Raw genomic sequence first — 56,929 nt, 5'->3', positions numbered from 1 at the left:
TGCCGTGATAGACGGCGTTCTCCAGCAGCGGCTGCAGGATCAGTGGCGGAATGAGTGCATCCGGCGGCATGTCCTGCGTGTCCCAGCGTACCTTCAGGCGCTCGCCGAGACGCAATTCTTCAATCGCCAGGTACTGCCGCGCAAGCGCCACTTCCTTGCCCAGCGGCACCAGTTCGTGCTGCTCGGACATCGCCACCCGGAACAGGTCGGCCATGTCTTCCAGCGCCGTCTCGGCCCGCCTGGGATCGGCCCGCACGATGCTCAGCACGGCATTGATGGTGTTGAACAGGAAGTGCGGGCGGATGCGCGCCTGCAAGGCCTGCAGCCGTGCTTCCTGGCGCGCCGGCGAAAGCGCCAGTGCACGCAGGTGGAAATAGGACAGCAATATCGCGGAGAACGCGATGCCGAGCAGCGCGTGGCGCAGGTAACGGAAACCGGCACTGTCGTCGGCATCGGCAAACAGGTCGCCGCCCAGCATGTCTATCGATGCCGTGGCAACGGCGATCAGCGCCAGCACGGCCAATGCGGCGTGCCAGTACTGGAGCTTCGCCAGCACGGGATTGAAGCCGTACAGCAACAGCAGGCCCGTCAGCAAGGCCGGCTGCAGCAGCGCGGAACCTTGCAACAGGCTGCCCTGCAACGCGGCGAACGAGGTGGCTTGCGCAGCGGCGCCAAGCAGCGCGATGCCGTTGACCAGCAGGATGATGCGCAGCATCGTGCCCAGGTTGCGGAAGTCGGGCAACAGCTTGGGCGCAATGTTTTGATTTATACTGCGTGTCTCCGGCATTTTGACCTTTCAAGTGCCGCACATTCTGGACAAGACATGGCAACGATGCAAGACAATCAGACCTGGTCGGGGCGCTTCAACGAGCCCGTGGCAGAGTTGGTGAAACGTTATACGGCCTCGGTGGATTTCGACAAGCGCCTGGCCTTGTTCGATATCCGGGGCTCCCTGGCGCATGCGCAGATGCTCGCGGCCTGCGGCATCATCAGCGTGCAGGACCTGAACGACATCCAGCGCGGACTGGCGCAGATCGAGAACGAGATCATCGAAGGCGATTTCGTCTGGCAGCTGGACCTGGAAGACGTGCACCTCAACATCGAGAAACGCCTGACCACCCTGGTCGGCGATGCCGGCAAGCGCCTGCATACCGGACGCTCGCGCAACGACCAGGTGGCGACGGACATCCGCTTGTACCTGCGCAGCGCCATCGACGACATCGTCGCGCTGCTCAAGGGCCTGCAGGCTGCCCTGCTGGACCTGGCGCAACACCATACGCACACCATCATGCCCGGCTTCACCCATCTGCAGGTCGCGCAGCCGGTTAGCTTCGCCCATCACCTGATGGCCTATTTCGAGATGTGCCAGCGCGACGTGGAACGCTTCACCGATGCGCGCCGCCGCGTCAACCGCCTGCCGCTCGGCGCCGCCGCGCTGGCGGGAACCAGCTATCCGATCAAGCGCGAGATGGTGGCCGAACTGCTGGGCTTCGAAGCGGTATGCCATAACTCGCTGGATGCCGTGTCGGACCGCGATTTCGCCATCGAATTCACCGCCGCATCTGCGCTGACCATGACGCATCTGTCGCGCCTGTCGGAAGAACTGATCCTGTGGATGAGTCCGCGCTTCGGTTTCATCGACATCGCGGACCGCTTCTGCACCGGCTCTTCCATCATGCCGCAAAAGAAGAATCCCGACGTGCCCGAACTGGTGCGCGGCAAGACCGGGCGCGTGAACGGCCACCTGGTCGCGCTGCTCACGCTGATGAAGGGCCAGCCACTGGCCTACAACAAGGACAACCAGGAAGACAAGGAACCGCTGTTCGACACCGTGGACACGCTGACCCAGACCTTGCGCATCTACGCCGACATGATCGGCGGCATCAAGGTCAAACCGGAAGCGATGCGCCGCGCGGCACTGCAGGGCTACGCCACGGCGACCGACCTGGCCGACTATCTGGTGAAGAAGGGATTGCCGTTCCGCGATGCGCACGAGGCAGTGGCGCTGGCGGTGCGTTTCGCCGAACAGCGCAATGCCGATCTGTCCGACCTCAAGCTGGAAGAACTGCAACAGTTCTCGGCGCTGATCGGGGACGATATCTACGGCGTGCTGACGCTGGAAGGCTCGCTCGCGGCGCGCAACCATACCGGCGGGACCGCACCGCAACAGGTGGAAGCGGCCATCGCGCGGGCGCGCAGGCTGCTCTGAGCATACGACTCGTCCGCCAGGCCACGGCAGCGGCCTGGGTGCGGCATCCTCCCAAACCTGGACACGGGCAAAAAAACGGGCCACCTTGCGATGGCCCAGAATAGGAGGAGAGTATGAAAGGTTGAGTCAATTGCGACTCAAAGCTCTAACAACTCAGATGGCATTCTAGGAGTCGGTATGCGTGTTGCCTATATGCCAAACGGCCTATATAACGGCCTATACCCATTCTCCTTGTCGGCAATAGGCTTATCAATAAAAACCGATTGATTCTCAAAGAGATTTCAACAGTTTTCCGCCGCTCACCCGCTCTATCCCGGCCATGTCCGTGGCCGAAAAAACCTCGATAAAGCCGCGCTGTTCCAGCAAGGTGCGCACCGCACCAGCCTGATCGTAGCCATGTTCCAGCAACAGCCAGGACGCATCCTCAAGAAACCGGCCGGCCTGGCCGACGATTCTGCGGATATCGTCCAGCCCGTCAGCCCCCGCGGCCAGGGCGGATGCAGGCTCGAAACGCAGATCGCCTTGCGCCAGGTGCTCATCGCCTGCCGCCACATAGGGCGGATTCGACACGATCAGGCCATAGCGCTTGCCTGCCAGTGCCGCAAACCAGTCGCTGTGCACCAGATCGACATTGCGTATCCCCAGCCGCAGCGCATTCTCGCGCGCCACCGCCAGCGCGGCGGCCGAGGCATCCACTGCGGTGACTTCCGCTTCGGGCCTCGCATGGGCAAGGGCGAGGGCAATCGCACCGCTGCCGGTGCCGAGATCGAGCACCCGGAAACGGCCATGCACCGGTATGCGCTGCAGCGCCAGTTCCACCAGCAATTCAGTGTCCGGGCGCGGGATGAGGGTGTCGGGGGTGACCTTGAGATTCAGCCCGAAGAATTCGCGCGTGCCCAGGATGTGCGCGATGGGTTCGCCGCGCAAGCGCCGCTGCAGCATGCCGTCATAGGTCGCCTGCTGCGCCGCGGTCAGCACCTGTTCCGGATGCGCCAGCAGATAGGAGCGGGGAACCGCCAGGGCTTGTTGCAGCAGGGATTGCACCTCGATGCGCGCCGTCGCCGCGCCCAGGTCGAGCGTTGTATTCAGGTGTGGAACATCGGACTGCAGTGTGTCCAGGATGCTGCGCAAGGCATCAGCTCTCTTCCGCCAGGGCTGCCAGCTGTTCTGCCTGATGCTCGGCCATCAGCGCATTGGTGAGCTCGCTGATGTCGCCATCCATGATCTGGTCCATCTTGTACAGCGTGAGGTTGATGCGATGGTCGGTGACGCGGCCCTGCGGGAAGTTGTAAGTGCGGATGCGCTCGGAACGGTCGCCGCTTCCCACCAGCGATTTGCGCTCGGCGGCGATCTTGCTGTGCGCTTCCTGTTCCTGCTTGTCCTTGATACGCGCGGCCAGCACGCGCATGGCCTGTGCCTTGTTCTGGTGCTGCGAGCGTCCATCCTGGCATTCGACCACGGTGCCGGTAGGCAAGTGGGTGATGCGCACGGCGGAATCGGTCTTGTTGATGTGCTGCCCGCCGGCGCCGCTGGCGCGGAACGTATCGATGCGCAGGTCGGCGGGATTGAGCTCCACTTCGCCCACTTCGTCCGCCTCCGGCAGGATGGCGACGGTGCAGGCGGAGGTGTGGATGCGGCCTTGCGTTTCGGTGGCGGGAACCCGCTGCACGCGATGCGCGCCGGACTCGAATTTCAGCACGGAATAGGCGCCCTGGCCGATGATCCTGGCGATGACTTCCTTGTAGCCGCCCATCTCGCCGGGGCTCTCGGAGATGATCTCGACCTGCCAGCGGCGGCGCTCGGCAAAGCGCACATACATGCGGAAGATATCGCCGGCGAAGATTGCCGCCTCGTCGCCGCCCGTGCCGGCGCGCACTTCGAGGAACACGTTGCGCTCGTCGTTCGGATCCTTGGGCAAAAGCTGTTTCTGCAGCTCGACCTCGAATTGCTCCAGGCGCTCGCGCCCCGCCTTGATCTCCGCGTCGGCAAATTCCCGCATTTCGGGATCGCCGGCCATTTCCTGCGCCGTGGCGATGTCCGCCTCGCAGGCCTGCCAAGCGTGGTACAGCTCGACCACCGGTTCGATCTCGGCGCGTTCGCGGTTCAGCTTGCGGAAGGCATCCATGTCGCGCGTGGCATCTTCGCTGCTGAGCAAGCGGTTGACCTCGTCCAACCGCTCACTGAGTTGGGCGAGTTTGGATGCGATGCTCGGTTTCATTCGGGGGAATGCAGGTGGTAGATACGGTGTACCGCGTCCAGGATCGCTTCGCGTTCGTTCGCCGACGCATGGTTCAACGCCTGGGTCGGTGCGTGCAGGAATTTATTGGTAAGCGATGCGCTCAGCAGCTCCAACACTTTCTCCGGGTTTTCGCCTTTGGCCAGCATGCGCATGGCCTTTTCCATTTCGCTGCGCCGCTGCCGTTCCGCATGATCGCGCAGCGCGCGGATCGTCGGAACCACTTCGCGGGATTCCATCCAGTGGATGAATTCGTTGACGCCGGAGTCGATGATGACCTCGGCCTCTTTCACCGCCCCCTGGCGCGCATCCAGGCCGTCGCGCACCACGTCGGACAGGTCGTCCACGCTGTAGAGGAACACGTCGCTCAGTTCCGCGACTTCCTTTTCCACGTCGCGCGGCACGGCCAGATCGACGATGAACAGGGGACGATGCTTGCGCGCCTTGAGCGCCCGCTCGACCATGCCCTTGCCCAGGATCGGCAGGGGACTGGCGGTACAAGTGACGACGATGTCGTGCTGCGCCAGTTGTTCGGGGAGTTCGTTCAGCGTGATGGCGTGACCGTTGATGCGCCGCGCCAGGACTTGCGCGCGCTCCAGGGTGCGGTTGGCGACGGTGATGTGTTTGGGGTTGCGGGCGGCAAAGTGCACCGCATTCAGTTCGATCATCTCGCCCGCGCCGATGAACAGGACGCGCTGATCGCTGATGCTGGGATAGATGCGCTCGGCGAGCTTGACTGCCGCCGCTGCCATGGAAACGAGGTTGGCGCCGATCTCGGTCTGCGTACGCACATCCTTGGCCACCGAGAAGGTGCGCTGGAACAGCTTGTGCAGCAGGAAACCCAGCGTGCCGGCCTGCTCCGCCTGCCGCACCGCCTGCTTCATCTGGCCCAGGATCTGCGGCTCGCCCAGCACCATGGAATCCAGCCCGCTGGCAACGCGGAAAGCATGTTTGACCGCCTGTTCCTGCGGCAGGCGATAGATATAGGGTTCTATCTCGGCGACCGGCAGATGATGATAGTCGGCCAGCCAGCCGACCGCCTGGGCGGGGGCTGTGGTGCTGCAGTAGATCTCGGTGCGGTTGCAGGTGGACAGGATGGTCGCTTCCTTCGCCGCACCATTGCCTACCAGGTCGCGCAGCGCGTCATCCAGCGTCTCGGCATTGAACGCGATCTGCTCGCGCACGGCGAGCGGCGCGGTCTGATGGTTGATGCCAAAAGTTAATAACTGCATGGGAATGAACGACTATCCGGTTTCGCAAGGAGGCGGATTATAGAGTCTGGACGACCCGAACACCAGCCGACCCGCTTGCTACGCCTGACGGGACTATTTCTTCGCCTGCAACTGGGCCAGGGCCTGTTCCGCATCGGGCCGCAGGCGGCTGTCGGGGTGACTCTTCACGAAATCGGCGAATCCGGCCTGGGCCCCCGGTATGTCGCCCGCATCGTACAAGGCGAGCGCCTTCTTGAACGCGGCCAATTCCTCTTCTTCTACGGGCTGGGTATTGGCCTCGCCTTTCCAGTAGACGTCGTCCGCATCCGCCAGCGAACCGCGCACGCCCCCGACTGCCGTTGTCGTGGTGATCTTCTTCCTCGGGGTCAGCAGTTCGATCTTCCGGCGCAAGCGTTCCCACAGCGAACCGCCGTCCTGTTTGTCGTCGGCGCTGTAGGCCGGTGCAGCAAGCACGGTCCCCAGCAATGCGATCGCGATCATCCTTTTCATGTGAATCTCCTCACTTTAAGTACGGCCATTGACGCAACGATACATCCGTCTCAGATCGCATTCAATAGCTCCAATTCCAGCGCTCGGTGCTCTTCCTTGACGCCCGGATCGAGCGACTGCGCCTTGACGAAGGCTGCCTTGGCTTTCTTGACGTCGTTGCCGGCCTTGTAGGCCCGTGCCAGGTTGACCCAGACCTTGGCGTCTTTGGGCGACAGTTGCGTCGCTGCCAGATAGGCCTTTTGCGCCTCCTGGTGCTTGTCCTGGATCATGAAGATATTGCCGCGATTGTTCATCGCCGCCGCGTTCTTCGGGTCCAGCGCAAGCACCTTGTCGAAATACTTCATCGCCTCGTCGCGATCCCCGGCCTTGGCCAGGATGATGCCCATCTGCAGGTGCGCATCGACGTCCGACGGATTCTTCTTGATCGCGGCAAGATAGCGTCGCGTCTTGGTCTGCGAACTGATCTTCAGCACCGACATGTGGTCGCCGGGGAACTTCTTCTCGATCTCGGCGCGCAAGATGTCGCCCTGCTTCAGGTTCGAGTCGGGCAGGCTGGCCGGCTTGTAGGTCTCCCATGAGGTATGCACATCGAGCACGGTCATGTCCTTGTCCTTCCATTTGTAGTAGGTCGCCGCCCCCTTCTCCCATGCCTTGACGAAAGCGCTGCCCAACAGCGTGGTCTCCACCGGTATCCACAGATGATCCTGGTAGATCACGTACATGTTGTCCATGGTATAGCCGTCCTGGTCGGCCGCGATACCGCTGTCGAACATCATGAACATGTGTCCCGGCACCTCCAGCACGCGGGTGTTGATTCCCATGCTTTCCAGCGCCGCAGAGTAGAGGGCGACCAGGTCGTCACAGTCGCCCGACTTGCGCTCCAGCGTTTCGCGCGGGAACTGCACGTAATCGACCGTATCCACCTTGCCCGAACTGACCTGGTAGGGATTGCTCGGGTCCGGGATATAAGTCATGCCGTACACGCCCAGCATATCGAAGACCGCGGCGGAGAGTTGCGCCTGGTCCTTGGTTTCCTTGAACTGGGTCACCACCGAACGCACGATGTTCATCACCGGCGGGTCCTTGGGCGTGACGAAAGCGGCATAGCGGTCGCGATCGTCCCAGGTCAAGCGGTGCTTGTCGTAGATGTTCACCGTCGGATTCTTGCTGAAGGCGACGCGTTTACCGTTCTCGAAATAGCTGGCCTCGATCATCGCCTGCACCGATGTATCTTCGGTGAGCGTCAGGATGCTGTTGTTAAACACGGCCTTGAGCGGCACTTCCTGGCTTTGTCCCGGCAACAGCTTGTCCAGTTTGGTCTCTGTCGGGAAATCCATGAAATCGCGCAACTGGAACGTGACCTTGAGCCGTTCCATGCTCTTGTTGGTATTGTTGATCAGCTTGATGCGCCCGATCCCGTCACGCTCATAGATCTTGTACGAGTTGGAGAAAACGTCGCGCAACTGCACCACCTCGATCTCCAGCGGCGGGCGGTTGAATACCTGCGTGGCGGCCTCGACGGCCAGCTTCTCCGATTCGGTGCCGTCGCTGCTGACCGTCGAAACGTAGTAGGTATATCCGGTTTCCGGCGTCAATCCGTCCTTGATGAATTCGGGCTGGGTGACTTCACCGATCTTCGTGTAGGAGTCCCCATCCTTTTGGTAGATGCGGTAGGCGCTGAAATATTTGGCATCGGCCGCCACCCAGTTGAGTTTCACCTGCCACGGGGTGGTCGTCACCTGTACCGCCGCAAGGGCGGGCGGGACGAATTTGGTCGGTACCGCACTCGCTACGGCACTGGTCGCGCCCTCGAACCCGAACTCCGTCTCCGCACCGACCCGGTAGTAATAATGTGCGCCGGCTTCCAGGTCCTGATCGACGAACTGGTTGTTCGGGCTGGTGCCGACCGGCACGAAACCGCCGTTCTCGCTGCCGGAACGGTAGATACGGTACTGTTTGACATACGCATTGGTGGCTGCGGCCCAATGCAGTTCGACGGAATGGACCTTGCCCTGCGCAACGAGCTGCTGGGGTGCGTCCGGCTTGTGCAGGGTCGCCAGCATCTGCACGCGCTTGTTGCCGCTATCCGAGACCGCGAAACCGGAGCCACCGCCGTAGGCCATGGCGACGGGGTCGTCGAATGCCCCGGCCCCCGATCCCTTGGCACCGAACGAACGCAGCAACTGGCCTTTGGGCGAGAACACCTTCACCTGGTTGCCGTCCAGCACCATCACTTCATCGTTCGCTGCGATCAACGCCACCGGTCTGGACAACAGGCTGCCGCCCTCCCTGGTCTTGCCGAACTCGCCGGCCGACTGTCCATTGGATGAATATGCCAGCACGCTATCGCGTGCGGCATCGAGGATATACAGATTGTCGTGCTGATCGAACGCCATGGCGACGGGTTCGCGCAACTTGCCCGAATTCTCGCCGTTCAGCGCATTCAGGAACACACCGTCGGCCCTGAAGATCTGTACGTTGTGATTGGCGCGGTCGGCCACGAAGATCATGCCCGAGGACGATACCGCGATCGCCGAAGGACTGTCGAACTGGCCAGCCTTGCTGCCCTCGCTGCCGAAACTCAGCAGCACCTTGCCGGTCTCGTCCAGCTTGGCTCCCCGCGCGCCCTTCCGGTCCAACACCCAGATCGCGCCGCTCTTGTCTACCGTCACGGCAGACAGCTGCATGTTGTCCAGCTTGATCTCGCCCGCCAGCGCGCCCTTGCGGATCACCTGCAGGCTCTTCTTGTCCTTGCCCACCGCATACAAGGTTTCCTTGCCGTCACCTGCCAGCGCCCCCGCTTCCACCGGAATGCTGGCCAGCCATTTCACCGAAGCGCGGCCCGCCGTTCTGGGCAGCTGGTCCAGCGGTTTGCCGGCCTCGACGGAATACGCATCGACCAGCGACTTCCTGGCATCGCCGACAAACACCTGTTGCCCCTTGTCCACCGCGATGCCGGACAGGTTCTTGAATTGCGCCTTGCCTTCGCCGCCGGAACCGAAGGTGTACATCAGGTTGGCATCGAAGTCATATTTCAGGATAGTGAAGCTGCTTTCATCGGCAACATAGATGCCGTCTTCCGCCACCCCCATCGCCACCGGCTTGCCCGATTTGGGCAAGGAGCGCAGATAAACCCCGTTCGCCCCGTAGATCTTGACCGATTTGTCGTCCGCATCGCGCACATAGATGCGTCCCTGCGCATCCAGCGCGATGTCGGTCGGCTCGCCCAATTTGTAGGCCTTGTCTTTTTCCGCCGCGCCGGTTGCTGTCGCACTCAATGCCAGGGTGGAAAGGAAGACGCCGTTGATGCCGAACATCTGTATCCGTTCGTTGCCGGTATCGGCGACATACACCACGCCTTCATGCACGGCAATGCCTTGCGGCTCGTCAAGCGCAACGTCGCCGGCAAGATTGCCGCCCGCCTTGCTGCCGAAGCGGCCCTGGTATTTCCCCGTCGCCAGGTCATACATGACCACCTGGTTCAGCTTGCTGTCCACCACGTAGATCGTGCCGCCGGCCACTGCAACCGCCTCCGGCTTCCTGGTCAATTCGATATCGCCGCTCTTCGCTGCCAGCGTCATGACCGTCTTGCCATCCTTGTCCAGCACCTCCACCGGGCCATCCTGTTTGGCGATGAAAAGCTTGTCGCCGCCGACGCCGAGCAGTTTTCGCAACTTGGGCGCGGCAAGTTCAGCGCGGAAATCTGCCTTGGAGAAACCGTTGGTCGTGCCTGCGCCGGTCTCGGCTGCACTGGCCCCAAACGAGAGCAGCAGCAATGAAATCACTATCGATAAGTTTCGCATATCCTCGATCCAATCCGTCAAAGTGTTAAATCCGTTCTGAAGTCGCCTGCCTTCATCGTGCCTGCGCGGCATGACATTTATTTTTCAGCGCGATTGAATACCCCATCCCAATCGGCGCCCGGCGGGTTCTGCATGAAATACCCGCAACGCTCCGAGTATATTTTACTGGGTTTATCTTCGGGCGCGACGTCCAGCACCGCCTTAAATCCTGCCAGCGCCCGCTCCCACTCTCTTGCCCGGTACAAGGCCAGCGCCGCCTCGAACCGTTTTGCGGTTTCCGCATCCAGCATCGACAGGCCGTCCAGCGGTTCATATATGGTAACGGGCAAATGTTTCCCCACCACGCGGATCTTGTCTATCTCCCGGTAGCGGCAGATCTCGCGGGTTCTTTTGTAGGTCTCTTCACCCACCAGGTAGCTCACCCCGTAGTACTTTGCCGTTCCCTCCAGCCGCGCCGCCTGGTTCACCGTATCGCCGATGACCGTATATTCCATTTTCTTGCCGGACAGGCCGACATTCCCCGCCACCACCTCGCCCGACTGGATACCGCCGCGGATCATGAACGGTTCCACCCCGCTCTGCTGCCACGTCTTGTGCAATTCCTTCATGCGCCGGTCGATCACCCTGATGCAGTCGATCGCCAGCCTGGCATGATCGGGCTGCGCCAGCGGCGCCCCCCAATAGGCCATGATGCCGTCGCCGATAAATTTGTCGATCGTGCCGTCGTGCTGCTCGATCACCTGCACCATCGCGCCCAGGTATTCATTCAGCCGCGACACCACTTCCTGCGGCGGATGCGCCTCGCTGAACGAGGTGAATCCCTTGATGTCGGTGAATAATACGGTTACTTCCTTGTTGTCGCCGCCGATCTTGGCTGCCTCCGGATCTTTTTCCAGCCGCGCCACCAGTTTGGGCGACAGATAGCTGGAGAACATCGAGCGCATCTCGCGCGCACTGCGTTCCAGCACCAGATAGCGGAAACTGCCGCCCACCAGCAACGCGACGATGACCGACAGGGTCGGATAAATGATATTGAGCCACTCCCCTGCGGTGAACATGTAGTAGGTGAACCAGATATATGCCGACACCAGCACGATCATCGCCGGGATCGCCCCGTACAGACGCAAGCGTATGGTCAGGAAATAGGCCAGCGCACCCATCGCTACGATAAAGGCCATGTCGATCAGCGACTCCACCCCGCCCTGGCGGATATAGCGCTCGCTGATGATGTTGTCCGCGACCGTCGCGTGCAACTCCACCCCGGGCGTGTTGCCGTCGAAAGGCGTCACCCGCATGTCGTAGACGCCGAGCGCCGTCGCCCCGACAAACAGGATCTTGCCCTGCAATTCCGCTGCCGGAATGCGCCCGTTCATCACGTCGGTAAAGGAATAACGGGGATAGGCACCGCGCGGGCCGACATAGTTGATCCACATCCGGTTCTCACCATCCACCGGAATATGGTGTGTGCCCAATGTAATATCGAAGTCGCCGGCTTCATACTTGTGTTCGCCCAGCGCCAGCATCGCCGCCATCAGCCCCAGCGCGGGTGTCTGCTTGCCGTCCTTTTCGAGCAGCAGCGGATAACGGCGGATCACGCCGTCGTCGTCCGGCAACTGGTTGATATGCCCGACCCCGATCGCTCCGCGCTCGATCTCCGGCAAGCTGCGGGTTATGTTCGCCACACGGCCGTTCTTGTCATACTCAAAAGCCACGGCCAGCACGACATTGCCGGCGCGCCTGGTGGCGGCCGCAAAAAGCCGGTCGTGCGCTGCGCTCTCGCGCTCGGGGAAAAAGGCGTCGAACATCACCGCCTTCGCCCTTGCTGCCGTCAGTTTGTCCAGCAGATCCGCATAACGGTCGCGACTCCAGGGATACCGCCCCAGCTCTGCGATACTCTTCTCGTCGATGGCGATGACGGCAATGTTCGGACTGGGCGGAATCGGTCCGCGCATGACCTTGAAGCGCAGATCATAGGTCTTGGCCTCGAATGCCTCAAGGAATGAGTTCTGCGTGTAATAGAGAAACAGCACGCCGGCGATGGAAAATATCGCGAGCCAGAACGACAGCGCGTTCGCATTCCTGTGCACCCGCATTTTCTTCCAGAACGGCTTGATGACCATCATGCTCGATATCCTCCCGACTACGGACTTGAAGCTGTCTCCCCACAGCCCCAAGCTTGCATAATGCCATAGCCGGGGAAAAGTCAGGTACGCTGAAACGGAAGAAGCCCGACTTTCCAGTCGGGCTTCTTTTGAGATTCAGAGCATCGACGACACATAGGTGGGGCGAGCAATTCCGTCTCGCCCGCACCTCGGCCGGCTATTTGCCGAATCTGGCTTTCTCGTCGCGAAATACCGGCCCCCATTTGGGATGCCCTTCTTCCTCGGGTTTCAGCCTGAATTGCGGGTCGATACTCAGCAGCTTGTCGAACTCGCTCCGGCATTGAACTACTTCGTCGTTGCTGCAATGTATGAAGGCCAGGTATTTATGCGCTGTCAGCTTCTGTTCTTTGGTGGCAGCACCATCCACGGGAGAATGGTTCAGCAGATGATTCAATACCAGCTTTGCGGTTGCCATATCGCCCTCTTCGAAGCTCTTTACGCCGACGATCAAATCCTGCTGGGGATCGTCATTCCAGAAGGTGGCGGCACAGGCACTCAACAACAGTGGTGCCAAAGCCAAAGAAACGATCCAAGCCGCTTTTTTCACTTCAGCCTTCACTCCCGAAATTGCATGGATACGATATGAATCGCAGAAAGTTAAAAGGGCTCGCATCATTGCAAGCCCTTTGGGTGTTGGTGGCTCGGGGCGGAATCGAACCACCGACACAAGGATTTTCAATCCTCTGCTCTACCGACTGAGCTACCGAGCCATTTTTGCGCCCATCCCCATCGGGGTGGGTAAAACGAAGGGGCGCATTGTAGCGGCAAGCAGCGTTACGGGCAATATAAAAAACGAACCCCGCACACGGCGGGGTTCGTTTACTGCACTTGACTGAACCAAACAGCCGATTCAGTTACATCATGCCGCCCATGCCACCCATACCGCCCATATCGCCACCCATGCCGCCGGCAGCCGGCTTGTCTTCCGGCAACTCGGCCACCATGCAGGCAGTGGTCAGCATCAGGCCGGCAACGGAAGCAGCATTTTGCAATGCAACACGCGTCACTTTTGTTGGATCGACCACGCCCATCGCCAGCATGTCGCCATACTCACTGCTTGCGGCGTTGTAGCCGAAGCTGCCCTTGCCTTCCAGCACCTTGTTCACCACCACGCTTGGCTCATCGCCAGCGTTGGTAGTGATAGCGCGGATCGGCGCTTCCATCGCGCGCAGCACGATGGTGATACCGGCATCCTGGTCATGGTTAGCGCCCTTAAGGCCGGAAACCGCTGCCTTGGCACGCAGCAATGCAACGCCGCCTCCAGGAACGATGCCTTCTTCAACCGCAGCGCGGGTTGCGTGCAATGCGTCTTCCACACGCGCCTTCTTTTCCTTCATTTCGACTTCGGTCGCAGCGCCGACCTTGATCACTGCCACGCCGCCGGACAGCTTGGCCAGGCGTTCTTGCAGTTTTTCCTTGTCGTAGTCGCTGGTGGACTCTTCGGCTTGCTTCTTGATTTCAGCAACGCGAGCCAAAATCGCATCGTGCTTGCCATTGCCATCAATGATGGTCGTTGTTTCCTTGCCCACTTCGATACGCTTGGCTTGGCCCAGTTCGGCCAGCGTGGCTTTCTCCAGGGTCAGACCGACTTCTTCGGCGATCACGGTGCCGCCGGTCAGGATGGCGATGTCTTCCAGCATGGCCTTGCGACGATCGCCGAAGCCGGGCGCCTTGACGGCAACCGTCTTCAGGATGCCGCGGATGTTGTTCACCACCAGGGTGGCCAACGCCTCGCCATCGATGTCTTCGGCGATAATCAGCAGCGGACGGCCAGCCTTGGCCACTTGTTCCAGTACGGGCAGCAGGTCACGGATGTTGGAAATCTTCTTGTCGTGCAGCAGGATGAAGGGGTTCTCCATGGCCGCGATCTGCTTGTCGGCGTTGTTGATGAAGTAGGGCGACAGATAGCCGCGGTCGAACTGCATGCCTTCCACGATGTCTAGTTCATCTTCCAGCCCTTGGCCGTCTTCAATGGTGATGACGCCTTCCTTGCCCACTTTTTCCATTGCAGCAGCGATCTTCTCGCCGATCACGGTGTCGGAGTTGGCGGAGATGCTGCCCACCTGAGCGATTTCCTTGCTGGTAGTGCAAGGCTTGGATATCTTCTTCAGTTCTGCAACGGCGGCGATGACGGCCTGGTCGATGCCGCGCTTCAGGTCCATCGGGTTCATGCCGGCGGCTACGAACTTCATGCCTTCCTGCACAATGGATTGAGCCAGCACGGTTGCGGTGGTTGTTCCGTCACCGGCCACGTCGGAGGTCTTGGAAGCGACTTCCTTGACCATTTGCGCGCCCATGTTCTCGAACTTGTCCTTCAGTTCGATTTCCTTGGCGACGGATACGCCGTCCTTGGTGATGGTGGGAGATCCGTAGGAACGGTCCAGCACCACGTTACGGCCTTTGGGGCCCAGTGTTACTTTGACCGCATCGGCCAGAATGTTGACACCCACGACCATCTTGGCACGTGCTGCATCATGGAATTTCACGTCTTTAGCTGCCATGTTTATTTCTCCTGAAATTGATTTGGGACCAAAAGTAATTTTTCGCCGGGCGGAAAATTACTTTTCGATCACGCCGATGATGTCGTCTTCACGCATGGTCAGCAGTTCCTGGCCGTCGATCTTGAAGGCTTGACCGGAATATTTGCCGAACAACACACGGTCACCAACTTTAACGTTCATAGGTTGCAGCTTGCCATCGTCACCCATCTTGCCGTTGCCCACAGCGACGATTTCGCCCTGATCGGGTTTTTCGGTGGCTGCATCAGGAATAATGATTCCAGATGCAGTCTTGGTTTCTGCTTCCATACGCTTGACGATGACACGGTCGCTCAAGGGACGAATCTTCATTCTTATTCTCCTAAATTCAGTGGGTTAATCAAATGCGAAGGCAGGTCTGTGATTTTAATCAGGCGCCGGTTAGCACTCCCCGCCAGCGACTGCTAATGATAGGGGTTACACCTCCCCATTTCAAGTGCAATGCAAAAATTAACCCAGCATTGCCATGGGGATTCGGCGGTTAACCTTGGCGCGAGCATCCCCAAAAATTTGCATGCTCACGCCCTACGTCCCATGCAAACTCCGTTATGATTTCGCGATGTCAGCCAACTCCGATCTCCTCGACCGCAGCCTCTCCGCCGTATGGCATCCCTGTACCCAGATGAAGCGGCACGAAACGCTGCCGCTGGTCCCCATCGCGCGCGGCGAGGGCGTGTGGCTGTACGATCTTGATGGCCGGCGCTATCTGGACGCAGTGAGTTCCTGGTGGGTGAACCTGTTCGGTCACTGCAATCCGCGCATCAATGCCGCTCTCGCCGACCAGCTCGGCAAACTGGAGCATGTCATGTTGGCCGGCTTTACCCACGAGCCGGTGGTCAGGCTCTCGGAAAGGCTGCGCGAACTCGCCCCTGCCGGATTGGGCCATTGCTTTTATGGCTCGGACGGCGCCTCGGCTACCGAGATCGCCCTGAAGATGAGCGCCCACTACTGGCGCAATACCGGTCACCCCCAGAAGACGCAATTCATCAGCCTGCAGAACAGCTACCACGGCGAGACGCTGGGCGCATTGTCGGTCACCGATGTCGCGCTGTTCCGCGACGCCTATGGTGCGCTGATCCGGCAGAACGCCACGGTTCCCTGCCCCGACTGGCGCAATGCGGAAACCGGGGAAAACGCCGAAGCTTACGCACTGCGCTGTGCCACCGCACTGGAAGTGCATTTGCAAGAACACCACGAACACATTGCCGCCTTCATCGTCGAGCCGCTGATCCAGGGTGCGGCAGGCATGGCGATGTATCACCCGAGCTATCTCAGGCGAGCACGCGAGTTATGCTCGGAATACGGCGTGCACCTGATCGCCGACGAGATCGCGGTCGGCATGGGCAGGACAGGCTCAATGTTCGCCTGTGAGCAGGCCAGCATCCACCCCGATTTCCTGCTGCTCTCCAAAGGCATCACCGGGGGTTACCTGCCGCTGTCGGTGGTCATGACGACGGACGACATCTATCGTGCGTTCTACGCCGACGAGACCGCGCGCGGCTTCCTGCATTCGCATTCCTATACCGGCAACCCCTTGGCCTGCCGTGCCGCGCTGGCCACGCTGGACATCTTTGCCGAAGACGACGTGCTCAACGCCAACCGCGACAAGGCCGCCTTCTTCAACCGTATCGCGCAACCATTGCGCGACCATTCCGCAGTGAAGGATTTTCGCAACACCGGCATGGTCTGGGCATTCGAGGTAGACACACCGCATGCCGATTTCGCGCAACGCTGCTTCAGCCTCGGGCTGCAACGCGAGCTGCTGCTGCGCCCGATGGGCAACACGGTCTATTTCATGCCGCCCTATGTCATTCGCGAAGACGAGATGCTGCTCCTTGTCGGACGGACGCTGGAAGTGATCGATCATTTGACATGAAATTTCTGCATACCGCGTTCCTGCTCTGCTGCGCTGCCGCCACCCAGGCCGCCCCGCTTCCTGCCACGGTCCGTCAGGAACTGAAAAAGGCACACATCCCGGCATCCGGCATCGCGGTGGAGGTGCGCGAGGCGGGCCGGCACAAACCGCTCATCAGCATCAACGCCCAGCGCCCGATGAATCCCGCCTCGACCATGAAGCTGCTCACCACCTTTGCCGCGCTCGACCTGCTCGGCCCCGCCTATACCTGGAAGACCGAAGCCTATATCGACGGCGAACTCAAGGACGGCGTGCTGAATGGCAACCTGATCCTCAAAGGCTATGGCGACCCGAAATTCACCATCGAGCAGTTCTGGCTGTGGCTGGGAGAACTGCGCGCACGCGGCCTGCGCGATATCCGCGGCGACCTGATCCTCGACCGCAGCTACTTCAACCTGCCGCCGTACAATCCTGGCGATTTCGACGCCGACCCGATGCGCGCCTACAACGTCGGCCCTGATGCGCTGCTGATCAATTTCAACACCATGCGCCTGCGTTACATGCCCGAGGGCAACAACCTGAAAGTCGTCAGCGAACCTCCGCTCGACGGCGTCACGCTGGACAACCAGCTGACACCGAAAAGCGACCAGATCAACTGCGACAACTGGGACGACCGGTTCTCGGTCCAGCCCAGCGGCGACAGCGTCGTATTGCAGGGCGACTACCCCATAGGCTGCGGCGAGCGCGAACAGAATCTCAGCGTGATGCCGCACACCCGTTATGTCGGCGCACTCTTCGGTGCCGTGTGGAAGGAACTTGGCGGCACCCTGCAAGGGAAAGAGCGCGACGGGATCGTCGGCAGCAATGCACAACTCTTTTCCATACATCGCTCGGAACCTCTGAGCACCATCATTCGCGACATCAACAAGTTCAGCAACAACGTGATGGCGAGGCAATTGTTCCTCACGCTGGGCGAGGCAGGCCCGGCGCTGGAGGATGAGACGGGTGCGAGCGCATCAGGCCTGAATGGGCACCCGCTCAGCATCGAACGCAGCATCCTCACCCTGCAGACCTGGCTGGCGCGCAACCGTCTGGACTTCAGGGAGCTGGTGCTGGAGAACGGCGCCGGGCTGTCGCGCAAGGAACGCATCAGCGTGGCCCACATGGCACAACTGCTGCAGCACGCCTACGATCATCCGCTGAGCGCGGAACTGCAAGCCTCGCTACCCATCCTCGGCGTGGACGGTTCGGTGAAGAAGCGCCTGAAAGAAAGTCCCGCCGCCAGCCACGCCCACCTGAAGACCGGCACGCTGGAAGGGGTGAAGACCATCGCCGGCTATGTGCGCTCGAAGAGCGGCAGGGAATGGATCGTCGTGTTCTACATCAACCATCCTTACGCCAAGAGCGGGCAGGATGCGCAGGATGCGCTGCTCGAGTGGGTGGCCGGCAAATGACCGCAGTAGCAGCTTCGATTGGCACACGCAATACCCAATAATATCTAGTACTTTCCGGCAAAGTATCTAGTCCTTTTTTGTCCTTTACGAGAACATGGGTAATCGGGAGAATGCGCGCTGCAATTTGCCATGTGCAAATCGCGTTTATCCACCTAACAGAGAGAAATAATATGAAGAAAATTACCGCTGCTGTTTTGTTGACCGCCGCCCTGTCCACGCCTGCTTTTGCAGAGGGATTTTTCATTGGTGCTGACATAGGCACCGCTGCAGGCTATCCAGACAGAACTGGAGAAACTGTCAATGGACTTATCGGCGCCGGAGCTACCTATGCGTCGGCAACGCAAAAAACGTCCAGCATCGCTTTCGATTTGCATGGCGGACAATGGATCACTGAACGTTTCGGCTGGGAAGTCGGTTATGACGCGCTCGGCAGCGTTGATGGTTCCTGGACTTCCATCGGCTCAACCACCGGATCATACAAATATTCCGCCTCGGCCTTCCATGTGGCGGCATTGGGCGGCATTCCTCTGGGACGTGGCAAACTCTATGGCAAGGCCGGACTCTTTTCCGCATCGACCAAAGAAGACGCCAGCAACACTGTCGGCTTTTCTTCATCGACAACCCAGTCCAGTACAGGCTTGATGATCGGCGGCGGCTATGAGTTCTCGTTCAGCGACAAGATTGCGGGACATGCCGGGATGAATCTGTTCAATGGCATGAAGTTCAATGACTTCACAAACAACACCACGAGCAACAAGACTCTGGTTCAAGTGCTTGTCGGCGTGGATTACAAGTTCTAATCTTGTTCGATAATAAATAAAAAGCCGAAACATATTCGGCTTTTTATTTGCGCCAAAAGCGCTTTCGCTCAATCGCTACAACCCCAACTCACCCCACATCGCGTCCACCTTCGCCTTTACCGCTGCATCCATCACGATGGGCGTGCCCCATTCGCGCTGCGTTTCGCCCGGCCACTTGTTGGTGGCGTCCAGCCCCATCTTGCCACCGAGGCCGCTCACCGGCGAGGCAAAATCGAGATAGTCGATCGGCGTGTTCTCCACCAGCAAGGTATCGCGTACCGGATCCATGCGCGTGGTGATCGCCCAGATCACCTCCTTCCAATCGCGCACGTCGATGTCATCGTCCACCACCACGATGAACTTGGTGTACATGAACTGGCGCAGGAAGCTCCAGATGCCGAACATCACGCGCTTGGCATGCCCCGCATATTGTTTCTTGATGCTCACCACCGCCATGCGATAGGAACAGCCCTCCGGCGGCAGGTAAAAATCGGCGATCTCTGGAAATTGTTTTTGCAGCAGCGGTACGAACACTTCGTTCAATGCCACACCCAGCATGGCCGGTTCGTCCGGCGGCTTGCCGGTGTAGGTGGAGTGATAAATGGGATCGCGACGCATGGTAATGCGCTGGATGGTAAACACGGGGAACTTGTCCTGCTCGTTGTAGTAGCCGGTATGGTCGCCATACGGTCCTTCCAGCGCAGTCTCGCCCGGATGGATCACCCCTTCCAGCACGATCTCGGCGGAAGCTGGCACTTGCAGGTCGCTGCCGATGCATTTCACCAGTTCGGTCTTGCTGCCGCGCAACAGTCCGGCGAACTGGTATTCGGACAAGGAATCCGGCACTGGCGTCACCGCACCGAGGATGGTCGCCGGGTCGGCGCCGATCACCACCGCGACCGGGAACGGTTGCCCCGGATTCTTCTCGCAGTGGTCGCGAAAATCCAGCGCGCCGCCGCGATGCGCCAGCCAGCGCATGATGACCTTGTTCGGGCCCAGTACCTGCTGACGGTAGATACCCAGGTTCTGGCGCGGCTTGTTCGGTCCGCGCGTGACCACCAGCCCCCAGGTGATCAGCGGCGCGACATCGCCCGGCCAGCAATGCTGGATGGGCAAGCTGGCCAGATCGACATCGTCGCCTTCCCACACCACTTCCTGGCACGGCGCGGACGACAGCACCTTGGGCGACATGGTCAGTACTTGCTTGAGTATCGGCCATTTCTCCCATGCGTCTTTCAATCCCTTAGGCGGCTCGGGTTCTTTCAGGTAGGCGAGCAGCTTGCCCACTTCGCGCAGTGCTCCGATGTTCTCTTCGCCCATGCCCAATGCCACCCGGCGCGGCGTGCCGAACAGGTTGGCCAGCACCGGCATCTTGTGCCCGGAGACGTTCTCGAACAGCACGGCAGGACCTTGCGCCCGCAGCACGCGGTCACAGATCTCGGTCATCTCCAGGTGCGTGGAGACGGGCGCGGTGACGCGCCTGAGTTCGCCGAGTTTCTCCAGTTGCGAGATGAAGTCGCGCAGGTCGTGGTATTTCATTTCCCTCTCCCCAGCCCTCTCCCGCCAGCGGGAGAGGGGATGTCTCAATAGAATTTCGCTTCGCCCTCGGGGCGTGTCTTGAAACGCTTGTGCAGCCAGAAATACTGTTCCGGCATCTCGCGTACCCGGTCTTCGATGAAAGCATTCATGCGGCGCGCGTCGGCAATGTCGTCGCCGCTGGGAAAATCCTCCCATGCCGGATAGAAGTTCAGCACATACCCTTCCCCGCCGGGCAACAAACGCGTGATGCTGGGCACCACTTTTGCGCCGGTCATCTGCGCAATGCGCGACACCGAGGTCATGGTCGCAGCCGGCACGCCGAAGAACGGGATGTGGGCGCCGTCCTTGATGCCCTGATCCTGGTCGGGCGGGTAGATGAACGGCAGATTCTCGCGCATGCCCCGGATGATGGGACGCAACCCTTCCTGGCGAGCATACAGGCGCTGGCTGCCAAAACGACTGCGCTTGTCCAGCAGCAGCCGGGTCAGGTACCCGCTCTTCTGCCGGGCATACATGCACACCGTATCGCTCTGTTGCGCGACCCATTGCCCGCCGGCATCCATGCCGACGAAATGCGGGGTAAGCAGGATCAGCGGCTGTCCCCTCATCGCTTCGAAATGCTCGATACCTTCGATGCGGATCAGCGAGTTGATGCGCCCGGCACTCGACCACCACAACACGCTGCGTTCGGCGAGTCCGCGCATGAACATCATGAAATGGCGGCGCAACAGGCTTTCGCGCGCGCTATCGGTCATGTCTGGAAAGCACAACTGCAGGTTGATCATGCCCACCCTGCGGCGCTCGGCGGCCAGCAGGTAGGCCAGCCTGCCCAGCCCGTTACCGATGGCGACGATGGCCCGGAACGGCAAAAAGCGGATCAGCCAGAATACGAGCACACCCAGGCGTATCAGCATCGTCAATCCCCGGCCGCATCGGGCGGCAGTGCGCCGCGCGGAACCTTGTAGCGGTTATAGCTCCACAGGTATTGCTCCGGGTAAGTGCGTATCACCTTTTCCAGCGCCGCGTTGATCTGCCCCGGAATGGAAACGGCCGTATCGATGGCCAGGGGTGCGAAATGCAGGGCATAGCCTTCGCCGCGCGGCAAACGCTCGCTATTGCACATCACCACTGCCGCACCGCTGGACTGGATCAGTTTTCCGATCAGCGTCATGGTGTAAGCGGGGCGTCCGAAGAACGGCACCCACTCGCCTTCGCCGTTGCCCGGCACCTGATCCGGCAGTACCCCGATGATGCCGCCGTGCTTGAGCGTCTTGAGCAGTTGGCGTACGCCGCCCAGATCGGTCGGGGCGAGTTTCGTCTGCCCGCGCTTGCGGCCTTCAAGCATCAGCTGGTCGAGGAATTTCCAGCGCGGCGGGCGGTACATGGTGGTGATCGGCTGGCGCGCAGCGATGAACAGGCTGATGATCTCGAAGCAGCCCAGATGCGGCGTCAGCGCAATCACACCCTTGCCCTGCGCCAGCGCCGCTTCGACATGCTCCCAGCCATGAAATTGTTTGACGCCGGTGAGCACCTCCTCCAGCGGACGGCGCCACACCCAGGGCAGTTCCAGCACGCCCTTGCCGGCTTCCCGCACGTTGGCACGCAGCAGCCTGCGGAACTCGCGTTCCGAATGCGCCACGCCCGCATGCTGCAGGTTCTCGCGCAAACGTGCCGCATAGCGCCCGGACGACAGATAAGCCACCCAGCCCAGCAGCGCGCCGATCCGGTGCAGTACCGACAGGGGCAGGCGCGCTAACACATCAAACAGAATAACCATTCAAGAAAATCCATTAATTCGAGCAAGGCGGGGATTTGGTATACTGCGCGCCCATTTAATCATTGAAGCAGCAATCGGAGAGCCATGAGCGAATACTTTTTTACATCCGAATCCGTGTCCGAGGGCCATCCGGACAAGGTAGCAGACCAGATTTCCGACGCCATCGTGGATGCGATTCTAGCGCAGGACAAGCATTCACGCATCGCTGCCGAGACGCTGTGCAACACCGGACTGGTGGTTCTGGCAGGCGAGATCACCACAGCCGCCAACGTCGACTACATCCAGGTCGCGCGCGACACCATCAAGCGCATCGGCTATGACAACACCGAATACGGCATCGACTACAAGGGCTGCGCCGTGCTGGTCGCCTACGACAAGCAGAGCCCGGACATCGCCCAGGGCGTGAACAAGGCCTACGACGACGGCCTCGACCAGGGCGCCGGCGACCAGGGCCTGATGTTCGGCTACGCCTGCCGCGAGACCGACGTGCTGATGCCGCTGCCGATCTACCTGTCGCACCGCATCGTCGAACGCCAGGCGCAACTGCGCCACGACGGCCGCCTGAAGTGGCTGCGCCCGGATGCCAAGTCGCAGGTCACCATCAAGTATGTCGACGGCAAACCGTATTGCATCGACACCGTGGTGCTGTCCACCCAGCATGCACCCGAGATGACGCTGGAGCAGATCCGCGAAGCCGCCATCGAGGAGATCATCAAGCCGGTGTTGCCCAAGGAACTGATCAAGGGCGAGATCAAATACTTGGTCAATCCCACCGGCCGTTTCGTGGTCGGCGGCCCGCAAGGTGATTGCGGCCTGACCGGGCGCAAGATCATCGTCGACACCTATGGTGGCGCAGCCCCGCACGGCGGCGGCGCGTTCTCCGGCAAGGACCCGTCCAAGGTCGACCGTTCTGCGGCATACGCGGGCCGTTATGTGGCAAAGAACATCGTCGCCGCCGGTCTGGCCGACAAGTGCCTGATCCAGATCTCCTACGCGATCGGCGTCGCACGCCCCACCAGCGTGATGGTCACCACTTACGGCACCGGCAAGGTCTCGGACGAGAAGATTGCCGAACTGGTGCAGAAGCACTTCGACCTGCGTCCGAAAGGCATCGTGCAGATGCTCGACTTGCTGCGCCCGATCTACCAGAAGACGGCCGCCTACGGCCACTTCGGCCGTGAGGAGCCCGAGTTCAAGTGGGAAGCCACTGACAAGGCCGCAGCTCTGAGGGCTGACGCAGGACTGTAATTCGTAACACCCATCCCGCCGAGGGGCGCTGCAGCAGTCACCGCAAGGTGAATCTGTCAGGCTCGGCGAGGATGGCCCAACCGTAGCAACGGCGCCCATTCATTAACTTATCAGATGAATGGAGCAAAAATGAACGCTGCCCACAAAAACTTCACCGACTATATCGTCGCCGACATGTCCCTCGCCGAATGGGGCCGCAAAGAAATTGCCATCGCGGAAACCGAGATGCCGGGCCTGATGGCGATACGCGAAGAATTCGCCGCCACCCAGCCGCTGCGCGGCGCACGCATCACCGGGTCCTTGCACATGACCATCCAGACGGCCGTGCTGATCGAGACGCTGAAAGCCCTGGGGGCGGAAGTACGCTGGGCCTCGTGCAACATCTTCTCGACCCAGGATCACGCCGCCGCTGCCATCGCCGCAACCGGCACGCCGGTGTTCGCGGTCAAGGGCGAGACGCTGACCGAATACTGGGATTACACGCACCGCATCTTCGAATGGGCCGATGGCGGCTATTCCAACATGATCCTGGACGACGGCGGCGACGCGACACTGCTGCTGCACCTCGGCGCCCGCGCCGAAACCAACGCCTCGCTGATCAGCAAGCCGACCTCGGAAGAAGAGACCTGCCTGTTCGCCTCGATCAAGGCCAAACTGGCGACCGACAAGAACTGGTATTCCAGGCGCCTCGCCGCCATCAAGGGCGTGACCGAGGAGACCACCACGGGCGTGCACCGCCTGTACCAGATGCATGCGCGCGGCGAACTGAAGTTCCCCGGCATCAACGTCAACGACTCCGTCACCAAGTCCAAGTTCGACAACCTGTACGGCTGCCGCGAATCGCTGGTGGACGGCATCAAGCGCGCCACCGACGTGATGATCGCCGGCAAGATCGCCGTGGTCGCCGGCTATGGCGATGTGGGCAAGGGTTCTGCCCAGGCATTGCGCGCACTTTCGGCACAGGTGTGGGTCACCGAGATCGACCCGATCTGCGCACTGCAGGCCGCGATGGAAGGCTATCGCGTGGTGACCATGGACTACGCCGCCGAGCATGCCGACATCTTCGTCACCGCCACCGGCAACTTCCATGTGATCACGCACGAGCACATGAAGAAGATGAAGGACCAGGCCATCGTCTGCAACATCGGCCACTTCGATAACGAGATCGATGTCGCTTCCATCGAGCAATACCAGTGGGAAGAGATCAAGCCGCAGGTCGACCACGTGATCTTCCCTGACGGCAAGCGCATCATCCTGCTGGCCAAGGGACGCCTGGTGAACCTCGGTTGCGGCACGGGTCACCCTTCCTATGTCATGTCTTCTTCTTTCGCCAACCAGACCATCGCCCAGATCGAGCTGTGGACCGAAGCGGAAAAAGGCAGCAACAAATACCCCGTAGGCGTATACACCCTGCCCAAGCACCTGGACGAGAAGGTGGCACGCCTGCAACTGAAGAAGCTGAACGCGCAGCTCACCGAGCTGACCGATCAGCAGGCCGCCTACATCAACGTGCCGAAGCAAGGTCCTTACAAGACCGAGCACTACCGCTACTAATCAACCGGTTGCGGGTATGATGGCGAGGGGCGGACGTCAGGTTCGCCCCTCTTAACTTGTCAAAGAAAAAGATGCTGCTCCGACTGCTGCTCATCTGGACCCTGAACGCCCTCGCCCTGGTGGCGGTGGCGAACTTCGTGCCTGGCATCCACGTGGACGGATTCATGGCCGCATTCATCGCGGCCTTCGTTCTGGGCCTGGTCAACACGCTCATCCGGCCGATCTTCCTGGTGCTGACGCTGCCGGTCACCATGCTCACGCTGGGACTGTTCATCTTCGTCATCAACGGGCTGATGTTCTGGTTCGCAGGCTCCATCCTGCTCGGCTTCGTGGTCGACAGTTTCTGGTCCGGCGTATTCGGCGCAGTCCTGTACAGCATCTTTTCCTGGGCGCTGAGTTCAGCCGCCGCACAACTACTTGTGAGAAAAAATGGGAATCAACACAAAGACACCGATCAGTTTTGAGTTCTACCCGCCGCAGACGCCGGAAGGCGTCGGCAAACTGACTGCCGTGCGCCAGCGCCTGGCGGCGATCAAGCCGGAATTCTTCTCGGTCACCTTCGGCGCCGGCGGCTCCACGCAGGATCGCACGCTGGAAACCATCCGCCACATCCATGCCGAAGGCCGCAGCGCGGCACCGCACCTGTCCTGCGTGGGCTCCACGCGCGACAACGTCCGCGCACTGCTGTTCGCCTACAAGGACATGGGCATCAAGCGCATCGTCGCCTTGCGCGGCGACCTGCCGTCCGGCATGGCCAGCATCGGCGAGTTCCAGTACGCCAACGAACTGGTATCGTTCATCCGCGCGCAGACCGGCGATCACTTCCACATCGAAGTGGCCGCCTACCCCGAATTCCACCCGCAGGCACACTCGCCGCGCGAGGACATGCTCAACTTCAAGCGCAAGATCAATGCCGGTGCCGACTCGGCCATCACGCAATACTTCTACAACGCGGATGCCTATTTCCGTTTTGTCGACGAGACACGCAAGCTCGGTGTCACCGCGCCCATCGTGCCGGGCATCATGCCGATCGTACGATTCTCGCAACTCGCACGCTTCTCCGACAACTGCGGCGCCGAGATCCCGCGCTGGATGCGCAAGACCATGGAAGGCTACGGCGACGACGTGGAATCCGTACAGAGCTTCGGCCTCGATGTGGTAACGCAGCTGTGCGAAAAACTGATTGCGAACGGCGTGCCCGGTTTGCATTTCTACACGCTGAACCATGCGGACGCTTCGCTGGAAATACTGAAACGGCTGGGCTACCAATGAGCACCTTGCGCGCACCGGAGCTGCTATTGCCGGCGGGCACGCTGGACAAGATGCGCGCTGCCTATGCCTACGGCGCCGATGCGGTGTACGCCGGGCAGCCGCGTTACTCATTGCGCGCGCGCAACAACGAATTCAAGCTGGAAGAGTTGCGCACCGGCATCGAGGAAGCGCACGCGCTGGGCAAGAAACTGTTCGTCGCCAGCAACCTGATGCCGCACAACGCCAAGGTGAAGACCTACATGACGGACATGCAGCCGGTGATCGAGATGCGGCCGGACGCGCTGATCATGGCCGATCCCGGCCTCATCGCCATGGTGCGCGAGCGCTGGCCGGAGGTGCAGATCCATCTGTCGGTGCAGGCCAACACGGTCAACTATGCGGCGGTGAAATTCTGGAAATCGCTGGGTCTTACCCGTGTCATCCTGTCGCGCGAACTGTCGCTGGACGAGATCGAGGAGATCCGCCAGCAATGCCCGGACATGGAACTGGAAGTGTTCGTGCACGGCGCGCTGTGCATCGCCTATTCCGGCCGCTGCCTGCTGTCCGGCTACTTCAACCACCGCGATGCCAACCAGGGCACCTGCACCAATTCCTGCCGCTGGGATTACAAGGTGGACAATGCCGCCGAGGATGGCACCGGCGACATCCAGAAGATCGACTTCGATTTCGACAAGGCGCTGAGCGAAAGCCCCCTGTCCGACTGTGGTTCGCAGCCGCGCCATCCCTTGGCCGACAAGGTCTACGTGATCTCGCGCAAGGACCACCCGGGCGAACTGATGCCGGTGCTGGAAGACGAGCACGGTACTTACATCATGAATTCGAAAGACCTGCGCGCAGTGGAACATGTCGAACGGCTGGTGAAGATCGGCATCGATTCGCTGAAGGTGGAAGGCCGCACCAAGTCCATCTACTACGTAGCGCGCACCGCGCAGGTGTATCGCCAGGCCATCGACGATGCCGTCAAAGGACGGCCGTTCAACCTGGAACTGCTGGGCGCGCTGGATGCGCTGGCGAGCCGCGGCTACACGGACGGTTTCTACGAACGCCACCACACGCACGAGCAACAGAATTACCTGCGCGGCCACTCCGAAAGTTTCCGCCAGCAATATGTCGGCGACATCGTGGCCTGCGCCAACGGCATGGCCGAGATCGACGTGAAGAACAAGTTCCAGGTGGGCGACAAGCTGGAGATCATCCACCCCGCCGGCAACCGCATCGTCGAACTGAAGGAGATGCGCAACATCGAAGGCGAGGCGCTCACCACCGCGCCGGGCAGCGGGCATCGCGTGCGGATACCGTTGCAAGGTGAACTGGCGAAGGGTATGGTGGCCAGGTTCCTGTAAGTCAGGACGAAGTGTTATCGAAGCCCGGTCTCGGCATGGTTGCGGCAAGCGGCCAGCCTTTGAAAGGTGACAAACGATGGACTGGAAGAATACTGCAAGTCGTTACGGGGCGCTTTCCATCGGCATCCACTGGTTGATGCTGCTGCTGTTCATCGCGGTATATGCCAGCATCGAACTGCGCGAGTTGTATCCAAAAGGCAGCGATCCGCGCGAAGCGCTGAAGACCTGGCACGCCATGCTCGGCATGCTGGTGTTCGTGTTGATCTGGCTGCGGCTGGCGGCACGTCTGTCCGGCCCCATGCCTGGCATCCAGCCTGAACCGCCGAGCTGGCAGCAGATAACCGCCAAGCTGTTACATCTGGCGCTCTATGCGCTGATGATTGTGATGCCGCTGACGGGATGGCTGCTGCTCAGCGCAAGCGGGAAACCGGTCCCTTTCTTTGGCCTGGAGCTGCCCGCGTTGATCGGTGCCAACAAGGACATCGCCAAACCGCTCAAGGAGATACATGAATTCATCGGCACGGCGGGATACTACCTTATCGGTTTGCATGCGGCGGCGGCGTTGTATCATCATTACATCCAGCGCGATAACACGATGATCCGGATGCTTCCCCATCATAGATAAAACAACCTGCTGCTCCGCCGAACAATACCGAAATGATCCTTTCCAACCTCGCCCAATCCGCCCGCTACGCTGCATTGCATCCGCTGTTCCAGCGCGCGTTCGATTACATCCGCGACACCGACCTGTTTGCTCTCGCCCCCGGGCGCTACCACATCGTCGGCGATGACCTGATCGCCATCGTGGAGCAGGTACCGGCCAAAACGAAGGAAATGGCGAAGCTGGAGGCACACCGGCGTTACATCGATATCCAGCTGGTGCTGGAAGGGGATGAATCCATGGGCTGGAAACCGCTGGCGGACTGCCTGAACCCGGTCAGCGAACACAGCATGGAGAAGGACATCCGCTTCTTCCACGATGCGCCGGCCTCGTATGTGCCGGTACCGCCGGATCATTTCTGCATCTTCTTTCCGGAAGATGCGCATGCACCGCTGGTGGGCAGCGGTACGATACGCAAGGTGATCTTCAAGATCGCGGTGAATCCGGCGCAGCCCTGAACAGACCGCGCTCCCGCTTATTGCTGATTTGCCGGTTTGGCCTTTCTGGTCTTGGCAGCCTTGGACTGGCCGGCCGTCTTCGCACCGGCCTCAAGCTTGGCGATCCTGGCTGTCAGCGTCTTGATCTGCGCATCCTTCCCGGCCAGTTGCGTTGCCTGTGCTTCCAGTTGCTGTTCCTTTTCCGCCAGCTGCTTGTCCTTTTCCGCGAGTTCCGTCACGCCCTGCTGGATGCCATCGTTGGCCGCTTCCAGGCGTGCCTCGTAGTCCTGCCGGATCGCCGCGATATCGGCATTCTTGGATTGGCGGATGATATCCGTCGCGGCGCGCTTGATCTCGTCCACCTGCTTGTCCAGCGGCAGGTCGCGCAAGTCCTTCAGGCCCAGCGCATTCGAAATGCCCAGCAGCCGGTCCTCCTCCTGCAGGACGAGCTTTTCCAGGGTGATCCGTTCCGAGCCTGACGGCTTGCCATCCACCTGCGCGCCCACTTGCACTGCGCCGCTGCCGCCCGCCATTGCCCCGCCGACCATCACGCCGCCCGCAGTGCTGCCTGCAGCATTGATCTTCAACTGGGTTTGCAGCGCGGCGACGCGTTCGTTGACCTGTTGCGCGTGACGGGCAGCGAACAGCGCGGCGGCCCCCATGCGCTGCACCAGTTCCTTGTCGTGGTGGGCGGCGGCGATCTTGGCCTTCGAATCCTGGTACACGCGCAGCGCCTCGGCATAGGTCACCGGCGCCTGCTTCTCGGCGTTCATCTTCTTGCTTTCCGCGTTGATCTGTTCGCTGTCACGCAACGCGCCTTCCTGCACCGCCATGATCACCAGATCCAGCATCGACTTGAGCAGGGCTTCCTTGTCCTTGTCGATGTTGTCCGGCTGTTCGCGTTCCACTTTGCCGATCAGACCCGAAAAGTCGCCGATCACTTTCTCGTATTCCCTGGGCAGCAGCTTGGGCGCATTGTGTTCTTCCAGCTGAGCCTTGTACTCCAGCTCCTTGGAGAAGCGATATTGCACGATGGCCATCATGGCGCGGCCCTTTTCCAGGACGGCTTCGCCCTTGGCGGCGTTGTTTACCAACACTTCCTTGGGCTTGTTGCCCAAGGAGGCCTGGCACTCGCTCAGGATTTGCGAGGCTTCCTTGAAATAATCCGGGGCAAGGAACGGCATGTTGGCGGCCTTGGCCTCATTCACGCTCTTTTCCAGCGTAGCCACCACATTCAGGTCCGACAGGTCGTTGTATTTGGCAACGTGCGCTGCCGTGGGTTTGATATTGGTACTGACCGGCGTGGCGCAGCCCGCCAGGAAGAGTGCGATCAGAACACCTGAAGTACGAATCTGCCAAGAATGCATAGCTTGCTCCAAATCCAAGGTTAGGTTGTTAAGTTTGCAATACGGATTGTCAATTTTACGTCAAATTTCCTGATCAAAGGCAACATCGCCTTCGTCCACCGCCGTCCCCATCTTGATGTTCCTGAAGTCGAACAAGGCGGTGTCGAGCAGGTGCGAAGGCTTGACGTTCTGCATGGCGGTGAAAATGGTCTGGCTGCGTCCCGGATACTGGCGCTCCCAGTTGGTGAGCATTTCCTTGATATTCTGGCGCTGCAGGTTCTCCTGCGAGCCGCACAGGTTGCACGGGATGATGGGGAATTCCATGCCGCGCGCATAGCGGGCGATATCCTTCTCGGCGCAATAGGCCAGCGGCCGGATGACGATGTGGTCACCCTTGTCGGTGACCAGCTTGGGCGGCATCGCCTTGAGCTTACCGCCGAAGAACATGTTGAGGAACAGCGTCTCCACCATGTCGTCGCGATGGTGCCCCAGCGCGATCTTGTTCGCGCCCAGTTCGCCCGCCACCTTGTAGATGATGCCGCGGCGCAGGCGCGAACACAGCGAACAGGTGGTCTTGCCCGCGGGGATTTTCTCCTTGACGATGGAGTAGGTGTCCTGCGTCTCGATGTGGAAATCCACCCCGATCGATTTCAGATAATCCGGCAGCACCTCGGCGGGAAAACCGGGCTGCTTCTGGTCCAGGTTCATCGCCACGATCTTGAAATCGATCGGCGCGCGTTTCTGCAAGGTGCGCAGGATGTCGAGCAGGGTGTAGGAGTCCTTGCCACCGGACAGGCACACCATCACGGTATCGCCTTCCTCGATCATGTTGAAGTCGGCGATGGCCTTGCCGACCATATGCTCCAGCCGGCCCTTGAGGCGGTTGAAGTTGGTGGAGTGATGCTCGAAATGGATGGGTTGTGTGATGTCGTTCATGGCTTCAGATATTGATGGATCGCCCGCCGTCCACCGCGATGATCTGCCCGGTGATATAAGGCGCGTCGGCAATCAGGAACTGCACCGTCCGCGCGATGTCGTCCGGCTCGCCTTCGCGCTTCAGCAGCGTGCGCGCCACCAGCTTGCGGCGTTGTTCTTCGTCCTGCCACGCACCGCTTTCCGGCCAGATGTTCACCCCCGGGGCAACGCCGTTCACGCGCACCTGCGGCGCCAGTTCCTGCGCCAGGGCGCGCGTCAACCCGGCCAGGCCGGATTTGGCGATGTTGTACAGCAGGTGCCCGTGCATCGGCAGTTCGGCATGGATATCCACGATGTTGACGATGCAGCCGTGGCGACGCCGCAATTCGGCAGCACAGGCCTGCGCCAGGAACACCGGTGCTTTCAGGTTGGTGCCGAGCAGGTCGTTCCAGTCCTGTTCCTTCATCTCGGCCAGCGGCGTCGGGAAAAAGCTGGACGCATTGTTGACCAGCGCATCGAGGCGGCCAAACTGCCGCACCGTCTCCTCGATGATGCGCGGCAAGGCGGCAGTCTCCAGCAGATCGGCCTGCATGGCAGCAGCGGAACCGGGACGCAGTTCGTTCAGTTCGTCGCGCAACGCCAGCGCTTCGTGCAACGAAGAGCGGCAATGGATGGCGACATTCGCACCTGCAGCATGCAGGCGGCGCACGATCGCTGCGCCGACGCGCTTCGCCCCGCCCGTTACCAGTACCGTTTTATCCTGCATCCGACCTTCCCCGCTACGCGCTTGTTCAAACTGCTAAACTTAGCCATTCCCGAATTATACCCGACCATGCCCGTCAACCTGCCCGCCCCTACGCCAGATGCCCTTGTCCACAGCGCGAAGCTGTGCGAACTCATCCGCCAGGACATCGCCGCCCAGGGCGGCTGGATCCCGTTCTCGCGTTTCATGGAACTGGCCCTGTATGCGCCCGGCCTGGGCTACTACACGGCCGGCGCACGCAAGTTCGGCGCCGCCGGCGATTTCGTCACCGCACCCGAACTATCGCCGCTGTTCGGCCGCACCGTGGCACGGCAACTGGTCGAAGTGATGCAGGCCAGCAAGCCGCACATCCTCGAACTTGGCGCGGGCAGCGGCAAGCTGGCGCTGGACATCCTGGGCGAACTGGAACGTCTGGGCGAACTGCCGGCAAGCTATTCGATACTGGAAGTGAGCGCAGACCTGCGCGAGCGCCAGCAAGCCTTGCTGGGCAAGCAGCTGCCGCATCTGGCCGACCGCGTGCATTGGCTGGATACCTTGCCGGAACAGTTCTCCGGCGCGGTCGTCGGCAACGAAGTGCTGGACGCGCTGCCGGTGCATCTGCTGCACTGGTCAGGCCAGCACATCCTGGAGCGCGGCGTAACCAGCCAGGCAAACCGCTTCGGCTGGGTGGATCGGCCGGCCGATACCCCGGCGCTGCTCGACTGCGTCAGGAAACTCAAGCTGCCGGACGATTACCTGAGCGAGGTGTCGCTTGCCGCGCGCGGCCTCGTCGCCAGCCTGTGCGAGCGCATGGACCAAGGCGCACTGCTGTTCATCGACTACGGTTTCGGTGCGAGCGAGTACTATCACCCGCAGCGCACACGCGGCACGCTGATGTGCCATTACCGCCACCATTCCCATGATGACCCGTTCTACCTGCCCGGCCTGCAGGACATCACCGCACACGTCGACTTCACCGCGGTGGCGGAGGCGGCCATCGACCACGGCGCCCACTTCCTGGGTTACACCTCGCAAGCGCATTTCCTGTTCAACAACGGTATCGCAGATTATCTGGGCGAGGTATCGCCGGAAGACGTGAGGGCTTACGCACCGCTCTCCGCGCAACTGCAAAAGCTCACCAGCCCGGCAGAGATGGGCGAACTGTTCAAGGTGATCGCACTGGGCAAGGGGCTGGACCAGCCGCTGGCGGGATTCCTGCGCGGCGACCTGTCGCGCCTGCTGTAGCCGATACCTGTATGCCGCACATCCACAGCTTCGCACCGGTGAGCAAGGCGGATGCGCGCGTACTGATCCTGGGCAGCATGCCCGGCAAGGCATCTCTGCAACAGCAACAGTATTATGCCCATCCGTCGAACGCCTTCTGGAAGATCATGGGCGAACTGGCCGGCGCGCATCCGGCCCTGCCCTACGCACGGCGGCTGCGCCTGCTCGAAGCTTCGGGGATCGCGCTATGGGATGTCCTGGCCTCGTGCGAGCGCGAGAGCAGCCTGGACGCGCATATCAGGAACGAATCGGTGCACGACTTCGCGGGGTTCTTTGCCCGCCACCCGCATATCACGCGGGTGTTCTTCAACGGCGCCAAGGCGGAACAGAGCTTCCGCAAGTTCGTGCTGGGCAAGCAGCAATTGCCGCCGCTGACGTTCCGTCGCCTGCCATCGACCAGCCCGGCGCACGCCGGCATGTGCTATGCGGACAAGCTGCAGGCATGGCGCACGGTCATGCAGCCTTGATCGCCGCCTCCACCGCCAAAATGCGCGCTTCCCGCACCTTGTCGGCGATCAGGTTCTTGTCCTCGCAGGCGCGTGCGATGTCGCCTGCCTTCACCGCCTGCGCCGCTTCCGCGCACGCCAGCAGGTGCGCGGCTTGCGGGTAGGCATCGTGCTCATGCCCGGTACGGCCGTGCGCATCGGATTCGCAGGCCTGCAATATCTGCATGAAGCGTTGCGGCTTGCGCCACAGGTCGCAACTGTCGAACAGTTTCACGATGGTATCGGCGCGCAGTTCGCGGGCGCGGTGCACATGGCTGTGGTAGCGCGCGACCAGCACCGCCAGGTCGCGGCAATCGGCCGGCACACGCAGCCGCTCGCATAAGCCCTTGAGCAGGTCGACGCTGCGCTGTTCGTGGCCGATATGGCGCGGCAGCGTATCTTCTGGCGTGGTTGCCTTGCCGAGGTCGTGCCCGAGTGCGGCGAAGCGCACTTCCAGCGGGTAGCCGCACTTGGCCGTATCGTCGATCACCATCAGCACATGGATGCCGCAGTCGATCTCCGGATGGTAGTGCGCGGGCTGCGGCACGCCGAACAGCCCATCCATCTCCGGCAATATCTTCTTCAGCGCACCGCACTCGCGCAGCGTGGTGAAGAAGCGCGACGGCTGTTTTTCCATCAGGCCGCGCGCCAGTTCCTGCCACACGCGCTCGGCGACCAGTGCATCCACTTCGCCGTTGTCCACCATCCTGCGCATCAGCGCGAGCGTCTCCGGCGCAAAGGTGAAACCGAAACGCGCGGCGAAGCGGGCGCCGCGCAGGATGCGCACCGGGTCCTCCGCGAATGCGTCGCTGACATGGCGCAGCACACCCGCCCGCAGGTCGGCCTGGCCGCCGTAGGGGTCGATCAGGTTGCCGTCGGCATCCTGCGCCATGGCGTTGATGGTGAAATCCCGGCGCAGCAGGTCCTGCTCCAGCGTCACCTCGGGTGCTGCGTACACCATGAAACCCTTATAGCCCTGCGCCACCTTGCGTTCGGTGCGTGCCAGGGCATACTCCTCATGCGTTTCGGGATGCAGGAACACCGGGAAGTCCGCGCCCACCGGCCTGAAACCGCGCGCGGCCATCTGCTCCGGCGTGCTGCCCACCACCACCCAGTCGTGATCCTGCACCGGCAGGCCGAGCAACCGGTCGCGCACGGCACCGCCGACGCAATATGCATTCAAGCCGTCATCTCTCATCGCGCTGGAACTTCTGGTTCTTGTCAGTGGCCGCCTCGATCACGCCCAGCCGCTGCTTGAGCGATTGCGAGGTCTGGCCGAACAGCTTGGAATAATACATGGTGTTGCTCAACACCTTCTTCACGTAATCGCGCGTCTCGTCGAACGGGATGGTCTCGACATAGATCGCCCCCTCCAGCGGCTGGGTGCCGCGCCATTGGCGCGCCCGGGTGGGGCCGGCATTGTAGGCCGTGGAGGCCAGCACCGGGTTGTCGTCGAACTGGCGGAAAACCGTTTTCATGTAATAGGTGCCCAGCTTGATGTTCACGTCCAGCTGGTGGATGAGCCCCTTGCGGTAGCCTTTCATGCCGATCTGCCGCGCCACCCAGCGCGCCGTGTCGGGCATGATCTGCATCAGACCCGCCGCGCCGACGTCGGATTTTGCCTTGGTGGCGAACCGGCTTTCCTGCCGCATCAGCCCGTACACCCAGGCTTCCTCCAGTCCATGCTTGTGCAGGTTGTCCTGCAGGTTCTCACGGTACGGCGTCGGATAGCGCAGGTTGAAGTCGTGCAATTGCACCGTGCGGTCGGCCGCGTTGATGGAACGATCGTACATCTCGTTGCGGCGTGCCACTTCGGCGGCGACCAGCAGTTGCTGGTCGCTGAAGTTGCGCGTTGCCCATGCCCATTCCTTGGCGGCCTCGGTGCGCATGTCCATGCGGTACAGCAGCAGCGTGCGCTGTATCGCGGGCAGCGCCTGCATCGTCTCGATGTCAACCTCGCTGGGCAGGAAGTGCGCCGCGCTCATGCCGGAACCCGGTGCGGCACCCAGCTCCTCGGCAGCAAGCTGGCCGTAGAAATTGTATTCGCGGCTCAATTCGGTGAACAACGCTTCCGCCTCGTCGGGCCGGCCCAGCACCTTCAGCGCGCGGCCCTTCCAGTAGCGCCACACCCCTTCGGCCTGCTGTTGCGGCGTCATCGCATTGATGCTTTCCCACACCTCGCGCCAGTTCTGCACACGCAACGCGGCACGGGTGCGCCAGGCCAGCTGCCGCGGATTCAGCGCCGCATCCCCCGCCACCGAGAACCAGGTCAGCGCCCGCTCGTCATGCGCCAGCGCCCCGGCATAACCCTGCCAGCCGAAGAAATAGCGTTGCTCCTCCTCGGTGAAATAATTGGCGATATGCTCCCACCGCGCAAAGGCGATCTGCGGCGATTGTCTGGCCAGCCGCTGCAGGGCAAACAGGGCTGCCAGGCGCCGGCCCGTGCCGGCATTCTCGAATTTGGTCTTTTCCAGGTAGCGCCGCGGGTTCCGCGCCGCCATGCTCAACTCGGCGGCGGGAAACATCTGCGCCTTGGGCAACTTCTTGATCAGCTCCCTGGCCAGCGAAGCATCGTTGTTCTCCAGCGCCAGGCGCATGCGCTGCCACACATCAGCCTCGGCGATCACGCCCTGCTTCATCGCATCGGCAAACAGCGGCGTACAGCTGTCCGGCATCTCGTCGCCGTTGAACCACAATTTGCGGGCCTCGGCCAAGGCGCCTGCCGCATCGGTCTGCTCGCGCAGCTGCAAAGCGTAACAGGTCAATTCGTCGTCGACGGTCACCAGACGCGGGTACTCTTCCGCGAATTCGTCCCAGCTCTTGTGCTGCCCCAGGTATTTGAGCCATTCGCCGCGGAACTGGTCGACCACCGGAGATTCGTTGGTGCGCGCCAGGAATTCCTTTATCGCCGGCGTGGCTTTCACCCCCCAGTGCATGCGCAACTGGTAGTAAGTGACATAGGGTTCCAGCGGGGTATCCCTGAGGTGCTCCGCTACCTTGTCGAGGCGCGCCGCATTGCCGACGCGCAACGCTTCGCGGGCAGCACGGAAATCGTTTTCTTGGTCGGCCAGCACGCACGCGGGCAGCGCCAGCAACAGGAGCAATACGAATCTCATGGAAAAACTCAGGATAGGCTAGGCGGAGAATATCACAGAGCGCCAGGCGGCAGGTTGCGCAGAAGGCCCGGACAGGGCGCCAAACAAGGCTTTGCAGCAGGCATGCCCCGGACCCGGGACATGCGCGTAAGGACACGATGCTAGCGTTGGTAGCGGTACATTTTCTGCAAAAAGGCCTCGACATCCACCTGCGCCATTTCGGGCGGGAATGCCGCATGTTTTTCCGCAATCCCCCTGTCGCCGATCAGTGCCAATTCAGGATTCCATCCCGCGCACATCACTTCGTCGCCATATTCCTCGGTCGCAGCGGCTTCATGCCCGATTTCGTACCCGCTCATGTTCATCACGACAGCCATGACACACCTCCTTATCGCGGAGCATCGAAGAATTCGCCCCCGGTAAATAAGGTATCGACCTTGGGCAGGAAAAGTTTAGCGCCCGGAATGGATATCTCCGGGCAATGGATGCATTCTGGTGCATTGCCAGCCGCTTCTCACTAAGCCGGTGCGAGACGCGCTGCGGGCAACCTGTTTCAGGCATGCAGGCCTGGACCCTGCCGCTTCCCGCGCGTAAATACCCGCATACCCGACCGGGCAGGCAATGCGGCCGCTTTCGCTGCTCGATTCCTGCGGGGCGCATTCCTGCACCACCCGGTTCCCCCAATGGCATAACAATTGCTGGGTCTGTTCATGCCTGCCTCATCTTTAATTTTGAACAGGAGGAATCATGAAAAGCATGCCGACAGTGAAATACATCACCTACGTGATCGTAAGCGCTCTGCTGTTCCTGGGGGCGCCCGACAAGCGCAGCCGCGCGGAGATCGCCAAGGATATATATGCCGAGGAATTTTCGATGCATCAGGCATACGATCCCGATTCTATGCACGGCTACTACGATTCCGTGATGTAGCAGCTGCACAAGGTAGACTGCGTCGCATTGGAGCGGTGCCAAATGAAAATGGGCACCTGATTCAGGGTGCCCACTTTTAACCTTGACTGGCGCGCCCGGCGGGAGTCGAACCCACGACCCTTGGCTTCGGAAACCAATACTCTATCCAGCTGAGCTACGGGCGCTTTGAACGGCGCGCAGTATAGCGTTTTTTGCCGCTCGCAACGCATCCCTGCGAAAACAATGCGCCCGCCCCGCCCGCGCCGGTGGCGGCAAAAAATGCTATCGTACGCGCCATGAGCCACGCCAATCCCAGCGCCGAACAAATCTGCCAGTTGTTGCACGAGGTGCATACCGTCGCCGTGGTGGGGCTTTCCCCCAATCCGGGACGGCCGAGCTTCCATGTGGCCCAGGCATTGCAGGGCTTCGGCTACCGCATCTTCCCGGTCCGCCCCCTGGTGACCGAGGTGCTGGGCGAAAAAGCCTATCCCGACCTGGAGAGCCTGCCCGAAGTGCCGGATATCGTGGATGTCTTCCGCGCGCCGGAGCATGTACCCGCCATCGTGGACAGCTGCATCAGGCTGGGCATCAGGAGGCTGTGGCTGCAGGACGGCGTGGTGCACGAAGAAGCCGCATCGCGGGCCCGGCAGGCCGGCATCACCGTGGTGATGGACAGATGCATGTTCCGCGACCACACACAGTTATGCGCATGAACGCCGTATAATTGGCGCAGGCAACCGCAACCGTATAACCATGACCCTCAAATTCACCAAAATGCATGGCGCAGGCAACGATTTCGTGGTGCTGGACGGGGTGCGCCAGCAGATCGCACTGTCGCCGGAGCAGGTCCGCTATATTGCGGATCGCCATTTCGGTATCGGTTGCGACCAGATTCTGCTGGTGGAAAGAACCCCGCGCGAGGACGCCGATTTCCGTTACCGCATCTTCAATGCCGACGGCGGCGAGGTTGAGCAGTGCGGCAACGGCGCGCGCTGTTTCGTGCGTTTCGTGCACGACCACAAGCTCACCAGCAAGCGCGAGATCGTGGTGGAGACCAAAAGCGGGCTGATCTCTCCGCGCCTGGAAGACGACGGGCGCGTCACCGTGAACATGGGCGCACCGATCTTCGAGCCTGCACTGATCCCCTTCGTGAGCGACAGCCAGGATGCGATCCAGCCGTTGCAGGTAGGCAACGAGACCGTGCAGATCACCGCCGTTTCCATGGGCAACCCGCACGCCGTGCAAGTGGTCGACGACATCGAGACAGCGCCGCTCTCGACCCAGGGCCACCTGATCGAGACGCATCCGCGCTTCCCCAAGCGCGTGAACGCAGGCTATATGCAGATCGTCGATCGCGAGCACATCAAGCTGCGCGTGTTCGAGCGCGGCGCAGGCGAAACCCTGTCCTGCGGCACCGGCGCATGCGCCGCCGTGGTTGCCGGCATCCGCCGCAGGCTGCTGGACAACTCGGTACACGTCGCCACACGCGGCGGCACCCTCAGCATCACCTGGGCGGGCGAACATTCTCCCGTACTGATGACCGGCCCGGCCATCACGGTGTTCGAGGGCGAGATCAACTTGTAGACGGAATTTGGATTGATAGAGGTGGCCGGATGAGAGCGGAAGACGTAGCGCAATACCTGCAGGACAACCCCCAGTTTTTCGAAGACCATGCCGAGATGCTGTCGCAGATCAACCTGCCGCATCCGCACGGCGGACGCACGATCTCGCTGTCCGAGCGCCAGCTGCTGACCCTGCGCGAACGGGTGAAGGAGCTGGAAAGGAAGCTGCACGAGCTGCTGGAATTCGCCAAGGAAAACGATGCACTGCAGCTCAAGGTGCACCAGTTCACCTGCGCGCTGTTCGGCCCGCACGACCGCGCCACCCTGCAACACCTGATCGTCCACAACCTGCGCGACATCTTCGCCGTCCCGCACGTCGCCCTGCACCTGTGGAAGGACGAGCCGCCCAGCTCCGAAGTGCTGGCGTTCGCCGATCAGCACAAGCAGCCGGTCTGCACCCACCATGCGGTACACGACACCCTGCCCTGGTTCGGCGAAGCCGCCGAGCACCTGCATTCCTTCGCCTACCTGCCGTTGCGCGCCCACGGCCAGACCATCGGCCTGCTGATCCTGGCGAGCGAAGACAAGCAGCGCTTCTACCCGGAGATGGGCACGCTGTTCCTGCAGCGCATCGCCGAGATATTGGGCAGCACGTTCAACCTGCATGTCTGATGCCCGCTGAAGAACACGTCCCCGCCACACTGCAAGGCTACCTCGCCTACCTGAACAACGAGCGCGGCTATTCCCCGCTCACCGCCGAGAACTATGCGCGCGACATCCGCCGCCTGCTGGCGCTGGCCGGCGCGACGCCGCTGGCCGAGCTCAAGAGCCACCACATCCGCCGCTATATCGCGCAGCTGCACGGCAGCGGCCTCGGCGGGCGTTCGCTGGCGCGGGTGCTCTCGGCGTGGCGCGGTTTCTACAGCTACCTGATGCGCGACCACGGCTGCAAGAGCAATCCCTGCGTCGGCCTGCGCGCGCCGAAAGCGCCCAAGACCCTGCCGCATGCGCTCTCGCCCGACGAGGCGGTGAAACTGGTGGAGATGCCGGTGGAGACACCGCTGGACGCCCGCGACAAGGCGATGTTCGAGCTGCTCTACTCGTCCGGCCTGCGCCTCGCCGAACTGGTCAGCCTCGATCCCGTCGACATGGATTTTGCCGACGCCTCGGTGCGCGTCACCGGCAAGGGCAACAAGACCCGCATCGTGCCGCTGGGCAGCCATGCGATCGATGCGCTGAAGGCATGGCTGACGGTACGCGACCAGGTCGCCAAACCGGATGAGACCGCCCTGTTCGTCGGCAAGAACGGCGCGCGCATCAGCCCGCGCACCGTGCAGCTGCAATTGCGCCAGCGCGGCATCACGCAAGGCATCGCCAGCGGCGTGCATCCGCACCTGTTGCGCCACTCCTTCGCCACGCATGTGCTGCAATCCTCGGGCGACCTGCGCGCGGTGCAGGAGATGCTGGGACACGCCAGCATCTCCACCACGCAGGTCTACACCCACCTCGATTTCCAATACCTCGCCAAGATCTACGACGGGGCACATCCGCGCGCCAAGAAGAAAACATGAGCCAGACAAAACCAAGATCGTCTTCCACCCCGCACCGCCAATCGCAGGGCGGCAAGGATTTCCGCAAGCGCGTGCAGCGCAGCAAGCAACAGGGGCAAACACCTGCCAGACAAACCGCGTCATCCCCCCGGACAGGAAATCCTGCGGCCAGGCCCGGCATCATTCTGAAGGCAGAGCGCGAGAAATCCCTGCTGCGCCGCCATCCGTGGATATTCTCCGGCGCCATCGAATACATCGACGGCAAGCCAGCCAGCGGCGACACCGTGCCGGTACGCGATGCCGCCGGCAATTTCCTCGCCTGGGCAGCCTACAACGCCGACTCGCAGATCGCCGCACGCGTGTGGTCGTGGCGGGAGCAGGAGGTCATCGACCAGACCTTCTTCCGCAACCGCATCGCCAATGCCCTGGCAGCACGCCGCACGCTCGGCCTCGACCGCGACAGCAACGGCATGCGCCTGATCCACGGCGAATCGGACGGGCTGCCCGGCCTCATCGTCGACCGCTACGGCGATGTGCTGGTGATGCAACTGGGCAGTGCCGGCCCCGAACATTGGCGCGACACGCTGGCCGACATCCTGCAGGAACTGTGCGCACCCGTTTGCATCTACGAACGCTCGGATTCCGACGGCCGCGAACTGGAAGGCCTGCCCAAACGCAACGGCGCAGTACGCGGCACGCTGCCGGAAAACGTCGAAGTGGTTGAACATGGCATACGCTTCACCGTTGACGTGGCGGAAGGACAGAAGACCGGCTATTACCTCGACCAGCGCGACAACCGTGCGCTGACCGGCACGCTGGCACAGGACAAGGACGTGCTCAACTGCTTCTGCTACACCGGCGGTTTCTCGCTGTACGCGTTGCGCGGCGGTGCAAAGTTGGTGCTGTCCATCGACTCCTCGCAGGAAGCCCTGCAACTCGCCCAGCGCAATGTGGAATTGAACGGACTCGATGCATCGCGCACCGAATGGCAATGCGCCGACGTGTTCGATGCGCTGCGCAAACTGCGCGACCAGAACCGGAAGTTCGATTTGATTGTCCTGGACCCGCCCAAGTTCGCACCCACCGCAGCTTTCGCCGAGAAGGCCTCTCGCGCCTACAAGGACATCAACCTGCTCGGCTTCAAATTATTGCGACCGGGCGGCCTGCTGTTCACCTACTCCTGTTCGGGCGGCATCAGCGACGACCTGTTCCAGAAGATCATTGCGGGGGCCGCACTGGATGCCGGGGTGGATGCGCAGATCGTGAGGAAGCTGCATGCGGCGGCGGATCATCCGGTATTGCTGAGCTTTCCGGAGGGGGCGTATTTAAAGGGGTTGGTGTTACGCGTTGCTTAGGCCATTCGCCGGGTATCTCGGACCGTTCGCCCTGAGCCTGTCGAAGGGTGAACGGCCCCGAACATCAATAGGCCGGCGCCAACCCCACCAACACCAGCGCCACCACCGCCGGTACTGCCTGCACCCACAATATCCTGGCATTCGCTGTAATCGCGCCGTAGAAACCGGCCGTCACCACGCAGCCGAGAAAAAACCGTTGCACGTGGATATCCCCCGTGTGCAGCGACCAGAACAATCCCGCCGCGAGGAAGCCGTTGTACAGGCCCTGATTCGCCGCGAGAATGCGGGTGGCGGCGGCGAATTCCCGGGTGAAGCCGAACGCACGCAGCCCGGTGTGGCTCTCCCACAGGAACATCTCCAGCACGAGGATGTAGACGTGGATGAGTGCAACGATGCCAACCGCGATGTTGGCGGCGGTATGCATCAGTGCAGGCTCACGAAGGGCTTGAAGCCCAGTGTCGACGCGAGCTTGCCGGCCGCATTGCGCGCTTCGTTCTCATTCGCATAAGGCCCCATGTGCACGCGGGTCAAGCCCTGCTTCTGGTACAGGGTGAGCGCCTTGCCGCCGTCGCCCAGTTCGGCGCGCATCTTGGCGAGGAAGCTTTCCGCGCCCTGCGCCGACTTGAACGCACCGAGCTGCAGGAAGACCTTGCCGCTGGCTGCGCCTGCGGTCTCCACCGGCAGGCTGGGGGCGGTCGCCGCGATGGGGGTCACCGTGATCGGTTCGACCTTGACCGGCGATGGCTCGGCGGCGGCCATGACGGGCGCATTGCCGTCGACGGCAATGCTCTCGACTTCCACTTCGGCGCTGCCGTTGTTCACGAAGCCGAGCTTGTAGGCGGCGGCATAAGACAGGTCCATGATGCGCTCATGCAGGAACGGGCCGCGGTCGTTGATGCGCACGATCACGGATTTGCCGTTCGCGACATTGGTGACGCGCGCATAGCTGGGGATGGGCAGCGTGGGATGCGCGGCAGTCATGCCGTACATGTCGTAGATCTCGCCGATGGAAGTGCGTTGCCCGTTGAACTTCTTGCCATACCAGGAGGCGATGCCGCGCTGCTTGTAGTTGCCGGGGGCCTGCAGCGGCGTGTAGGTCTTGCCCAGCGCGGAATAGGGTCGATTGGCGTAGCGGTGCAGCGGTTCGGCCTTGGGCACCGCATCGGGAATGTTGTCGAGGTTGGGTGCATCGGTGCCGGGGCCGTCGCCGGGCAGGTAGCCACCGCTGCCCGCCGCCGGCGCTGCCGTGCCGCTGGCGGCATGCGCCGCCTTGCCGCTGGGACCGGAGATGGCATCCACCACGGGCGCGGCGCTTTGCGTTTCGGACTTCTGTGTGGTGGAACAGGCGCTCACGGCAAACGCGGCGAACAGCACCAGCAACGACCTTGTTTTCATTATCGGCTCCCCTCAGGTTTTAACGAGTTTCTTGTTGGTCTGGATGCTCATCAGGATACCAAATCCGAGCATCAGCGTAAGCATGGACGTACCGCCGTAACTGATCAGCGGCAACGGCACGCCCACCACCGGCAGGATGCCGCTGACCATACCCATGTTGACGAAGGCATAGGTGAAGAAGGTGAGCGTGATGCTGCCCGCCATCAGGCGGGTGAAATAGGTGGAGGCGTTGGCGGTGATGATGAAGCCGCGGCCGATGACGAAGACATACAGGCTCAGCAGCAACAGGTTGCCGATCAGGCCGAACTCTTCGGACCAGACGGCGAAGATGAAGTCGGTGGTGCGTTCCGGCAGGAAATCCAGGTGCGTCTGGGTGCCGTTCATGTAGCCCTTGCCGAGGATACCGCCGGAGCCGACCGCGATCATGCCCTGGATGGTGTGGTAGCCCTTGCCCAGCGCGTCCTGTGAGGGGTCGAGCAGCATCAGGATGCGGTGGCGCTGGTAGTCGTGCATCGCCGACCACAGGAACGGGGCGCTGGCCAACGCCGCCAGTGCACCGCCGATCATCAGCCGCCAGGACAGGCCGGCGAGGAACAGCACATAGAATCCGCTCGCACCGATCAGAATGGCTGTACCCAGGTCGGGCTGCTTCGCAATCAGCGCTACCGGCACCAGCAGCAGGATGGCGGCAACGAAATAGTTCTTCAGTTTCAGCACGGCCTCGTTCTTCTCGAAATACCAGGCCATCATCAGCGGCACCGCAATCTTCATCAGTTCGGACGGCTGGATGGTCGCCACGCCGATGTTGAGCCAGCGCGTGGCACCGTGGCTGGCCACACCGAGCGGCGTCATCACCAGCAGCAACAGCAGCAGGCCGAACACATACATCGGCACGGCAGCGCGCATCAGGTAGTGCAGCGGCATGCTGGCTACCAGCCACATCGCGGTGAACGCAACCGCGATGTTGCCGGCCTGCGCCAGCACGCGCAGCCAGTTGCCGTCGCTGGCGCTGTACAGCAGCACCAGGCTGACCAGCGCGAATCCCCCGAGTGCGCCCAGCAGCACGGGGTCCAGATTCTGCATCAGCCGTTGTTTGAGTTGTCGCGCGTTCATGTTCAGTCGCTCTGCTCCCCGCTCTTCTGCGTCACCGTCTGCAGCGGCTGCGGTATCTTGCCGAGCAGGTAATAGTCCATCACCTTGCGCGCGATCGGCGCGGCGGTGGTGCCGCCGTGTCCGCCGTTCTCGACCAGCACCGCCATCGCGATGCGCGGCTTGTCGGCCGGCGCAAAGGCGATGAACCAGGCATGGTCGCGGTTGTATTCGGAGATCTTCTTCGCGTCGTATTTTTCACCCTGCTTGATGGCGATCACCTGCGCCGTCCCGGTCTTGCCCGCCAGGCGATAGGGAGCGCCGTAGCCGGCGACCGCCGCCGTGCCGCCCGGTTTGGTGACGGCTTCCATCGCGCTTTTCACCAGCTTGAGGTTTGCGGGATCGATCTTCAGGTCGAACAACTGCTTGGGCATGGTCAACACCGGGCTGCCGCTGGCTGGGCGCGTTTCCCGCACCAGGTGCGGCTGGAACGCCACGCCGTCGTTGGCCAGGATCGCCGTGGCGAATGCCAGCTGCACCGGGGTGACCAGATTGTAGCCCTGGCCGATGCCGGCAGAGACGGTATCTCCCGGATACCAAACCTGCTGGTAACGCTTGGCTTTCCATTCTGGCGAAGGCAACAGGCCGGAAGTCTCGCCCTCCATATCGAGGCCGGTCTTCTGCCCGAAACCGAAGCGCGCCAGGTAGCTGTGCATGTTGTCGATGCCCATCTCGGTGGCGAGTCCGTAGAAGTAGGTATCGCAGGAGATGACGATGGATTTGAACATGTCGACGGCACCATGCCCGCCGGCCTTCCAGTCGCGGTATTGGTGCCGGCTGCCGGGCAGCAGGTAATAGCCGGGATCGCTGATGCTGCGCGTGGGCGAGCGCGTGCCGTAATACAGCCCCGCCAGCGCCATGAAAGGCTTGATGGTCGAGCCGGGCGGGTATTGGCCGCGCAGGGCGCGGTTGTTGAGCGGCGTGTCGGGCGAGTTGTTCAACTCGTCCCAGGTGTCGGTATCGATGCCGTCGATGAACAGGCCCGGGTCGTAGCCCGGCTTGCTGACGAAGGCCAGCACTTCGCCATTGGTGGGATCGAGCGCCACCAGTGCACCGCGATATTCGCCGAACGCATTCTCCGCCACTTCCTGCAGCTTCGCGTCCAGCGTCAGCATCAGGTTGCTGCCGGATTGCGGCGCGGTGCGCGACAGCACGCGCACCGCGCGCCCGCCGGCATCCACCTCGACCTGCTCGAAACCGGTCTTGCCATGCAGATCCCTCTCATAGCTCTGCTCGATGCCGGTCTTGCCGATGTAATCGGAGCCGAGGTAGTTGGATACCGCATCGTCCTCTTCCAGCTGGTCGATGTCCTTCTGGTTGATGCGGCCGACATAGCCGATCAGGTGCGAGGTCTGGTCGGTGTACGGATATTCTCGGAACAGGCGCGCCTTGATCTCCACGCCGGGGAATCGGAACTGCTGTGCCGAGATGCGCGCCACTTCCTCGTCGCTCAGCTGGCTGCGTATCGGCATGGTCTCCAGCGTCTGCCGTTCGGTCAGCAGTTTCTGGAAGCGCTTGATGTCCTTGGGCGTGATCTCGACCAGCTTGGAAAGTTCGGCGATCAGCGCGTCCATGTCGGTCACCTTGGCCGGCGCGATCTCCAGCGTGTAGCCGGAATAGTTCTGCGCCATCACCACGCCGTTGCGGTCCAGGATCAGGCCGCGGTTGGGCACAATGGGCACGACGTAGATGCGATTGCTGTCCGCCAGCGTGTGGAAGTAGTCGTGGCGGAAGACCTGCAGGTAAAAGAAGCGCAGCAGCAGGATGAGCAGCATCACTGCCACGAAACCCAGGCTCAACACCAACCGCAAACGGAAATAATAGATTTCGCGCTGATGGTTCTTCAGCTCGACGTAACGATTCATAGTTCGTTCGGATCGCGGCGCGGGCGGCGCAGGGATTGCAGCAGCAGGGTCATCGGGATCCACAGCAGCGCCGATACCGCGCTGCCGAGGAAGTATTCCCACACCACATAGCCGCGCACCTGCCAGTGCACGGCAGCATAGGCGGCATAACTCAGCAACAGCATGGGGAACACGTGCATGGCCTGCTGGCGCAGGTCGAACATCTGCACGCGGCGATGCAGCACGATGCCGCCGAAGGCCAGCACCGTGTAGGCCAGTGCATGCTGGCCGAACAGGCTGGCATCCGCCACGTCGGCGAAGATGCCGACCAGCCAGGCGATGCCCACGCCGACGCGATGCGGCTTGTGCGTGCACCAGTACAACAGCACCAGCGCCACGAAATCGGGGCGCAATGCCAGCGCCCAGCCGTGCCAGGGCAGCCAGTTGAGCATCACCGCCACGAACAGGCTGAACACGATGAAGCTGGTGCTCGCGGGCAGCAGGAACTCCTGGTCTTTGGGCAGGTTGGAACTCACTGCTTCCTCCGTTTCAATCTCTTCCTGGCGCGCTCGGGCTCATCGCTCGTTTCGGTGGCGGCAGGATGCTCGGCCAATTGGGGCAGCCCGGATACGATCAGCAGGGCGCGATGGCGGTCGACCCCGGCCAGCGGCACACAGACGATGCGGGCGAACGGATAGGCCGGGTCGCGCTCGATCTTGACCACTTGCGCCACCGGCAGGTTGGGCGGGTAGGTGCCGTCAATACCCGAGGTGACCAGCACATCGCCGACCACGATATCCGAGCTCACCGGCATGTAGCGCAGCGACATCTCGCCGATGTCGCCGGAGCCGAACACCACCGCGCGCAAGCCGTTGCGCAACAGCTGTATCGGCACGGCATGATCCTTGTCGGTGACCAGCGTCACTTCGGACAGCCAGGGATAGACGCGGGTGATCTGGCCCACCACGCCCTTGTCGTCCACCACTACCTGACCGGCCTGTACGTTGGCCTGCGAGCCCTTGTCAACGAACAGTTTGCGCTTGAAGATGTCGCGCTCGACATAGGCGATCTCGGCCATCTGCATGGGGTAATTGGCGCGCTGCTTGAGTTCCTGCAAGGTACGCAGCTGCTCGTCCTCGGCCTGGACTGCGCGCAGCTGGGTCAATTGCGCGGCATCGGCGTCATGCTGCTGGCGCAGTTGCGCGTTCTCTTCCAGCAGATGTTCCTGCGTCTCGAAATAGACCGCGATACGCCCCATGGTCTCGCCGGGCAAGGCCGTCAGGCGCTGGACCGGGTAGATGATCACGGCCAGCACCTTGCGCGTCGACTCCAGGTACTGGTAGCGCGCGTCGACGAACAGCAGCAGCAGGGAAAGGAGGCTGAAGAAGACGAGACGCGCGGCCGGGCTGGGGCCACGATTGAAGAACCGGAGGGTGCGGGTATCGTCCAATGCGCTACCGCGGGATCAGTCGCTGGTGAAGATGTTGTTGAATTTATCCATGCGCTCGAGCGCTTTGCCCGAGCCGCGCACCACGCAGGTCAGCGGATCGTCGGCGATCACCACCGGCAGGCCGGTCTCTTCCATCAGCAGACGGTCCAGATCGCGCAGCAACGCGCCGCCGCCGGTCAGCACCATGCCCTTGCTGGCGATGTCGGCGCCCAGTTCAGGCGGGGTCTGTTCCAGCGCAGTCTTCACCGCACTGACGATGTTGTTGAGCGGATCGGTCAGCGCCTCGAGGATCTCGTTGCTGGAGATGGTGAAGCTGCGCGGCACGCCTTCGGCCAGGTTGCGGCCGTTCACTTCCATCTCGCGCACTTCGCTGCCCGGAAAGGCGGAACCGATTTCCTTCTTGATCATCTCGGCGGTGCTCTCGCCGATCAGCATGCCGTAGTTGCGGCGGATGTAGTTGATGATGGCTTCGTCGAACTTGTCGCCGCCGACGCGCACCGAACCGGAATACACCGCGCCACCCAGCGAGATCACGCCCACCTCGGTGGTGCCGCCGCCGATGTCCACCACCATGGAACCGGTGGCATCCTCGATCGGCAGGTCGGCGCCGATCGCCGCAGCCATCGGTTCTTCAATCAGTTCGACGCGGCGCGCACCGGCGCCATAGGCGGATTCGCGGATGGCGCGGCGCTCGACTTGCGTGGAGCCGCAGGGCACGCAGATCACGATGCGCGGGCTGGGCGTGAAGATGCTGGATTTGTGCACGCGGCGGATGAACTGCTTGAGCATCTGTTCGGTGACGGTGAAGTCGGCGATCACGCCGTCCTTCATCGGACGGATGGCGGTGATGTTGCCGGGCGTACGGCCCAGCATCTGCTTGGCGGCGAGACCGACCTGCTGGATGACTTTCTTGCCGTTGGGACCGCCTTCCTGGCGGATGGCCACAACGGACGGCTCGTTCAGCACGATCCCCTGTCCGCGCAACCAGATCAGTGTGTTCGCCGTGCCGAGATCGATAGCGAGGTCGTTGGAAAAATAGCCGTTGAAATAACTTAACATGTCAGGTCCTGAAAGGTAGAAGGTATGCGCCCAAGAAGCGCTTTATGATACTCTATCGCGCCTGATTTGATAAAGCATTAAACCCGTTTATGTCCTTAAGTTTAGCCGATGTCGAAAAAGTCGCCCGCCTTGCCCGGCTGGCGATGAACGAGCAGGAACTCCAAGCCGCCCAGGCTCAACTGAACAACATCTTCGGCCTCATCGCCGAAATGCAGGCCGTTGATACTAAAGGCGTTGAGCCCATGTCGCACAGCCAGGACCTGGCGCAGCGCCTGCGCGAGGACAAAGTCACCGAAACCGATCAACGCGCCGCCTTCCAGGCCGTCGCCCCGCAAGTGGAGCAGGGTTTGTACCTGGTTCCGCAGGTCATCGAGTAAACACCATGATCCATTCCAGCCTCGCCCAGCTCGGTGCCGCTCTGCGCGCCAAGAAGATCTCCAGCGTCGAACTGACGCAGGGCTACCTCGACCGTATCGCCACGCTGAATCCGCAACTCAACGCCTATGTCACGCTGAATCCGGAGATGTCGCTGGCGCAGGCGCGCGGCGCCGACGCGCGTTTCGCTGCCGGCACGGCCGAGCCGCTGACCGGCATCCCCATCGCGCAAAAAGACATTTTTTGCGCCAAGGGCTGGCTCACCACCTGCGGGTCGAAGATGCTGCACAACTTCGTCTCGCCTTACGACGCGCACGTGATCGAACAATTCAACAGGGCCGGCGCGATCAACCTCGGCAAGACCAACATGGACGAATTCGCCATGGGATCAAGCAATGAGACCTCGCATTACGGCCCGGTGAAGAACCCTTGGGATACCGCGCGCGTGCCCGGCGGCAGCTCGGGCGGCACCGCGGCAGCCGTGGCGGCGCGTCTGTGCGCGGCGGCCACCGGCACCGACACCGGCGGCTCCATCCGCCAGCCGGCCGCACTGTGCGGCATCTCCGGCCTGAAACCGACCTACGGCGTGTGCTCGCGCTACGGCATGATCGCTTTCGCCTCCAGCCTCGACCAGGCCGGCCCGATGGGGCGCAGCGCCGAAGACCTGGCGCTGATGATGAACGTGATGGCCGGCTTCGACGAGCGCGATTCCACCAGCCTGCAGCGTGCCAGGGAAGACTACACCCGCGACTTGAACAAACCGCTGAGCGGCCTGCGCATCGGCCTGCCCAAGGAATTCTTCGCCGAGGGCATGGGCGCTGACGTGGCCAAGGCGGTGGAAGCCGCCATCGCCGAATACAAGAAACTCGGCGCCACCATCGTCGACATCAGCCTGCCCAACTCCAGGCTGTCGGTGCCGGTGTATTACGTGCTGGCCCCGGCGGAAGCATCGAGCAACCTGTCGCGTTTCGACGGCGTGCGCTACGGCTACCGCGCCCCGGAATACAGCGACCTCGCCGACATGTACGAGAAGAGCCGCGCACAAGGCTTCGGCGCGGAAGTAAAGCGCCGCATCATGATCGGCACCTATGTGCTGAGCCACGGCTACTACGATGCCTACTACCTGCAGGCGCAGAAGATCCGCCGCCTGATCGCGCAGGACTTCACTGAAGCGTACAAGCAATGCGACGTGATCATGGGACCAACCTCGCCCTCCACCGCCTTCAAGCTGGGCGAGAAGGGCGACGATCCGGTGCAGATGTACCTGTCCGACATCTACACCATCGCGGTGAACCTCGCCGGCCTGCCGGGTATGTCCATCCCCTGCGGCTTCGGCGAAAACAACATGCCGGTGGGCCTGCAGATCATCGGCAATTATTTCGACGAAGCGCGCATGCTGAACGTGGCGCACCAATACCAACTGGCGACGGATTGGCATAATCGCGCGCCGCATGGGCTGTAAGGAAACATCATGACCTGGGAAATCGTCATCGGGCTGGAAGTGCATACCCAGCTTTCGACCAACAGCAAGATATTCTCCGGCGCCTCGACCGCGTTCGGTGCCGAGCCGAACACACAGGCCGATGCGGTAAGCCTGGCACTGCCCGGCGTGTTGCCGGTGCTGAACAAGGGTGCGGTGGAACGCGCGATCAAGTTCGGCCTGGCCACCGGGGCGCACATCGCGCCGCGTTCGGTGTTCGCACGCAAGAATTATTTCTACCCCGACCTGCCCAAGGGCTACCAGATCAGCCAGTTCGATCTGCCCGTGGTGGGACAAGGCGCGTTGACCGTCCAGGTCGAGCCGCTGTCCGGCAACGCCAAGCCGTATGAGAAGACGGTGCGCATCACCCGCGCCCACCTGGAAGAGGATGCGGGCAAGTCGCTGCACGGAGATTTCCATGGCATGACCGGCATCGACCTGAACCGCGCCGGCACGCCGCTGCTGGAAATCGTGTCCGAGCCGGACATGTGTTCTGCGGCCGAGGCGGTGGCCTACGCCAAGGCGCTGCACACGCTGGTGCGCTGGATCGGCATCTGCGACGGCAACATGCAGGAGGGCTCGTTCCGCTGCGACGTGAACGTGTCGGTGCGCAAGCCCGGTCAGCCATTGGGTACGCGGCGCGAGATCAAGAACCTGAACTCGTTCAAGTTCATGCAGCAGGCCATCGACTACGAAGTGCAATGGCAGATCGACACCATCGAGAACGGCGGCAAGGTGCAGCAGGCTACCGTGCTGTTCAACCCGGACACCGGCGAGACGCGCGCCATGCGCAGCAAGGAAGACGCGCACGATTACCGCTACTTCCCCGATCCGGATCTGTTGCCGCTGGAAATCCCCAGCGAGTGGATCGAGCGGGTGCGCGGCACCTTGCCCGAGCTGCCGCAGGCCAAACAGGCGCGCTATGTGAACGACCTCGGTCTATCCGCCTATGACGCCAGCATTCTCACCGCCTCGCGGGAGATAGCAGATTTCTTCGAGAGCTCGGTTAATACATTATTTTCGCAAGTTCGCAGTGCCATTAATCTTGGTGCCGCTCCTTCTGCTGAGCCTTACGCAGCAAAGCTTTGCGCCAACTGGATCATCGGCGAAGTCAGTGCGCAGCTGAACCGTGATGGCAAGGACATGAGCCAGTGCCCGATCAGCGCGCAGCAATTGGGCAGCATGCTGCAGCGCATCGCCGACGGCACCATCTCCAACTCCGGAGCGAAGGAAGTGTTCCGCACCATGTGGGCGGAGGGCGGCACAGCAGATGCGATCATCGAGGCCAAGGGGTTGAAGCAGGTTTCCGACAGCGGCGCCATCGAAGCGCTGGTGGACGAGATCATCGCCGCCAATGCCGACAAGGTCGCGGAATATCGCAGCGGCAAGGACAAGCTGTTCGGCTTCTTCGTCGGTATCGCCATGAAGGCCAGCAAGGGCAAGGCGAACCCGGCGCAGCTGAACGACGTCCTCAAGAAAAAACTGGCGGGCTGAGCGCCCGCCAGTTTTCCTGCCGCCTGCAGACGGCAGGCTGTATTCAGGGCGAACCCGCGATCCTCCGCACGGCCCGCCCCGAACGCTCACTTCATTTCAATTTCGACCAGACGCGTTTCTTGACCAGATACAGCAGCGTCGTCAGCACGATCAGGTACGCGATCACATAGTAACCAAGGCGAATCCGCTCTTGCGCGTGCGGGTCGGCCGCCCAGGACATGAACGAGACGATGTCGCGGGCAGTGTTATGGATCTCGGTACGCTGCGCTTCCCCGGCCGCCGTGCTGATGCCCAGAATGTCGGGCATCTTGGTCGGCGGATAATAATGGTTGCCCGTCACCCCTTCCGGGCTGACGTAGTAGCCCACCAGGTAGGAGTAGACATAGTTCACGCCGCCGTCGCGCGCTTTCGCCATCAGGCTCAGGTCGGGAGGTGCCTTGCCGAACGACTGGATGGCGGCATCCTCCGGCATCTGCGCAAGCAGGGGGGTGGAGAGCGGCTGATCGCCGCGCCACGCATCCACCTTGCTCTTGTCCACGCCCATTGCAACCAGGTCGCTGTATTTGACGTATTTCAGGCTGTGGCATGAATGACAGTTGGTCATCAGCGCGTCTGCGCCGCGCGTCAATGTCTGCACATCGTTACCTACCTTGACCGTCTCCAGTTCCGCTTCGGATGCGAACACCGACGTGGCGATGCAGCATGAAGCCAGTATTGTCATGAGCTTTTTCACTGCTTACCTCCATTCTTGCTTTTCTGTTGGCTTTCGCTTTCCATCAGGCTCATCACTGCCGGCGGCAAGCCGCGCTTGACCAGCCAGCGTTCTTCCATCTTCGAGATGAACGGAATGACCAGGAACGAAGCGAAATAACACAGCGTAGCCACTTGCCCGATCACGATAGTCTGGCTGGTCGGCGGTACATAACCGACATAGCCCAACACCAGCATGTCCGCCAGGAACAGGTAGAACTGCAGGCGGTAAATGGGACGGTAACGCGCCCCGCCGGGGATGCGCGAACGGTCCAGATACGGCATGAAGGCGAATATGATCACCGACACGGCCATCGCGACCACGCCGCCGACCAGACTCGGCACTGAACGCAGGATCGCGTAGAACGGCAGGAAATACCATTCGGGCACGATATGGTTCGGCGTCATCATCGGATTGGCCGGAATATTGTTGGCCGGCTCGATCAGGCTGTCAGGTATGAAAAACACGAACACGCTGTACAGGATCAGGAACAGCCCCAGACCGTACAGGTCCTTGATCGTGAAGTAAGGGTGGAACGGGATGTTGTCCTTGGCGGCCAGGTCGATGCCGCTCGGATTGCTGCTCTTGACGGTGTGCAGCGCCACCAGGTGCACGACCACCGCCCCGATGATGATGAACGGGAACAGGTAGTGCAGCGAGAAGAAGCGCGTCAGCGTCGCATCGCCCACGGTGTAATCGCCCCTGAGCCAGACGACCACCTGGTCACCGATGAACGGCGTCGCACGGAACAGGTTAGTGATCACCGTCGCGCCCCAGAAGGACATTTGCCCCCACGGCAGCAGGTATCCCATGAAGGCTGTCGCCATCAGCAACAGCAACAGGCCCTGCCCGGTCCACCACAGCAGTTCGCGCGGCGCCCGGTAGGAGCCGTAATACAGGGTGCGCGCCATGTGCACGAAAATCACGAAGAAGAAGGCCGAAGCACCCATCGCATGCATGTACCGCAACAGCCAGCCGTAATTCACATCGCGCATGATGTGCTGGATGGAGTCGAACGACATCAGCACATCGGCCTTGTAGTGCATCGCCAGGAAGATGCCCGTGGCGACCTGCAACACCAGCACGAATCCGGCCAGGAAACCGAAGTTCCACCAGTAACTGAGATTGCGCGGGGTGGGATAGCCTGTCAGATCATGCTCGACGAAGCTGGTGAGCGGGAAACGCTTATCTATCCAATTAATGACTTTTGTTTTCATGGGAAGGACTCCTAGGCTTTGCCGATGACTATCTTGTTTTCCGCCACGAAGTGGTAGGGCGGTACTTCAAGGTTCTTCGGGGCGGGGCCACGCGTCACGCGACCGCTATCGTCATACTGGCTGCCATGGCAGTGGCACACCCAGCCTGCCCCTTCCATGTTCGGCACGCATCCCATATGGGTGCAGACGCCGATCACCACCAGCCATTCCGGATTCTTGACACGCTTGCTGTCCGGCTCAGGATCGCCGCCGCCGTTGGAGGCTGCCGCTTCCTTGATCTGTTCGGGCGTGCGATGCAGGATGAATACCGGTTTTCCTTGCCAGGCGACGGTACGCAAACCGCCCGGCGGGATCGAGGACAGATCGACCTCGGTCTCGGCTTTGGCCAACACATCGGAACTGGGATTCATGCTTGCTACGAACGGTACACAGGTTGCCGCCACACCTGCACCACCAACCACGGAAGTCAACTTGACCAGAAAATCTCGGCGGTCGCTGCTGCTCAATGCCTCATTCTCCATCTTTCGCTCCTTGAGATTATTGCCGTTTGTTAAATTTGCGTGAATTCTACGCCCGCATACCTGTGCTTGCAACGAACAGGAGGAAGGCGGTAACGACCTGCGGTGCCATGTTGCCGGGCACTCTATAGCATCATTGTGCCAGGGCGCTATAACCCCTTGGGGTAGATGTGTCTTATCCCGGATGGCGGGACTTATGCGGCGCCTTGCTGAAAGCCAGGTCGTAAAGCCAGTTGGGGAGTCGCTTCAGCATCCATCCCGCCAGACCCATCCGCCACGGGACGATGGCGAAGGAAGTGCCGCGCTCGATGGCCCGCGCCATGCGGCGGGCTGCGTCATGCGCTTCGAGGATGAACGGCATCGGGTAGGTATTGATGTCCGTCATCGGCGTCTTGATGTATCCGGGACTGATCGTCACGACCCTCACGCCACTGCCGTACAGTTCCACGCGCAGGCTCTCCAGATAGGTGATGGCTGCTGCCTTGGATGCCGAATAGGCGCCCGAACCGGGCAGGCCGCGCAAGCCGGCGACGCTGGCGATGCCGACCAGGGTGCCGCGGCGCGCTTGGCGCATTGCAGTTAGGAATGGCTGGAAAGTCTTGACCATGCCGAGCACGTTGATGTCCATGATGTCCTGGAACACGTCCTCGTCTTCGACATATTCGGTCAGCGTGCCGCGGCTCACGCCGGCATTGGCGATGACGATATCCGGGATGCCGACATGCGACATGAAGTCGCGCGCCGCCGCCTGGATGGCGGGTGCATCGCGCACATCGAGCGCATAGTCATGGACCTTGCCGGGGAATTCCGCCGCCAGCGCCTGCAGCAATTCGCCGCGCCGCGCGAATGCGGCCACCGTTGCACCGCGTTCGAGGTAATGACGCGCGAGCGCCTGACCGATGCCGCTCGAAGCGCCGGAGATCACCACCTTCAGCATGGGACACTCACTGCAGCAGTGGTTCGCGTACAGCGGCGTTCGATCAATGCCTGTTGCGTTCTGCGCGGGCGATCTTGATCACTTCATCCAGCACGCGGATGGTGTCTGCCGGTTGCAGCCCGGTGATGATGTATTTCCCGTCGACCGCGATGGTCGGCGTACCGCGGATGCCGAAGCTCTGCACCATCTGGTTGCTGCGCACCACCTTGCTCCGCACCGAGAAGGAATTGTAGGCCGCACCGAACTTGGCCGGATCGACGCCATGTCGCGCCACGAAATCGGTGATCTTGCCCTCGTCGCTCAGGTCGATGTTCTGCACGTTCCATGCCTCAAACAGCGCGTCGTGCAACTGCTGGCGCTGCCCCAAGGATTCCAGCGCATAGAACGTATAAGCCATGGGCTCCCAGCCGGCATTGAAGATGGTCGGCACATACTGCAGTTCGACATCCTTGGGCTTCTTCTTCTCCCACTCGGTCAGCAGCGGATGCAGGTGATAGCAATGCGGGCAACCGTAGAAGAAAAACTCCAGCACTTCGACTTTCTTGCCGCTGGTGGTCGGTTGCGGCGGGCTCAGCAATGTATAGCCAGAGCCGCCCTCGGCGTGCGCCCAGGTCGCGCACAGCAATGCCAGCACTGCAACGATCTGCCTGAAGAATCTCATACTCGTCTCCTTATCGATTCACTGCGCCCATTCACTGGGCGCGTTGTTGGGTGGCGATGATGCCGTTCTGCTTCAAAGTTGCGACGGTCCTGCCGGCCTCGTTGCTGTTATACGGGCCGAGGCGCACGCGATGCCATACTCCCTTGTCCGGCAGATTCACCGTCTGGAGGGTGGCCTCGAAGCCGGAGAAGGCCAGCTTGGCTTTCAGTTTCTCTGCGTCGTCGATGTTCTGGAACGAACCGGCCTGCACGTAGTAGACCTCTTTGGAAGCGGCGGCTGGAGGCTGTGCCGGTCTCGGCGCTACGGGCGGTTTCACTGCCGGCTTCGGACTGCTCTTGTGCGCGGTACCGTCCGACTTGTCGGTCAGCTCCTTGTAGAATTCGAAATGCTGTTTGGGTTCGCCCACACCGGAAGCGGCGACGGGCGCCACCACTGCCGGCGCGCTCGCCGGCACCGCGGCAACCTGCGGCGCAGGTTTGGATGGTTCCTTGTTGATAAACGCAGTCGGGTTCTTCTTCAGCACGAACCACGCGACAGCGCCCGCTGCCGCGATACCGAGCACCATGCCGATGAACACACCGGCGACTACCTTGCCCTTATCCCCGCTCATGTACTTTCCTTTGTGTTGTCACATCTTTTCGGGTGCCGAGACACCCAGCAACGCCAAGCCGTTCTTCAGCACCTGCGCCACTGCGGCGATCAGCGCCAGGCGCGCCAGCCTGAGCCTCTCGTCCTCGACCAGGAAGCG

Annotated in this window: 55 protein-coding genes, 2 tRNA genes and 1 riboswitch (2 of these 58 only partly in view); of the genes, 22 read left to right on the top strand and 35 right to left on the bottom strand. The window is 61.5% G+C overall.

The genetic code is table 11. The features are described from left to right. Positions 1 to 787 carry the 5' portion of a sensor histidine kinase gene (locus L6418_RS00785; protein WP_237247583.1) on the bottom strand. The gene continues 245 nt to the left of window position 1, outside the view, so 787 of the gene's 1,032 nt are visible here — the first part of the coding sequence; it begins with the start codon at positions 785 to 787; its stop codon lies off the left edge, out of view. A 36-nt stretch (positions 788 to 823) separates the two neighbouring features. Here L6418_RS00785 and argH point away from each other — a divergent pair, with 36 nt between their 5' ends. Next, positions 824 to 2,209: an argininosuccinate lyase gene (gene argH, locus L6418_RS00780; RefSeq protein ID WP_237247582.1), complete on the top strand. Its 1,386-nt coding sequence runs from the start codon at positions 824 to 826 to the stop codon at positions 2,207 to 2,209. Between the two features lie 270 nt (positions 2,210 to 2,479). On the opposite strand, the gene prmC is transcribed toward argH, so the two are convergent. The 10 genes from prmC to groES form a co-directional block, all read right to left on the bottom strand. After that, on the bottom strand, positions 2,480 to 3,340 hold the full coding sequence (gene prmC, locus L6418_RS00775) for a peptide chain release factor N(5)-glutamine methyltransferase (RefSeq protein ID WP_237247581.1): 861 nt from the start codon (positions 3,338 to 3,340) through the stop codon (positions 2,480 to 2,482). A 4-nt stretch (positions 3,341 to 3,344) separates the two neighbouring features. After that, entirely contained in the window at positions 3,345 to 4,427 is a 1,083-nt protein-coding gene (gene prfA, locus L6418_RS00770; RefSeq protein WP_237247580.1) for a peptide chain release factor 1, read from the bottom strand. After that, a complete protein-coding gene (hemA, locus tag L6418_RS00765) occupies positions 4,424 to 5,677 on the bottom strand; it encodes a glutamyl-tRNA reductase (RefSeq protein WP_237247579.1) in 1,254 nt (417 codons plus the stop codon). Before hemA ends, prfA begins: the two co-directional genes overlap by 4 nt. A 93-nt stretch (positions 5,678 to 5,770) precedes the next feature. Then, on the bottom strand, positions 5,771 to 6,166 hold the full coding sequence (locus L6418_RS00760) for a hypothetical protein (RefSeq protein ID WP_237247578.1): 396 nt from the start codon (positions 6,164 to 6,166) through the stop codon (positions 5,771 to 5,773). 50 nt (positions 6,167 to 6,216) lie between these two features. Next, positions 6,217 to 9,969, bottom strand: a complete 3,753-nt coding sequence (locus tag L6418_RS00755; protein WP_237247577.1) for a tetratricopeptide repeat protein — start codon at positions 9,967 to 9,969, stop codon at positions 6,217 to 6,219. A 77-nt stretch (positions 9,970 to 10,046) separates the two neighbouring features. Continuing rightward, entirely contained in the window at positions 10,047 to 12,092 is a 2,046-nt protein-coding gene (locus L6418_RS00750) for a CHASE2 domain-containing protein (RefSeq protein ID WP_237247576.1), read from the bottom strand. Between the two features lie 196 nt (positions 12,093 to 12,288). Further along, positions 12,289 to 12,798: a TssQ family T6SS-associated lipoprotein gene (locus L6418_RS00745; protein ID WP_237247575.1), complete on the bottom strand. Its 510-nt coding sequence runs from the start codon at positions 12,796 to 12,798 to the stop codon at positions 12,289 to 12,291. Continuing rightward, a tRNA-Phe gene (locus L6418_RS00740) sits at positions 12,766 to 12,841 on the bottom strand. The genes L6418_RS00745 and L6418_RS00740 overlap by 33 nt, the downstream gene beginning before the upstream one ends. A 144-nt stretch (positions 12,842 to 12,985) precedes the next feature. Next, on the bottom strand, positions 12,986 to 14,632 hold the full coding sequence (groL, locus tag L6418_RS00735) for a chaperonin GroEL (RefSeq protein WP_237247574.1): 1,647 nt from the start codon (positions 14,630 to 14,632) through the stop codon (positions 12,986 to 12,988). Positions 14,633 to 14,689: 57 nt separating this feature from the next. Next, complete coding sequence (gene groES / locus L6418_RS00730) at positions 14,690 to 14,980, bottom strand: co-chaperone GroES (protein WP_237247573.1); 291 nt, start codon at positions 14,978 to 14,980, stop codon at positions 14,690 to 14,692. A 247-nt stretch (positions 14,981 to 15,227) separates the two neighbouring features. On the opposite strand from groES, the gene bioA reads away from it, so the two are divergent. From bioA to L6418_RS00715, 3 genes are all read left to right on the top strand, one after another. Beyond that, positions 15,228 to 16,544 (top strand): adenosylmethionine--8-amino-7-oxononanoate transaminase, encoded by a 1,317-nt coding sequence (bioA, locus tag L6418_RS00725; protein ID WP_237247572.1) that lies wholly within the window; start codon positions 15,228 to 15,230, stop codon positions 16,542 to 16,544. Beyond that, a complete protein-coding gene (dacB, locus tag L6418_RS00720; protein WP_237247571.1) occupies positions 16,541 to 17,977 on the top strand; it encodes a D-alanyl-D-alanine carboxypeptidase/D-alanyl-D-alanine-endopeptidase in 1,437 nt (478 codons plus the stop codon). The genes bioA and dacB overlap by 4 nt, the downstream gene beginning before the upstream one ends. Before the next feature lie 170 nt (positions 17,978 to 18,147). Further along, positions 18,148 to 18,777, top strand: a complete 630-nt coding sequence (locus tag L6418_RS00715; RefSeq protein ID WP_237247570.1) for an outer membrane beta-barrel protein — start codon at positions 18,148 to 18,150, stop codon at positions 18,775 to 18,777. 75 nt (positions 18,778 to 18,852) lie between these two features. On the opposite strand, the gene ubiD is transcribed toward L6418_RS00715, so the two are convergent. From ubiD to L6418_RS00700, 3 genes are read right to left on the bottom strand one after another with little or no spacing between them, the layout of a single operon-like run. Then, positions 18,853 to 20,316: a 4-hydroxy-3-polyprenylbenzoate decarboxylase gene (gene ubiD, locus L6418_RS00710; protein ID WP_237247569.1), complete on the bottom strand. Its 1,464-nt coding sequence runs from the start codon at positions 20,314 to 20,316 to the stop codon at positions 18,853 to 18,855. A 44-nt stretch (positions 20,317 to 20,360) separates the two neighbouring features. After that, a complete protein-coding gene (locus L6418_RS00705) occupies positions 20,361 to 21,230 on the bottom strand; it encodes a lipid A biosynthesis acyltransferase (RefSeq protein ID WP_237247568.1) in 870 nt (289 codons plus the stop codon). 2 nt (positions 21,231 to 21,232) lie between these two features. Further along, positions 21,233 to 22,093: a lysophospholipid acyltransferase family protein gene (locus L6418_RS00700; RefSeq protein WP_237247567.1), complete on the bottom strand. Its 861-nt coding sequence runs from the start codon at positions 22,091 to 22,093 to the stop codon at positions 21,233 to 21,235. 84 nt (positions 22,094 to 22,177) lie between these two features. Here L6418_RS00700 and metK point away from each other — a divergent pair, with 84 nt between their 5' ends. The 7 genes from metK (at position 22,178) to L6418_RS00665 (ending at position 28,629) form a co-directional block, all read left to right on the top strand. Continuing rightward, positions 22,178 to 23,341 (top strand): methionine adenosyltransferase, encoded by a 1,164-nt coding sequence (metK, locus tag L6418_RS00695; RefSeq protein WP_237247566.1) that lies wholly within the window; start codon positions 22,178 to 22,180, stop codon positions 23,339 to 23,341. Positions 23,342 to 23,355: 14 nt separating this feature from the next. Then, positions 23,356 to 23,445, top strand: a riboswitch (S-adenosyl-L-homocysteine riboswitch). Positions 23,446 to 23,470: 25 nt separating this feature from the next. Further along, positions 23,471 to 24,895, top strand: a complete 1,425-nt coding sequence (gene ahcY, locus L6418_RS00690; RefSeq protein WP_237247565.1) for an adenosylhomocysteinase — start codon at positions 23,471 to 23,473, stop codon at positions 24,893 to 24,895. Between the two features lie 71 nt (positions 24,896 to 24,966). After that, positions 24,967 to 25,359 carry a phage holin family protein gene (locus tag L6418_RS00685; RefSeq protein WP_237247564.1) on the top strand — a complete coding sequence of 131 codons (393 nt, stop codon included), beginning with the start codon at positions 24,967 to 24,969 and terminating at the stop codon, positions 25,357 to 25,359. Next, positions 25,325 to 26,167 carry a methylenetetrahydrofolate reductase [NAD(P)H] gene (gene metF, locus L6418_RS00680; protein ID WP_237247563.1) on the top strand — a complete coding sequence of 281 codons (843 nt, stop codon included), beginning with the start codon at positions 25,325 to 25,327 and terminating at the stop codon, positions 26,165 to 26,167. The genes L6418_RS00685 and metF overlap by 35 nt, the downstream gene beginning before the upstream one ends. After that, complete coding sequence (gene yegQ, locus L6418_RS00675; RefSeq protein WP_408641566.1) at positions 26,164 to 27,510, top strand: tRNA 5-hydroxyuridine modification protein YegQ; 1,347 nt, start codon at positions 26,164 to 26,166, stop codon at positions 27,508 to 27,510. The genes metF and yegQ overlap by 4 nt, the downstream gene beginning before the upstream one ends. Positions 27,511 to 27,586: 76 nt before the next feature. Beyond that, on the top strand, positions 27,587 to 28,135 hold the full coding sequence (locus L6418_RS00670) for a cytochrome b (RefSeq protein ID WP_237247562.1): 549 nt from the start codon (positions 27,587 to 27,589) through the stop codon (positions 28,133 to 28,135). Between the two features lie 32 nt (positions 28,136 to 28,167). Next, complete coding sequence (locus L6418_RS00665) at positions 28,168 to 28,629, top strand: YhcH/YjgK/YiaL family protein (RefSeq protein ID WP_237247561.1); 462 nt, start codon at positions 28,168 to 28,170, stop codon at positions 28,627 to 28,629. A gap of 17 nt (positions 28,630 to 28,646) precedes the next feature. Here the strand turns inward: L6418_RS00665 and L6418_RS00660 are convergent, their stop codons facing one another. Genes L6418_RS00660 through L6418_RS00650 form a run of 3 tightly spaced genes read right to left on the bottom strand, consistent with a single transcriptional unit; the run spans position 28,647 to position 31,635 of the window. Further along, complete coding sequence (locus L6418_RS00660; RefSeq protein WP_237247560.1) at positions 28,647 to 29,975, bottom strand: hypothetical protein; 1,329 nt, start codon at positions 29,973 to 29,975, stop codon at positions 28,647 to 28,649. A gap of 60 nt (positions 29,976 to 30,035) precedes the next feature. Beyond that, positions 30,036 to 30,890, bottom strand: a complete 855-nt coding sequence (gene ttcA / locus L6418_RS00655) for a tRNA 2-thiocytidine(32) synthetase TtcA (protein WP_237247559.1) — start codon at positions 30,888 to 30,890, stop codon at positions 30,036 to 30,038. 4 nt (positions 30,891 to 30,894) lie between these two features. Next, entirely contained in the window at positions 30,895 to 31,635 is a 741-nt protein-coding gene (locus tag L6418_RS00650; RefSeq protein ID WP_237247558.1) for a pteridine reductase, read from the bottom strand. Between the two features lie 66 nt (positions 31,636 to 31,701). On the opposite strand from L6418_RS00650, the gene L6418_RS00645 reads away from it, so the two are divergent. After that, positions 31,702 to 32,856, top strand: a complete 1,155-nt coding sequence (locus L6418_RS00645) for a class I SAM-dependent methyltransferase (RefSeq protein WP_237247557.1) — start codon at positions 31,702 to 31,704, stop codon at positions 32,854 to 32,856. Between the two features lie 11 nt (positions 32,857 to 32,867). Further along, positions 32,868 to 33,362: a DNA-deoxyinosine glycosylase gene (locus L6418_RS00640; protein ID WP_237247556.1), complete on the top strand. Its 495-nt coding sequence runs from the start codon at positions 32,868 to 32,870 to the stop codon at positions 33,360 to 33,362. Here the strand turns inward: L6418_RS00640 and L6418_RS00635 are convergent. The 3 genes from L6418_RS00635 to L6418_RS00625 form a co-directional block, all read right to left on the bottom strand. Beyond that, entirely contained in the window at positions 33,349 to 34,563 is a 1,215-nt protein-coding gene (locus L6418_RS00635; protein ID WP_237247555.1) for a multifunctional CCA addition/repair protein, read from the bottom strand. The genes L6418_RS00640 and L6418_RS00635 overlap by 14 nt on opposite strands. 4 nt (positions 34,564 to 34,567) lie before the next feature. Then, positions 34,568 to 36,496: a lytic transglycosylase domain-containing protein gene (locus tag L6418_RS00630; protein ID WP_237247554.1), complete on the bottom strand. Its 1,929-nt coding sequence runs from the start codon at positions 36,494 to 36,496 to the stop codon at positions 34,568 to 34,570. Positions 36,497 to 36,636: 140 nt separating this feature from the next. Then, positions 36,637 to 36,852: a hypothetical protein gene (locus L6418_RS00625; protein ID WP_237247553.1), complete on the bottom strand. Its 216-nt coding sequence runs from the start codon at positions 36,850 to 36,852 to the stop codon at positions 36,637 to 36,639. Positions 36,853 to 37,222: 370 nt separating this feature from the next. On the opposite strand from L6418_RS00625, the gene L6418_RS00620 reads away from it, so the two are divergent. After that, on the top strand, positions 37,223 to 37,405 hold the full coding sequence (locus L6418_RS00620) for a hypothetical protein (protein ID WP_237247552.1): 183 nt from the start codon (positions 37,223 to 37,225) through the stop codon (positions 37,403 to 37,405). An 87-nt stretch (positions 37,406 to 37,492) separates the two neighbouring features. On the opposite strand, the gene L6418_RS00615 is transcribed toward L6418_RS00620, so the two are convergent. Further along, a tRNA-Arg gene (locus L6418_RS00615) sits at positions 37,493 to 37,569 on the bottom strand. A gap of 111 nt (positions 37,570 to 37,680) precedes the next feature. On the opposite strand from L6418_RS00615, the gene L6418_RS00610 reads away from it, so the two are divergent. The 5 genes from L6418_RS00610 to L6418_RS00590 are packed head-to-tail and all read left to right on the top strand — an operon-like array spanning position 37,681 to position 41,851. Then, a complete protein-coding gene (locus L6418_RS00610) occupies positions 37,681 to 38,097 on the top strand; it encodes a CoA-binding protein (RefSeq protein WP_237247551.1) in 417 nt (138 codons plus the stop codon). A 40-nt stretch (positions 38,098 to 38,137) separates the two neighbouring features. Continuing rightward, positions 38,138 to 38,968 carry a diaminopimelate epimerase gene (gene dapF, locus L6418_RS00605; RefSeq protein WP_237247550.1) on the top strand — a complete coding sequence of 277 codons (831 nt, stop codon included), beginning with the start codon at positions 38,138 to 38,140 and terminating at the stop codon, positions 38,966 to 38,968. Positions 38,969 to 38,997: 29 nt separating this feature from the next. After that, positions 38,998 to 39,618, top strand: a complete 621-nt coding sequence (locus L6418_RS00600) for a DUF484 family protein (RefSeq protein ID WP_237247549.1) — start codon at positions 38,998 to 39,000, stop codon at positions 39,616 to 39,618. Beyond that, complete coding sequence (xerC, locus tag L6418_RS00595) at positions 39,618 to 40,517, top strand: tyrosine recombinase XerC (RefSeq protein WP_237247548.1); 900 nt, start codon at positions 39,618 to 39,620, stop codon at positions 40,515 to 40,517. The genes L6418_RS00600 and xerC overlap by 1 nt, the downstream gene beginning before the upstream one ends. Beyond that, a complete protein-coding gene (locus L6418_RS00590; protein ID WP_237247547.1) occupies positions 40,514 to 41,851 on the top strand; it encodes a class I SAM-dependent rRNA methyltransferase in 1,338 nt (445 codons plus the stop codon). The genes xerC and L6418_RS00590 overlap by 4 nt, the downstream gene beginning before the upstream one ends. A 64-nt stretch (positions 41,852 to 41,915) precedes the next feature. On the opposite strand, the gene L6418_RS00585 is transcribed toward L6418_RS00590, so the two are convergent. The 7 genes from L6418_RS00585 to L6418_RS00555 are packed head-to-tail and all read right to left on the bottom strand — an operon-like array spanning position 41,916 to position 48,748. Next, positions 41,916 to 42,275, bottom strand: coding sequence for a DUF1304 domain-containing protein (locus tag L6418_RS00585; protein ID WP_237247546.1), 360 nt, complete (start codon positions 42,273 to 42,275; stop codon positions 41,916 to 41,918). Continuing rightward, a complete protein-coding gene (locus tag L6418_RS00580) occupies positions 42,275 to 43,246 on the bottom strand; it encodes a septal ring lytic transglycosylase RlpA family protein (RefSeq protein WP_237247545.1) in 972 nt (323 codons plus the stop codon). Before L6418_RS00580 ends, L6418_RS00585 begins: the two co-directional genes overlap by 1 nt. Before the next feature lie 12 nt (positions 43,247 to 43,258). After that, positions 43,259 to 44,359, bottom strand: coding sequence for a rod shape-determining protein RodA (gene rodA, locus L6418_RS00575; RefSeq protein ID WP_408641565.1), 1,101 nt, complete (start codon positions 44,357 to 44,359; stop codon positions 43,259 to 43,261). 2 nt (positions 44,360 to 44,361) lie between these two features. Then, the gene (gene mrdA / locus L6418_RS00570; RefSeq protein WP_237247544.1) at positions 44,362 to 46,260 is read right to left on the bottom strand and encodes a penicillin-binding protein 2; all 1,899 of its coding nucleotides are present in this window, start codon (positions 46,258 to 46,260) and stop codon (positions 44,362 to 44,364) included. Next, positions 46,257 to 46,775 carry a rod shape-determining protein MreD gene (gene mreD, locus L6418_RS00565; protein WP_237247543.1) on the bottom strand — a complete coding sequence of 173 codons (519 nt, stop codon included), beginning with the start codon at positions 46,773 to 46,775 and terminating at the stop codon, positions 46,257 to 46,259. The genes mrdA and mreD overlap by 4 nt, the downstream gene beginning before the upstream one ends. Continuing rightward, positions 46,772 to 47,689, bottom strand: a complete 918-nt coding sequence (gene mreC, locus L6418_RS00560; RefSeq protein ID WP_237247542.1) for a rod shape-determining protein MreC — start codon at positions 47,687 to 47,689, stop codon at positions 46,772 to 46,774. Before mreC ends, mreD begins: the two co-directional genes overlap by 4 nt. Before the next feature lie 15 nt (positions 47,690 to 47,704). Beyond that, positions 47,705 to 48,748, bottom strand: coding sequence for a rod shape-determining protein (locus L6418_RS00555; protein WP_237247541.1), 1,044 nt, complete (start codon positions 48,746 to 48,748; stop codon positions 47,705 to 47,707). 89 nt (positions 48,749 to 48,837) lie between these two features. Between L6418_RS00555 and gatC the strand changes: the two genes are divergently transcribed. From gatC to gatB, 3 genes are read left to right on the top strand one after another with little or no spacing between them, the layout of a single operon-like run. Next, positions 48,838 to 49,125 carry an Asp-tRNA(Asn)/Glu-tRNA(Gln) amidotransferase subunit GatC gene (gene gatC, locus L6418_RS00550; RefSeq protein ID WP_237247540.1) on the top strand — a complete coding sequence of 96 codons (288 nt, stop codon included), beginning with the start codon at positions 48,838 to 48,840 and terminating at the stop codon, positions 49,123 to 49,125. Between the two features lie 5 nt (positions 49,126 to 49,130). Next, positions 49,131 to 50,585, top strand: coding sequence for an Asp-tRNA(Asn)/Glu-tRNA(Gln) amidotransferase subunit GatA (gene gatA, locus L6418_RS00545; RefSeq protein WP_237247539.1), 1,455 nt, complete (start codon positions 49,131 to 49,133; stop codon positions 50,583 to 50,585). A 9-nt stretch (positions 50,586 to 50,594) separates the two neighbouring features. Further along, positions 50,595 to 52,097: an Asp-tRNA(Asn)/Glu-tRNA(Gln) amidotransferase subunit GatB gene (gene gatB, locus L6418_RS00540; protein WP_237247538.1), complete on the top strand. Its 1,503-nt coding sequence runs from the start codon at positions 50,595 to 50,597 to the stop codon at positions 52,095 to 52,097. Between the two features lie 91 nt (positions 52,098 to 52,188). Here gatB and L6418_RS00535 read toward each other — a convergent pair whose 3' ends face one another. The 7 genes from L6418_RS00535 to argS all read right to left on the bottom strand — a co-directional run. Beyond that, entirely contained in the window at positions 52,189 to 52,830 is a 642-nt protein-coding gene (locus L6418_RS00535; RefSeq protein WP_237247537.1) for a cytochrome c1, read from the bottom strand. Next, positions 52,827 to 54,065 carry a cytochrome b N-terminal domain-containing protein gene (locus tag L6418_RS00530; RefSeq protein ID WP_237247536.1) on the bottom strand — a complete coding sequence of 413 codons (1,239 nt, stop codon included), beginning with the start codon at positions 54,063 to 54,065 and terminating at the stop codon, positions 52,827 to 52,829. The genes L6418_RS00535 and L6418_RS00530 overlap by 4 nt, the downstream gene beginning before the upstream one ends. An 11-nt stretch (positions 54,066 to 54,076) precedes the next feature. Beyond that, positions 54,077 to 54,586 (bottom strand): ubiquinol-cytochrome c reductase iron-sulfur subunit, encoded by a 510-nt coding sequence (gene petA / locus L6418_RS00525; protein WP_237247535.1) that lies wholly within the window; start codon positions 54,584 to 54,586, stop codon positions 54,077 to 54,079. A 172-nt stretch (positions 54,587 to 54,758) separates the two neighbouring features. Then, complete coding sequence (locus L6418_RS00520) at positions 54,759 to 55,520, bottom strand: SDR family oxidoreductase (protein WP_237247534.1); 762 nt, start codon at positions 55,518 to 55,520, stop codon at positions 54,759 to 54,761. A 43-nt stretch (positions 55,521 to 55,563) separates the two neighbouring features. Continuing rightward, the gene (locus L6418_RS00515; protein WP_237247533.1) at positions 55,564 to 56,181 is read right to left on the bottom strand and encodes a thiol:disulfide interchange protein DsbA/DsbL; all 618 of its coding nucleotides are present in this window, start codon (positions 56,179 to 56,181) and stop codon (positions 55,564 to 55,566) included. Between the two features lie 31 nt (positions 56,182 to 56,212). Then, complete coding sequence (locus tag L6418_RS00510) at positions 56,213 to 56,791, bottom strand: SPOR domain-containing protein (protein WP_237247532.1); 579 nt, start codon at positions 56,789 to 56,791, stop codon at positions 56,213 to 56,215. 18 nt (positions 56,792 to 56,809) lie between these two features. Continuing rightward, on the bottom strand, positions 56,810 to 56,929 hold the 3' portion of the coding sequence (argS, locus tag L6418_RS00505; RefSeq protein ID WP_237247531.1) for an arginine--tRNA ligase. It continues 1,557 nt past the right edge of the window; 120 of the gene's 1,677 nt are visible here — the last part of the coding sequence; the start codon falls outside the window, past its right edge; it ends in the stop codon at positions 56,810 to 56,812.

This window comes from Sideroxyarcus emersonii (assembly GCF_021654335.1).
Taxonomy (GTDB): Bacteria; Pseudomonadota; Gammaproteobacteria; order Burkholderiales; family Gallionellaceae; genus Sideroxyarcus; species Sideroxyarcus emersonii.
This window is presented reverse-complemented; position numbering and strand designations above follow the sequence as displayed.

Coding starts and splice junctions, on each gene's coding strand:
- L6418_RS00630 (WP_237247554.1), bottom strand. CDS start 36,496: ATGAGATTCGTATTGCTCCTGTTGCTGGCGCTGCCCGCGTGCGTGCTG.
- L6418_RS00705 (WP_237247568.1), bottom strand. CDS start 21,230: ATGCTGATACGCCTGGGTGTGCTCGTATTCTGGCTGATCCGCTTTTTG.
- metF (WP_237247563.1), top strand. CDS start 25,325: ATGGGAATCAACACAAAGACACCGATCAGTTTTGAGTTCTACCCGCCG.
- L6418_RS00600 (WP_237247549.1), top strand. CDS start 38,998: ATGAGAGCGGAAGACGTAGCGCAATACCTGCAGGACAACCCCCAGTTT.
- L6418_RS00700 (WP_237247567.1), bottom strand. CDS start 22,093: ATGGTTATTCTGTTTGATGTGTTAGCGCGCCTGCCCCTGTCGGTACTG.
- L6418_RS00625 (WP_237247553.1), bottom strand. CDS start 36,852: ATGGCTGTCGTGATGAACATGAGCGGGTACGAAATCGGGCATGAAGCC.
- L6418_RS00670 (WP_237247562.1), top strand. CDS start 27,587: ATGGACTGGAAGAATACTGCAAGTCGTTACGGGGCGCTTTCCATCGGC.
- L6418_RS00555 (WP_237247541.1), bottom strand. CDS start 48,748: ATGTTAAGTTATTTCAACGGCTATTTTTCCAACGACCTCGCTATCGAT.
- ttcA (WP_237247559.1), bottom strand. CDS start 30,890: ATGAACGACATCACACAACCCATCCATTTCGAGCATCACTCCACCAAC.
- L6418_RS00620 (WP_237247552.1), top strand. CDS start 37,223: ATGAAAAGCATGCCGACAGTGAAATACATCACCTACGTGATCGTAAGC.
- metK (WP_237247566.1), top strand. CDS start 22,178: ATGAGCGAATACTTTTTTACATCCGAATCCGTGTCCGAGGGCCATCCG.
- hemA (WP_237247579.1), bottom strand. CDS start 5,677: ATGCAGTTATTAACTTTTGGCATCAACCATCAGACCGCGCCGCTCGCC.
- dacB (WP_237247571.1), top strand. CDS start 16,541: ATGAAATTTCTGCATACCGCGTTCCTGCTCTGCTGCGCTGCCGCCACC.
- L6418_RS00750 (WP_237247576.1), bottom strand. CDS start 12,092: ATGATGGTCATCAAGCCGTTCTGGAAGAAAATGCGGGTGCACAGGAAT.
- argH (WP_237247582.1), top strand. CDS start 824: ATGGCAACGATGCAAGACAATCAGACCTGGTCGGGGCGCTTCAACGAG.
- L6418_RS00520 (WP_237247534.1), bottom strand. CDS start 55,520: ATGCTGAAGGTGGTGATCTCCGGCGCTTCGAGCGGCATCGGTCAGGCG.
- L6418_RS00640 (WP_237247556.1), top strand. CDS start 32,868: ATGCCGCACATCCACAGCTTCGCACCGGTGAGCAAGGCGGATGCGCGC.
- L6418_RS00590 (WP_237247547.1), top strand. CDS start 40,514: ATGAGCCAGACAAAACCAAGATCGTCTTCCACCCCGCACCGCCAATCG.
- prfA (WP_237247580.1), bottom strand. CDS start 4,427: ATGAAACCGAGCATCGCATCCAAACTCGCCCAACTCAGTGAGCGGTTG.
- mrdA (WP_237247544.1), bottom strand. CDS start 46,260: ATGAATCGTTACGTCGAGCTGAAGAACCATCAGCGCGAAATCTATTAT.
- groL (WP_237247574.1), bottom strand. CDS start 14,632: ATGGCAGCTAAAGACGTGAAATTCCATGATGCAGCACGTGCCAAGATG.
- bioA (WP_237247572.1), top strand. CDS start 15,228: ATGTCAGCCAACTCCGATCTCCTCGACCGCAGCCTCTCCGCCGTATGG.
- dapF (WP_237247550.1), top strand. CDS start 38,138: ATGACCCTCAAATTCACCAAAATGCATGGCGCAGGCAACGATTTCGTG.
- gatC (WP_237247540.1), top strand. CDS start 48,838: ATGTCCTTAAGTTTAGCCGATGTCGAAAAAGTCGCCCGCCTTGCCCGG.
- L6418_RS00645 (WP_237247557.1), top strand. CDS start 31,702: ATGCCCGTCAACCTGCCCGCCCCTACGCCAGATGCCCTTGTCCACAGC.
- L6418_RS00650 (WP_237247558.1), bottom strand. CDS start 31,635: ATGCAGGATAAAACGGTACTGGTAACGGGCGGGGCGAAGCGCGTCGGC.
- L6418_RS00685 (WP_237247564.1), top strand. CDS start 24,967: ATGCTGCTCCGACTGCTGCTCATCTGGACCCTGAACGCCCTCGCCCTG.
- gatB (WP_237247538.1), top strand. CDS start 50,595: ATGACCTGGGAAATCGTCATCGGGCTGGAAGTGCATACCCAGCTTTCG.
- L6418_RS00610 (WP_237247551.1), top strand. CDS start 37,681: ATGAGCCACGCCAATCCCAGCGCCGAACAAATCTGCCAGTTGTTGCAC.
- yegQ (WP_408641566.1), top strand. CDS start 26,164: ATGAGCACCTTGCGCGCACCGGAGCTGCTATTGCCGGCGGGCACGCTG.
- L6418_RS00510 (WP_237247532.1), bottom strand. CDS start 56,791: ATGAGCGGGGATAAGGGCAAGGTAGTCGCCGGTGTGTTCATCGGCATG.
- L6418_RS00760 (WP_237247578.1), bottom strand. CDS start 6,166: ATGAAAAGGATGATCGCGATCGCATTGCTGGGGACCGTGCTTGCTGCA.
- L6418_RS00665 (WP_237247561.1), top strand. CDS start 28,168: ATGATCCTTTCCAACCTCGCCCAATCCGCCCGCTACGCTGCATTGCAT.
- L6418_RS00530 (WP_237247536.1), bottom strand. CDS start 54,065: ATGAAAACAAAAGTCATTAATTGGATAGATAAGCGTTTCCCGCTCACC.
- L6418_RS00755 (WP_237247577.1), bottom strand. CDS start 9,969: ATGCGAAACTTATCGATAGTGATTTCATTGCTGCTGCTCTCGTTTGGG.
- L6418_RS00660 (WP_237247560.1), bottom strand. CDS start 29,975: ATGCATTCTTGGCAGATTCGTACTTCAGGTGTTCTGATCGCACTCTTC.
- ubiD (WP_237247569.1), bottom strand. CDS start 20,316: ATGAAATACCACGACCTGCGCGACTTCATCTCGCAACTGGAGAAACTC.
- gatA (WP_237247539.1), top strand. CDS start 49,131: ATGATCCATTCCAGCCTCGCCCAGCTCGGTGCCGCTCTGCGCGCCAAG.
- L6418_RS00585 (WP_237247546.1), bottom strand. CDS start 42,275: ATGCATACCGCCGCCAACATCGCGGTTGGCATCGTTGCACTCATCCAC.
- xerC (WP_237247548.1), top strand. CDS start 39,618: ATGCCCGCTGAAGAACACGTCCCCGCCACACTGCAAGGCTACCTCGCC.
- L6418_RS00715 (WP_237247570.1), top strand. CDS start 18,148: ATGAAGAAAATTACCGCTGCTGTTTTGTTGACCGCCGCCCTGTCCACG.
- groES (WP_237247573.1), bottom strand. CDS start 14,980: ATGAAGATTCGTCCCTTGAGCGACCGTGTCATCGTCAAGCGTATGGAA.
- rodA (WP_408641565.1), bottom strand. CDS start 44,359: ATGAACGCGCGACAACTCAAACAACGGCTGATGCAGAATCTGGACCCC.
- L6418_RS00515 (WP_237247533.1), bottom strand. CDS start 56,181: ATGAGATTCTTCAGGCAGATCGTTGCAGTGCTGGCATTGCTGTGCGCG.
- petA (WP_237247535.1), bottom strand. CDS start 54,586: ATGGAGAATGAGGCATTGAGCAGCAGCGACCGCCGAGATTTTCTGGTC.
- L6418_RS00580 (WP_237247545.1), bottom strand. CDS start 43,246: ATGAAAACAAGGTCGTTGCTGGTGCTGTTCGCCGCGTTTGCCGTGAGC.
- ahcY (WP_237247565.1), top strand. CDS start 23,471: ATGAACGCTGCCCACAAAAACTTCACCGACTATATCGTCGCCGACATG.